The organism is Amycolatopsis sp. cmx-8-4 (genome assembly GCF_046548675.1).
In the GTDB taxonomy this organism is placed as follows: Bacteria; Actinomycetota; Actinomycetes; order Mycobacteriales; family Pseudonocardiaceae; genus Amycolatopsis.
Genome location: NZ_JAEBDZ010000048.1, coordinates 1 through 50870, shown reverse-complemented (window position 1 = coordinate 50870; position 50870 = coordinate 1). Strand labels below are relative to the sequence as shown.

The window sequence follows — 50870 nt, the reverse complement described above, 5'->3', positions numbered from 1 at the left end:
AATCCACGGTGATCAACACCGAAACCGTCACCCGAGGGCCGTTGACCAGCGCAAACGACGCGCCGACAGGACACCCGACTGGGGATTTTCAGAGAGCAGGACTGGCCCTAATCACAGAGCGCCATCATTCTCGCCGATGACCACCGTCAAGTGCTCACGTACCGGTATCCGGACCTCCCGGAAAGACCGGAAGTGTCGCGCTTCGATCCATGCCAAACGCACCGTGCCCCCTGAGCAACGAGCTCCGCTGACCCAGGACGCATTCAGGGTGTCCTAAGTCGATCAGTTGCCGGAAGGGTCGTGTGTGTCCCGTGCCCTGTTACAGGCGGTACGGAGGGTTCGCTCGATCGAGTGATCGGTGGAGCAACGATCCACACTCCGATGGTAGTGAGAGTGCTCTCGGTTGCCGTCCGGATCGGACTCTGAAGACTGAAGTCCCCTACCTGGCGGAGGACTTCAGTCGACTTCAAGCTGGCTTGTCTCCTGGCTGGCATTTTTCCGGAGTTAGAGGCGATCGATTCGAAGTGCTGAACTGTCATCGTGCAGGGGGTCGAAGGTTAATTGGATTTTGGTCGGTTTCGAGGCCGTTAAGGATGCCTCTTCTTGTCGGCCTCGAGGGATGTGTTGAAGGCATCGATAATTGAAGTTGAGATTCGCCCCCGGTCGCTCACCTCGTAGCCGTGATCGCGAGCCCATGAGCGGATGTCGTGTGTCGCCGTGTATTCGCCAGTTGCCTGCGGCTCTGATTTGGTGCTTTCGGTGGCCTGGCCGACTGCCACCTTGATGCGGCGTCCTCCGGTGCGTCGGGCGGCCGACACGAACGGGGCCAGTGCTGTGCGCAGGTTGTTGGCGTTCGCGGAGGAGAGGTCGATCTCGTACGTCACGCCGTCGAGTCCGAAGGGGATGGTCTGGTCGGCTCGGCTGCCGTCCGTGTCGTCGGATATCTCGATAGTGACCTTCTTGGCCATGTGCATCAACCTTCTTTCTGTTCCTGTTCGTTTGTGACGTCGACGAATAGTAGCGTCCTGAAATAATGGTAGTGCGCGGGGTGCACGTGTTGACGAGGTTCTTTGGATTTGTTTCGAGCATCTATTGACTGGTTGTTGGGTCGTCGGTTCGGATGACTGTGCGCTATGGCGAACACTTCCCTGTCGGCCTGTGGTGGATCAACGAGAAAGCAAAGGAGTGCGCGATGGAAACCGAACAGGGTAAGAGGCAGGACTGCGATGACGTGGTCGCTGCTGCGATCCGTGAGCTGGCGGCGGCGGTCCGGGCGATGGTGCCGGAGCCGCCGGCCGATCCGGACGCGCTGCTGACTGCCGAGGAGGCCGGGGAACTGCTTCAACTGTCGCCCAGGACGTTGAAGGCTCAAGCCGCTGCCGGGGTGCTGCCGCATCGCCGATTCGGGAAGCACTACCGGTTCACACGTGCCGATGTCACCGAGATCGTGCGGCTCAGCGCTGCCCAGGTGAAGCCGCCGCGCAGGCGGGTGTCCGTTGCGGACGTTGCCCAGGACTTCCGCGCCGCGTGATGCGGGCGGAGCAACAGAGAAGAGGAGTGAAGGATGGCCCACGGCCAGGAAGAGCCCAGTACGGGCGAGTGGCGTGCCCGGTACAAGCGTCCCGATGGGACGTGGGGGAGCAAGTCAGGGTTCCCGACCAAGGACGCGGCTGAGAACTGGGGGGTGGAACAGGAGGCGCTGATCCGGCGGAACCTGTGGCTGGACCCGCGTGACGGGGAGACTCGGTTTGACGACTTCGCCGAGGAGTGGTTGGACGCGGTGTCGCCGCGGTTGGAGCTGAACACGGTCGCGAAGTACCGCTCGTTCCTCGACAACCAGTTGCTGCCGCAGTGGCGGGCGTGGCCGCTGGTCGCGATCTTCAACGGGTACGTCGAGATCGAGCGGTGGCTTTCGGAGCTGCATGATGAGTTCGCTGAGTCGTCGGTGTCCTCGTACTTCGCGTTGTTCTCCACGATCCTGAACGGTGCCGTGCGTGCCCGGATGATCCCGGCGAACCCGTGCAACGGCGTTCGGGTGACTAATGGGGAGTTCGACACCGAGCGTCTGGTGGCCACGCCGGCTCAGGCGCTGCGGGCTGCGATGCGGCTTTACGAGCTGGGACTCGGTATGTCCGGGTTTGTGCTGTGCTTAATGGATGTCTACACGGGAGCCCGATGGGGTGAACTTGTCGGTCAGCAGCGGCATGAGTACGACTCCGAGCGTCGCGGGATCGAGATCCGGTCGCCGTTGAAGGAGGTTGGCGGGAAGGTCTACAAAGGAGGCCGGAAGGGTGATGATCATCACTCGGATGGCCGCCAGCGGCCGCCGACCCGCCGGGGGAACTCCCGGCCCAAGAAGGGCCGGACGAAAACCCCTGCGGGGACTCGGTTCGTGGCACTTCCGCCGGGCATCGCAGTGCTCTACGAGGAGCTGATGGACAGCCATCGGGATCCGTTCGTGCTGTCCACGCCGGAGGGGCATCCGTGGCGGCGGTCGAACTTCCGGATCCGGTTCTGGCGGCCGGCGTGGGACGGGATCGAGCTGGACGAGTCCGGGGCGGGGGAGCGGCGGCCGCCGATCCTGCCGACCTTCACGTTCCACGAAGGGCGGCACACGCACGCCACGTGGCTGACCGAAGACGGGATCCCGGAGGTCGCCCGCCGCGCGCGGCTGGGCCAGAAGATGAAGGGCATGGCCCGGGTCTATGACCACGTGACCCCGGCGATGGTGAACCAGATCCTGGACGTCCTGGAAGAACGGTGGCTGCGGTCGCTGGCGTCGCTGTATCCGGGGGAGCGGGCGAAGCTGGTGTCCTGGTTCCCGCACTTGCGGTCCGGGCGGGCCATATCGGCGCTGGGTGCCGTCGCCGGATTGTCGCCGACTGACGAGTAGAAGCCCTGCCCCTCCGGGGAGGGACAGGGCTTCTGACCTGCTGTTTCAGGTGGTGCGCGATACTGGGATTGAACCAGTGACCTCTTCCGTGTCAGGGAAGCGCTCTCCCGCTGAGCTAATCGCGCGAGGTGGAGACGGGATTCGAACCCGTGTACACGGCTTTGCAGGCCGTTGCCTCGCCTCTCGGCCACTCCACCGTGCCAGGCCTCGAGAGCCTACCGAGCGGATGACGGGATTCGAACCCGCGACCCTCACCTTGGCAAGGTGATGCGCTACCAGCTGCGCTACATCCGCACTCCGCAGCTCCCGGGGCCTTGAGGCTGTGTGCCTCACCCCGTCGCCGTGGTGTGGAAAAACCATATCGAACCCCGCGAACGGCTTTGACACCGGGGTGTCACTTGGCCGTTGCGGCGCCGTGATCAGGCCAGATCGTGCGGGATGAGGTGGGTCAGGGCGTCGTCGACGTCGACCCACAGGTGCTCGTTGCCCGGCAGCACCACGTCGTAGGTGCGGTCGAGGAAGTCGGCCAGTTCCTGGGCGGACGCCTCGAACATGGCGTGCCCGGACGGCGAGTTCAGCTCGATGAGCACCGATTCCGGGTCCTCGACCGACGGGCGGATGCGGACGTCGCCGTCGCCCGCGTCGGCCAGGAGGCCGTCCGCGAGGAGGTCGCGTGCGTAAACCCACTCGACCCAGCCGGCGCGGCCGGTGCGGAAGGCGGCGACGACCGCGTACGGGTCGCGTGTGTCGTAGCGCAGCTCCACCTTCACCGGAACCGCGGGCGTCCGCGGCGCCAGCAGGTCGAAGACCGCCGTCGAGCGGAGCGTCACGTGATCGTTGCGCATCGTCCTACCCCTCGTCTCCCTTCCCGGCCCGGCCTGGCCGAGGGCGTCACCATTGGGACGCACCGGGAGGCCGATTCCGTCGCGGGTAAGCCGCAGATCACCCGTCCGGGCGCATCGGCCCCTGTCTGTCGTCCGTGGTTCACCCGCGGCACGCAGTACGACGGACGCGCCCGCGAGGGTCCCACCTGTCCATACTGCGCGGTTTGATCGCCGCGTGGTAGCACCGTCGCACGGATGTCGAACGTCGTGTCGGGCGGCCTCCGGGCCTCACAACCCCGGTTAGCTCGGGGTTGTTCGTTCCGTACTCGCCGGTAAGCGGAGTGTGGTCGCTCAGGACCACCCGTTTGCAGGCGTTCTGAAGTCGTGCGCTACAGTTACCCCCCAACACCCCGAGCGGGCGATTAGCTCAGGGGGAGAGCGCTTCGTTCACACCGAAGAGGTCACTGGTTCGATCCCAGTATCGCCCACCCGAATCGCGGTAGAGCCCTGTTTGCGGACTGCGCAAACAGGGCTCTTCTCGTTGTGTCTTGTGGGGGCCGAGCCCCCACGCCCCCGCCGGGGGCAAGCCCCCGGACCCCCAGCGTGTGGTCACTTTTCGCGGGCGCTTTTAGCTGGCGCGATCACGGCGTTCATCCCCCGCGCGGGTAGGCGTGCGATCCGGAGTGAACTGTCGCCTCGAATCCGCCGTATGAGCTGTCAACAGAGCTTCGGACCCGGTTGCCACGGGTCCGGCGGAAGTTCTTTCGGAAACTGCCGTGTCGGTGGCTTTCTGTCGAACCTGGCCACGCTGGGAGGTGGTGGTGTGATCCTCGGCACGCGACGGCGGCGTGATCGCGCCGGGCCGTCCCGCCGTGACCGTGCGGTCACGGTGTGCAGCTGGTGGATCACCGGCTCGGCCGCGTTCGGACCGTGGTCCGCTCGCGCAGGGTGATCTGTGACGGAAACCGGCACGAGTGACGACTTGGCGGCGAACGTCACCACGTGATCACCCGGCGGACCGCCCGGGCCCGCCACGGCGCCGTTCGATCCATTGTGGACCGCCGGTCCCTCGCGATGTCCACAGTGGATTCCGCCGGCCGCTCGGCCGTTCGGGCGGGCAGCGTCCACCCGGGTGCGGGTATCGCATTTTTGGCTACATTGCGTAGTTTTCCTCGGGATACGCGCTATTACCCATCGTCATCATCTTGTTATCTTTCGGCCATTTTCTGGCGGGGAAGACGCACAGCATGTGGCTCGAAATCGTTGTAACGATGCTGAGAGAGTCGCCGATACCTTGCCTTGTGAAGCTTCCGCGGCCCCAGCGCGACCACCGAGTTTGCGATCACTCTCCGAAATCACTCTCGGTGACGCAGTGTGCCCGCGGTTACAACTCCGATTCCTGTTTCCGGGAGGTCTGATGGAAGAGTCGGTGCGGCCTTCGTACACGGTGGCCCAGCCACCGCCGCACATCGACCTTCAAGCCATCCCGCGACCCGCCAAGCGGGACGGGGCTCCGGCCGTAGATCCGGCCGGAACCCCGCCACCCAAGGCGCTACCGGCGGCCTGGGAGGCCAGATACAGAGCCTGGGTCATCGGCAGCGACGTCTTCGTGACGCTGCTGGTGATCGCGATCAGCGCGTTCGTCATCGACCGCGTGGCTCCGCACGACATGCACGCGTTCGGCACCATCCTCGCGATCTTCGTCTCCCTGCCGGTGAGCCGGGCGTGGAGCCCGCGCGTGCTCGGCGAGGGGGCGGAGGAGTACCGCACCCTGGGCCGGGGCTTCATCACGGCGGCCGTCCTCGTGGCGCTGGGCGGGCTGCTGTTCGGCGCGCTCGAGGTCCAGGTCTGGGTGTTCGTCGTCGTCCCGGCGATCGCGCTCGTCGCGTTCCCGCAGCGCTACCTGCTGCGCCAGGTGCTGCACCGCAAGCGCGCCAAGGGACTCTGCCTGCTGCCGGTGATGGCCGCGGGCAGCCCGGAGACCGTCGCGGACCTCATCGCCCGCACCCGCTCCGAGGTCCACGTCGGGTGGCGCGTCGAGGCGGCCTGCACGTTCACCGGGCACGGCGCCGACCGCGACAGCGGGGAGATCGACGGCGTCCCGGTGGTCGGGCGGCTGGAAGAGCTGTCCCGGCACGTGCGCCGCGGCGGCTACCGCGTCGTCGCGATCACCGCGGACCAGTACTGGAGCCCGAAGCGCCTGCAGCGCCTGGCCTGGGACATGGAGGGCACCGGCGCCGAGATGGTCGTGGCGCCCGTGCTGATGGAGGTGGCCGGGCCCCGGCTGAACGTCACCGGGGTGCTGGGGATGCCGCTGCTGCGGGTCACCGCGCCGATGTTCACCGGCGGGCGCCGCGTGGTGAAGGAGATCGTGGACCGCGCCGGCTCGGCGTTCCTGCTCACGATGATGTCCCCGCTGCTGCTCGCGATCGCGGTCGCGATCAAGCTGAACGACCGCGGCCCGGTGATCTACCGCCAGCACCGCGTCGGGCGTGACGGCGCTGTGTTCACCATGCTGAAGTTCCGGACGATGGTGACGAACGCCGACGAGATCCGCAAGAAGCTCCAGGCCGAGAACGAGGGTGCGGGCCCGTTGTTCAAGATGAAACGGGATCCGCGTATCACCCGTGTGGGTGGTTTGCTGCGCCGGTATTCACTCGACGAGCTGCCCCAGCTGTTCAACGTCGTCTCCGGGAAGATGTCGCTCGTCGGCCCGCGGCCGCCGTTGCCCGAGGAAACCGCGCAGTACGCGCCGGACGCGCGCCGCCGGCTGCTCGTGAAGCCGGGCCTGACCGGGCTCTGGCAGGTGAGCGGGCGCTCCGACCTCACCTGGGCCGAGAGCATCCGGCTCGACCTGCGTTACGTCGAGGACTGGTCCCTCGCGCTGGACCTGGTGATCCTCTGGAAGACGTTCCGCGCGGTGATGGGCGGTCAGGGCGCCTACTGACCCGTCCGGTTTCCACCGCGCTTTCCGCGCCACGGCCGTCGATCCCCGCCGCGGGGGATCGACGGCCGTGCTCGTTCCCGGGCCCGGGTGATCCACTTCACGCACCAAAGTGGTTGAGAGTGAAATAGTTCAACGCTCAATCAGGTTGCACGGGGTACCGAACCACGGAAGGAACGCGCCCCATGACCACCTTTGCCGAGCGGACCGAGGCCCTCCAGCTGCCCGAGGACGTCCAGAACCTGCTGTTCCGCGACGCGCGCACCGCCAACAGTTTCAGCTCCGAGCCGGTGACCGAGGAGCAGGTCCGCGCGATCTACGACCTCGTCAAGTGGGCCCCGACGTCGATGAACACCCAGCCGCTGCGCGCGCTGGTGCTCCGGACCGCCGAGGCGAAGGCCCGCCTGCTCCCGCACATGTCCCCGGGCAACCAGGCCAAGACCGAGGCCGCGCCGCTGACCGTCGTGCTTGCTGCCGACGTCGACTTCCACGAGAACCTCCCGCAGGTCTTCCCGCACGCCCCGCAGGCGAAGGACAACTTCTCGGACGAAGAGGGCCGCGTCGAGTTCGCCAAGCTGAACTCGCTGCTGCAGGTCGGCTACTTCATCATCGGCGTCCGCGCCGCCGGGCTCGCCGCCGGCCCGATGACCGGGTTCGACGCCGCCGGTGTCGACAAGGAGTTCCTCGACGGCAAGCAGTGGCGTTCGCTGGTCGTGGTCAACGTCGGCAAGCCGGGGGAGAACCCGTGGTTCGACCGTCTGCCGCGGCTGGACTTCGACCAGGTCGTCGAGACCCTCTGAACTGACTACCCCGATCGGGCGGGCCGTCTCCGGCGCGGAGGCGGCCCGTCCGGCATTCGTGGACGCCTGTGAGGCGCGAACCGGCCGCCGACTAGCATCGTCGGAGTCGTCTTTGTCACTCCAGTTCGAGGAGCCGATCGTGTCGCAGCCGTCCCCCGTTTCCCCCGTGGCCGCCTCCCGCGTGGTGGTACCGGCGGGCACTACGGCGGGCGCGGCGGTCCGCGAAGCCGGTCTGCCGACCAAGGGCGCGGACACGGTCGTCGTCGTGCGCGACGCCGAGGGCAAGCTGCGCGACCTCGCCTGGGCCCCGGAAGCCGACGCCGAGGTCGAGCCGGTCGCCGCGAACACCGAGGACGGCCGCAGCGTCATCCGCCATTCGGCGGCGCACGTGCTCGCCCAGGCCGTGCAGCAGCAGTTCCCGCAGGCCAAGCTCGGTATCGGCCCGCCGGTGAAGGACGGTTTCTACTACGACTTCGCCGTCGACACCCCGTTCACCCCGGAAGACCTGCAGGCGCTCGAAAAGCGCATGAAGCAGATCGTGAAGGGCGCCCAGCAGTTCTCGCGGCGCGTTTTCGACTCCGTGGACGAGGCGAAGAAGGAACTGGCGGACGAGCCGTTCAAGCTCGAGCTGGTCGACCTCAAGTCCGAAGTGGACGCAGTGGACACTTCCGAGGTGATGGAGGTGGACAGTAGTGCTTCCGGCGAGCTCACCATCTACGACAACCTCGACCCGCGTACCAAGGAACGTGTCTGGAGTGACCTCTGCCGTGGTCCGCACGTGCCGACCACCAAGTTCATCCCCGCGTTCAAGCTGACCCGCGTCGCCGCCGCGTACTGGCGGGGGAGCGAGAAGAACCCGCAGCTGCAGCGGATCTACGGCACGGCGTGGGAGTCGGCCGAGGCGCAGGACGCCTACCTGGAGCGCATCGCCGAGGCCGAGCGCCGCGACCACCGCAAGCTCGGCGCCGAGCTGGACCTGTTCTCCTTCCCCGAGGAGATCGGCTCCGGCCTGCCGGTGTTCCACCCCAAGGGCGGCATCATCCGCCGGGAGCTGGAGAACTACTCGCGCCGCCGCCACGAGGAGGCCGGCTACGAGTTCGTGAACACCCCGCACATCAGCAAGGGCGAGCTGTTCCACACCTCCGGCCACCTGCCCTACTACGCGGACACCATGTTCCCGCCGGTGCAGTTCGACGAGGAGAACTACTACCTCAAGGCCATGAACTGCCCGATGCACAACCTGATCTTCCGCTCGCGCGGGCGGTCCTACCGCGAGCTGCCGCTGCGGCTGTTCGAGTTCGGCACGGTGTACCGCTACGAGAAGTCGGGCGTGGTGCACGGCCTGACCCGCGTGCGCGGCCTGACGATGGACGACTCGCACATCTACTGCACCAAGGAGCAGATGCCGGGCGAGCTCCGGTCGCTGCTGAAGTTCGTGCTGGACCTGCTGGCCGACTACGGCCTCTCCGACTTCTACCTCGAGCTGTCGACCCGCGGCGACTCGGCGAAGTTCATCGGCGAGGACTGGGAGTGGGAGGAGGCCACCGAGACGCTGCGGCAGGCCGCCGTCGACTCCGGCCTCGAGCTGGTCCCGGACCCGGGCGGCGCGGCCTTCTACGGCCCGAAGATCTCGGTGCAGGCCAAGGACGCCATCGGGCGCACCTGGCAGATGTCGACCATCCAGCTGGACTTCAACCAGAACAAGCGCTTCGAGCTGGAGTACACGGCGCCGGACGGCACCCGGCAGACGCCGGTGATGATCCACCGCGCGCTGTTCGGCTCGATCGAGCGGTTCTTCGGCGTGCTGACCGAGCACTACGCGGGCGCGTTCCCGGCGTGGCTGGCGCCGGTGCAGGTGGTCGGCATCCCGATCACCGCCGACCAGGTCGGCTTCCTGCGGGACGTCGAGAAGGCGTTGCGCGCCAAGGGGATCCGCGCCGAGGTCGACGCGAGCGACGACCGGATGCAGAAGAAGATCCGCACGCACACCACGCAGAAGGTGCCCTTCATGCTGCTGGCCGGCGCGAAGGACGTCGAGGCGGGCGCGGTGTCGTTCCGCTTCCGCGACGGCGGGCAGATCAACGGGGTGCCGGTGGCCGACGCCGTCGCCGCCATCGCCGGCTGGATCGAGGGCCGCGAGAACGCGTCGCCCTCGGCCGACGCGCTGGCGACGGTCGTCCGGTGAGCGACGGTCCCGAAGCCGGTCCCGACCTCGTCGAGCAGCAGGGCGTCGGGGTCCAGGACACGTTCCACCGCCTCTGGACCCCGCACCGGATGGCCTACATCAAGGGCCACGACAAGCCGGACGGCGACGAGGAGCCCGGCTGCCCGTTCTGCCGGATCCCGTCGATGGACGACAAGACCGGCTTGATCGTCGCCCGCGGCGAGGTCGTGTACGCGGTGCTGAACCTCTACCCGTACAACCCGGGTCACCTGATGGTGGTGCCCTACCGGCACGTCGCGGACTACACCGACCTGACGCCGGAGGAGACGCGCGAGGTCGCGGAGTACACCCAGCACGCGATGAAGGTGATCCGCGAGGTGTCGGGCGCGCACGGGTTCAACATCGGGCTGAACCAGGGCGTCATCGCGGGCGCCGGGATCGCCGCGCACCTGCACCAGCACCTGGTGCCGCGCTGGGGCGGCGACGCGAACTTCATGCCGGTGATCGGCCAGACGAAGGTGCTCCCGCAGCTGCTGGGCGAGACGCGCGACCTGCTGGCCGACGCCTGGTGAATACGTAACCGGCAACCCCTGGTTGAGGGTTCAACCAGGGGTATGCTGGGGGTATGTCCGATACTCGATGGCTCAGTGACGACGAGCAGCGCGTCTGGCGTGAATTCAACCTGGCCACGCGCATGCTCAGCGCGCACCTCGAGGCTCAGCTCCAGCACGACTCGGGCATGCCCCACACCTACTACGAGGTGCTCGTCTCGCTGTCGGAGGCGCCCGACCGCCGGCTGCGGATGAGTGAGCTCGCCGACGCGCGCCAGGCGTCGCGCAGCCGGCTCTCGCACGCCGTCGCGCGCCTGGAGGCCAACGGCTGGGTCCGCCGCGAGGCCTGCCCGACCGACAAGCGCGGCGCATGGGCCGTCCTGACGAAGGAAGGCTTCGCCGCCCTCGAAGCGGCGGCCCCCGGGCACGTCGAGGCCGTCCGCGAGAGCCTGTTCGACCCGCTGACGCCGGAGCAGGTCGTCGCGCTCGGCGAGATCAGCGCCGCGATCCGCAACCAGCTGTCGCCGAAATGCGCCGCGGCGCAGGCGCTAGAGGACGCTGCCGCCTACCCGGGCGAGGTCGTCCGGCTGCCGAAATCGGGCTGACCCGGGGCGGCGCGTCGGGTTCACCGGGGCGGGTCGATAGGCTGCCATCGCCCACCCGACCCTCGTAGCCAGGTGCCTCAGACGAACCGATGCTCAATATCTTCGCGCGTGCCTCCGTTTCCCGCGTCACCGATCCGATCGGCCAGGCGCTGGTCCGCGCCGGGCTGACCCCGAACGCGATGACCGTGCTCGGCACCGCCGGCGCGATCGCCTGTGCCCTGGTCTTCTTCCCGAACGGCTTCCTGCTGTGGGGCACCTTCACGGTGTGGGGCTTCGCCATGCTCGACCTGCTCGACGGCGCCATGGCCCGGGCCCGCGGCTACGGCACCCCGTTCGGCGCGGTGCTCGACGCCACCTGCGACAGGCTGGTCGACGGCGCGCTGTTCGCCGCCATCGCCTGGTGGTGCTTCGTGGTCGACGACAACCACCCCGCCGCCGCGGCGGCCCTGCTGTGCCTGGTCCTCGCCCAGGTCATCTCCTACGTCAAGGCCCGCGCCGACGCGTCCGGCCTGCCGGTCGACGGCGGTCTCGTCGAACGCGCCGAGCGGCTCATCATCGCGCTGGTTGGCACCGGGCTGCACGGCCTCGGCGTGCCGTGGACCGTGGACATCTCGCTCTGGCTGCTGGCCGTGCTGTCGGTCATCACGCTGCTGCAGCGCTTCGCCGGCGTGGCGAAGGCGGCCCGTGAGGCCGCCGCCGGGGAGCAGCCGGTATGAGCAAGGTGTCCGGCAGGCTCAGCGAGTTCGGGTACGCCGCCGCGTGGCGGCTGGCCGGCTGGCTGCCCGCCGGGTTCGGCGGCACCGTGTTCTCGCTGGGGGCGGACCTCGCCGTCCGGCGCGACGCCGGGGGCGTGCGGCAGCTGCGCACGAACCTCGCCCGCGTGGTGCCGCAGGCCGACCCGGCCGAGCTGGACGAGCTGACCCGGCGCGCGATGCGCTCGTACGCCCGCTACTGGCACGAGACGTTCCGGCTGCCGTCGATGGACCAGAAACAGGTCAGCGGCAAGGTCGCGGCCTCGATCACCGGCGTCGAGAACCTCGACGCGGCCCTCGCCGAGGGCAACGGCGCCGTGATGGCGCTGCCGCACAGCGGCAACTGGGACATCGCCGGCGTCTGGCTGGCCGACTACCTCGGCGGGTTCACGACCGTCGCCGAGCGCCTGAAGCCCGAGTCGCTCTACCGCCGGTTCGCCTCCTACCGCGAGTCGCTCGGGTTCGAGATCGTCCCGCTGACCGGCGACAGCTCCGCGATGCGCGTGCTGCTCAAGCGGCTGCGCGAGAACAAGGCCGTCTGCCTGGTGGGCGACCGCGACCTGACCGACAACGGCATCCCCGTGAAGTTCTTCGGCGAGCCGGCCCGGATGCCCGGCGGCCCGGCGCGGCTGGCCGCGACGACCGGCGCCGCGTTGATCCCGGCGGGCTGCTGGTTCACCGAGGACGGCTGGCAGGTCCGGCTGCACCCGCGCATCCGCGTCACCGCGCGGGCCGAGGTCCCGGCCGCGACGCAGGCGCTGGCCGACATCTTCGCCGGCGACATCGCCGCGCACCCCGCCGACTGGCACATGGTGCAGAAGTTCTGGCCCGCGGACATGGAGGCCGCCGAGCCGGGCAGCCTCGAAGAAGCGAGCTGAGCCGTGACCGCGCGACCGATGCGGATCGGGATCGTGTGCCCGTACTCCTTCGACGTGCCCGGCGGCGTCCAGGGGCACGTGATCGACCTGACGAAGGCGCTGATCTCCCGTGGGCACCAGGTGTCCGTGCTGGCTCCCGCCGACGACGACGCGGACCTGCCCGGGTTCGTGCACCCGGCCGGCAAGGCCCTCGGGATCCGCTACAACGGCTCGGTCGCCCGGCTGCAGTTCGGCCCGGTGTCCTACGCCCGCGTGCGGCGCTGGATCCGCGAAGGCGACTTCGACGTTCTGCACCTGCACGAGCCCGCCGCGCCGAGCCTGTCCCTGCTGGCGCTGCTCATCGCCGACGGCCCGATCGTCGCCACCTTCCACACCGCGACGACCCGGTCGCGCACGCTCTCGGCATTCCAGCCCGTGCTGCGGCCGCTGCTGGAGAAGATCACCGCGCGGATCGCCGTGTCCGCACTGGCCCGCCGGGTCCAGGTGGAGCACGCGGGTGGTGACGCCGTCGAGGTCCCCAACGGCGTCGACGTCGAGTTCTTCTCCGCCGCGACGCCGTTGCCGGGCTACCCGCGGGCCGGCGGCACGGTCGGGTTCGTCGGCCGGTTCGGCGAGCCCCGCAAGGGCATGGGCGTGCTGCTGGAGGCGCTGCGGCGGATCCTGCCGGAGTTCGAGGACCTGCGGCTGGTGGTCGTCGGCCGCGGGGACTCCGACCAGCTGCGCCGCGACGCCGGTCCCGAGCTGGCGCCGCACCTGGAGCTGCTCGGCCAGGCCACCGACGCGGTCAAGGCCCAGGCCCTGCGCAGCGTCGACGTCTACTGCGCGCCCAACACCGGCGGCGAGAGCTTCGGGATGATCCTCACCGAGGCGATGGCCGCGGGCACGCCGGTGCTGGCGAGCGGCCTCGACTCGTTCCGCCGCGTGCTCGACGACGGCCGCGCCGGGATGCTCGTCGAGACCGGCGACCCGGGCGCGCTGGCCGACGGGCTGCGCGAGCTGCTCGGCGACCCCGCGCGCCGCGCGTCGCTGGCCGCGGCGGCGGGGGAGCGCGTCACCATGTTCGACTGGTCCGTGGTGGCCACGCAGGTGCTGCGGGTCTACGAGACGGCCGTCGCCGCCGACCCGCGGCGCGTCGCGGCACCGGAGCGGGAGTTCGCCCGGTGAGCGTGCTCGGCTGGCTGCTGCCGGTGCTCGCGGTGATCGTCGTGCTCGGCGGGCTGTTCCTGGTGGCGACGGCGAACCGGCTCGACCGCCTGCACGTCCGGATGGACGCGGGCTGGGCGGCCCTCGACGCGGCGCTGGCCCGCCGCGCGGTGGTCGCCCGGGCGGTCGCCGTGGTGCTGGGTGACGCGGAGCTGCGGACGTCGGCCGAACGCGCCGAAGCGGCGCCCCGGCCCGATCGCGAGACCGAGGAGAACGAGCTGACCCGGGAGCTGAGCCGCGTCGACCGGGCGGGCCTGCTGCCCGAGCTGGCCGAGGAGCTGACCGACGCCGAGCACCGGGTGATCATCGCGCGGCGCGTCCACAACGACGCCGTCCGCGACACCCTGCGGCTGCGGCGCCGCCGGAAGGTCCGCTACTTCCGGCTGGCCGGGACCGCGCCCGTGCCGGAGTACTTCGAGTTCGCCGAGCCGGAGGTCTGACGCCGTGAGCTGGTGGGTCGTCGTCGAGGAGCAGCGCGGCACCGGTGAGGGCCGGAGCTGGTCGCTGTCGGAGACCTTCCCGTGCGCCGACCGGGAGACCGCGGAGGCCGAAGCGCTGCGGCTCGCCCGCGAGTACCAGCCCGCCTACCCGTGGTCGCCGAAGTCGCGGCGGGTGCTGCGGGTCGCGGGCGGCTACCTGGTGATCGTCGACGGCCGCACCTCGACGTTCCACTTCCGGCTGACGGTGGGCGAAGAGATCTGAAACGGATCGGCGCCCGCCCGCGTCGAAGGGGCATGAGTTCGATCTGGTGGGTGGTCGTCGAGGAGCAGGGCGGCGCCGGGGACGCCCGGGGCTGGTCGGTCGCGGAAGCGGAGCGCTACCCCGACCGCGAGAGCGCGGAGGACGAGGCGTACCTGCTGGCCAAGCAGCACCGGCCGGCGCGTCCGTGGTCGCCGCAGGGCCGGACGGTGCTGCGCGTGGCCGGCGGGTACCTGGTGCTCGTCAAGGGCAAGACGGACACGTACCAGTTCCGGGTCTCGCTGGGCGAGGAAGTGCGCTGAGCGGGGGCACAATGGCGGCATGAGTGAACCCGAGGCCTGCGAAGTCGCCCACGGCGCCGCGGAACCGGACTCCGGCGTGCGGACCCTGGTGGCCGTCTTCGCCTCGCCGGTGTCGCGGTACCTGCTGAAGTTCGCGCGGGACCTCGGGTTCCACGTCGCGCTGGTCGACCCGGACGCGGCGCGCGCGACCGACGTCCCGGACGGGTTCGAGGCCGCGACGACGTTTCCGCCGCTCGACGGGTCCGCCGACGTCGTCGTCACCGACCACCACCGGCCGGAGCTCGGCGCGGTGCTCAAGGCGGCGCTCAAGGAGAAGCCGCGCTGGATCGGCGTGCTCGGCAACCCGCGCCACCCAGGCCCGCACCTGGCCGCGCTGCGAGCACTCGGCGTGCCGGACGCCGAGATCGCCCGGGTGCACCGCCCGGTCGGCCTGAACATCGGCTCGCGCACCCCGCCGGAGATCGCGATCGCCACGCTCGCCGGCCTGCTGGCCGACCGCAACGACCGCCCGGGCGGCTTCGACTTCTGAGGGCTCAGACCCGTCGTGAGTGGTTAGGGCGGTTAGAACCGCCCTAACCACTCACGACCGGCCGCGGCAGACCCGGCTAGTGGACCGCCATGCCTTCCGGCATCGGCTCGAAGCGGGCGTGGTGGCGGCTGAACGTCGCCGTGCCCGAGGTCATCGAGCGCAGGTCGATGAGGTAGCGCAGCAGCTCGGTCGCCGGGACCTCGGCCTTGATCATCGTCCGGCCGCCGTCGCCCGCTTCCGTGCCCAGCACCCGGCCCCGGCGGGAGGACAGGTCGCCGAGCACCGTGCCGAGGTGCTCGTCCGGCAGCCGGATCGCCACCTCCTCCAGGGGCTCGAGCATCGTGATGTGCCCGTTCGCCGCGGCCTCCCGCAGGGCCAGCGCGCCGGCCGTCTGGAACGCCGCGTCGGACGAGTCGACGCTGTGCGCCTTCCCGTCGACGAGCGTCACCTTGATGTCGACCACCGGGTGCCCGTCGCCGAGCCCGCGTTGCAGCTGGGCCCGCACGCCCTTCTCGACGCTCGGGATGAACTGGTGCGGCACCGAGCCGCCGACGACCTTGTCCACGAACTGGAACCCGCCGCCGCGCGGCAGGGGCTCGACCTCGATGTCGCAGACGGCGAACTGGCCGTGGCCGCCGGACTGCTTCACGTGCCGGCCGTGGCCCTTGGCGAGCTTGCCGAACGTCGAGCGCAGGCTGACCTTCACCGGCTCGGTGTCGACGTCCGCGCCGCCCGCGCGCAGCCGGGACAGCACGACGTCGGAGTGCGCCTCGCCCATGCACCACAGCACCAGCTGGGCGGTCTCGGCGTTGCGGTCCAGCCGCAGTGTCGGGTCGCCGGCGACGAGCCGGGACAGGTTGCGGGCGAGGGTGTCCTCGTCGCTGCGGGTCTTGGCGACGACGGCCACCGGCAGCAACGGCTCCGGCATCGTCCAGGGTTCCATCAGCAACGGCTCTTCGGGGGACGACACGGTGTCGCCGGTCTCCGCCGAACCGACCTTCGTCAGCGCGCAGAGGTCGCCCGCGACGCAGTAGGGCACCTCGCGCAGGTTCGCGCCGAGCGGGGAGTAGAGGTGCGCGACGCGCTCGTCGGCGTCGTGGTCCTCGTGCCCGCGCTCGGCGAGGCCGTGCCCGGACACGTGCACCGGCCGCTCGGGCCGCAGCGTCCCGGAGAACACCCGGACGAGGGAGACGCGGCCGACGTAGGAGTCGACGGCCGTCCGGACGACCTCCGCGGCGAGGGGGCCCGCGGGGTCGGCGGTCAGCCCGGCGTGCGGGTCGCCGTCGGGCGTGGTGACGTCGGGCGGGGCGTGTTCGAGCGGGGAGGGGAACGCCCGGACGATCCCGTCCAGCACCTCGGCCAGGCCGGTGCCGGTGGTCGAGCAGACCGGGATGACCGGGTGGAAGGTGCCGCGCGCGACGGCCGTCTCGAGGTCGGCGATCAGCGTCTCCTCGGCGATCTCCTCGCCGCCGAGGTAGCGCTCCATCAGGGTTTCGTCTTCGCTCTCGGCGATGATCCCCTCGATGAGCTCGTTGCGCGCCTCGGCCAGCCGTTCGAGGTCGGCCGGGTCGGGTTCGCCGAGTTTCGGCGGATGCCCGCCGGAGTAGTCGAAGTACCGCTGGGTGATGAGCCCGACGAGGCCGTCGGCCGCGGGCAGGTAGAGCGGCAGCACGCCGGCGCCGAAGGCGGCCTGGCAGGCGGCGATCTCGGCCATCGGGTCGGCCCGGTGGTGGTCGAGGCGGGAGACGACGACCGCGCGTGGCATGCCGACGGCGGCGCACTCTTCCCACACCGCGACGGTCGCCGCGTCGACCCCTTCGGCCGCGCAGACGACGAACAGCGCCGCGTCGGCCGCGCGCAGCCCGGCCCGCAGCTCGCCCACGAAGTCCGCGTACCCGGGGGTGTCGATCAGGTTGATCTTGTGGCCCTGGTGCAGCACCGGCGCCACCGAAAGGCCGACCGAACGCTGCTGGCGGACCGCCGCCGGGTCGTGGTCGCACACCGTCGTCCCGTCGACCACCGAGCCCGCGCGCGACACCGTGCCGGACGCGGCCAGCAGGGCCTCGGTGAGGGTCGTCTTCCCCGAGCCCGACGGGCCGACGAGCACCACGTTGCGGACCTTGGCGGGGTCGTTCACAGCGACGGCGGCCCCGGTGTCGGCGTTCTTGGCTTGTCTGTCGGCCATGACGACTCCTCGGCGAACGGCGGACGTACGAGATGTGTCCTCGATCACACACCCGCTACCCTCGTCTCGGCAAGGCACGGGTCCCGGGACCAGCCGAATGCCCGGGGGAGCGGGCAGGGGGAGTTTCGATGACGGTGAACAGGCGGGCTTTTCTGCGGATTTCGGGGGCGGTTCCGGTGGCCGGTCTGGCCGGTGGGCTGCCAGGAGACGAATGGGACCGACTCCGGCGGAAACTGGCCGGGCCGCTGTTCCGGCCGGGCGATCCGGGCTACCCGGAGGCGAAGCAGGGCTACTTCACGATGTACGACCACCGCGTCCCGGCGGCCGTCGTCGGCGCGGCACGGATCGAGGACGTCCAAGCCGTCGTAGGCTTCGCGGCCCGGTACGACCTGCCGATCGCGGCGCGCAGCGGCGGCCACAGCTATCCCGGCTATTCCACAGTGGACGGCGGGATCGTGGTCGACCTGAGCCGGTTGTCGGGCATCGAGGTCCGCCCCGGCGGCCGCGCGGTGATCGGCGCCGGGGCACGGCTGGGACCGATCGCCACGACGCTCGCCGCGGCCGGCCGGGTGCTGCCCGCGGGCAGCTGCGACACGGTCGGCATCGCCGGGCTCGCCCTCGGCGGCGGCGTCGGGGTGCTGGACCGCGAGTACGGGCTGACGTGCGATCACCTGGAGGCCGCGCGGATCGTCACGGCGGACGGCCGGGCGCGCACGGTCTCGGCGGCGGCGGAACCGGACCTGTTCTGGGCGCTGCGCGGCGGGGGCGGCGGCAACTTCGGGATCGTCACCGCGTTCACGTTCCGGACCGTGCCGATCGCCGACGTCGCCACTTTCCAGCTGTCCTTCCCGGTGGGCACGCAGGCCGCACTGTTCGCCGCCTGGCAGGAGTGGCAGCCGGCGATGCCGGACGAGCTGTGGTCCGGGATGGGCCTCGGCGACGACCACGCCAACCTCGGTGGCACGTTCCTCGGCCCCGAGACCCGGCTGAAGGAGCTGCTCGACGACCTGATCCGCCGGGTCGGCACGCCGCCGGCCGAGCAGTGGCGGCGGACCACGGACCACCTGTCCGCGATGCGCTCGTTCGACGACCGGGAGGCCCGCCCCGGCGCGGTCGCCGCCCGGGCGGCCTACGTCGGGACCTCGCGGATGCTCACGCGCCCGGCCGCCGATCCGGCCGCCGTCGTCGACGTGCTGATCCGGGACCCGGGCGTCGACACCATCATCGACGCCGGCGGCGGCGCCATCGCGCGTGTCGGCGTCCGGGACACGGCGTTCCCGCACCGGCACGCACTGGCCAGCCTGCAGTTCCTGCACAGCGCCGAACCCGGCGAGGGTGGCGAGGCCGGGGCCCGGCGGTCGCTGGCGGCCGTGCGGGACGGGCTGGGGCCGGAGTTCGGCACCACCGGGTACGTCAACTACCTCGATCCCGAGCTGCCGGACTGGCCGGTGGCGTACTACGGACCGAACCTGCCGCGGCTGCGCGCGGTCGCCCGGAAGTATGACCCGCGAGGAATTTTCGCTTTCCCGCAAGGACTTTCCGAGCCCCACTCGACTGTCCACAAGGGAGCGCTCTAACCTGGAGCCGTTCCGGCGGCAGGAGGCAGCGTGCTCGACCTGGCATTCTCCACAGAGGACCTGGCCCACACCCGGTTCGCGTTCTCGCCCGCCTGGGAGATCGTGGCGAGCGTCCGCGTCCTGAACCAGCCGGGGGAGCACGCCCTGCACCTGCCGTGGGTCAAGCGGGCCACCGCGGCACTCGGCGAGGCCGGGCTGGACATCTCGCTCCTGCGTGAGCTGGTGCCCGTCCGGCACCTCCCGGGCTTCCTGGCGGGCACGCCTTCGACGCCGGTGCCGGAGCTGGCCGACGAGCTCGCCGACCTCCGCGACGTGCCCGCCCGCTTCGTCCGGCGGGAGCTGGACGCGATGGCCGGGCCGCGGTCGCTCGCGCTGAACCGCTTCCACCGCGACCCGGAGGCGGGCCTCGACCGGCTCGCGACGCTGATGGAGCGGTACTGGGACCTCGTGCTGGCCCCGGAGTGGCCGCGGATCCGCGCCCTGCTCGAGGCGGACGTGCTGCACCGGTCGCGGCTGCTGGCCCGCGGCGGCGCGGCCGAGCTGTTCAACGACCTCACGCCGATGGTCCGCTGGCAGGGCGGCACGCTCACGGTGGCGCACCGGCACCTGCACGCCGCCGTCCCGCTCGACGGGCGCGGCCTGGTGCTGGTGCCCTCGGCGTTCGTCTGGCCGCGCGTGTTTTCGAAGACCGACCCACGCTGGCAGCCGGTGCTGCGGTACCCGCCGCGCGGGATCGCGACGCTGTGGGAGACCGGCACCGCCGTCGCGCCGGGCGCGCTGGCCGCCGTGGTGGGCCGCGGCCGGGCGATGCTGCTGGCCGAGCTGGCCGCACCGGCGTCCACTTCGGAGCTGGCCCGCCGCACCCGGCTGAGCGCCGGGGCGGTGTCGCAGCACCTCGGCGTCCTCAAGGCCGCGGGCCTGGTCAGCGGGCACCGTGCCGGACGTCACGTGCTCTACACCCGCACCCGGGCGGCCGAGGTCCTGGTCGCGGGCGCGGGCGAAGTGGACTGCTGAGATACCCGTGTACTGGCCTGCCTGAAGAGGCCACCGCCGACCTACGCTCGGACTGGCAACCACCCGATCTCGTGTCGAAAGGCCTCGTCGTGCCCGAGCAGCAGACCACCCCCCAGAACGGCTCCGTCCAGTCGGTCACCGGCACCGCCAAGGTGAAGCGCGGCATGGCCGAGATGCTCAAGGGCGGCGTGATCATGGACGTGGTCACCGCCGAGCAGGCGAAGATCGCCGAAGACGCCGGCGCGGTCGCGGTGATGGCGCTCGAGCGCGTGCCCGCCGACATCCGCGCCCAGGGCGGCGTCGCGCGGATGAGCGACCCGGACCTGATCGACGCCATCATCGAGACCGTCTCGATCCCGGTCATGGCGAAGGCCCGCATCGGCCACTTCGTCGAGGCGCAGGTGCTGCAGTCCCTCGGCGTCGACTACGTGGACGAGTCCGAGGTGCTGACCCCGGCCGACTACGCCAACCACATCGACAAGTGGGCGTTCACCGTCCCCTTCGTCTGCGGCGCGACCAACCTCGGCGAGGCCCTGCGCCGGATCACCGAGGGCGCGGCGATGATCCGCTCCAAGGGTGAGGCCGGCACCGGCGACGTCTCCAACGCCACCACGCACATGCGCAAGATCCGCGGCGAGATCCGCAAGCTGACGTCGCTGCCGGAGGATGAGCTGTTCGTCGCGGCGAAGGAGCTGCAGGCGCCGTACGAGCTGGTCAAGGAGGTCGCCGCGAACGGCAAGCTGCCGGTGGTGCTCTTCACCGCGGGCGGCATCGCCACCCCGGCCGACGCCGCGATGATGATGCAGCTCGGCGCCGAGGGCGTGTTCGTCGGCTCCGGCATCTTCAAGTCCGGCAACCCGGCCCAGCGCGCCGAGGCGATCGTCAAGGCCACGACGTTCCACGACGACCCGGACGTGCTGGCGAAGGTCTCGCGCGGGCTGGGCGAGGCCATGGTCGGCATCAACGTGGAAGAGATCCCGGAGCCCCACCGCCTCGCCGACCGCGGCTGGTGACCTTCTAGACGTATTCGGAGATCTCGACGCCGTAAGTGCCCGGCTCGAGGGCTTCGAAGAGGTGCGGGACGTCGCCGGGGTAGGAGATGTAGTCGCCGGGGAGCAGTTCCTCCGGCTCCTCCTGCGGGCCCACCCTGGCGCGTCCCGCGCACAGCACGATGTGCTCCATCACGCCGGTCATGTGCGGGTCGGACCGCCGCGGCGTGCCCGGCTCGGCGCGGATCAGGTAGACGTCCCGCCGGGCCGACGGAGGGCACGCCGACAGCAGCGTGCACGCGTAGTCGGCGTGTTCGGCGAACACCGTGGGCCCGTTGCCGGCCCGGATCACCCGGACCTTCGGCCGTTCCGGCTCCACCAGCCGCGAGAACGGCACGTCGAGCGCGACGCCGAGCGCCCACAGCGTCTCGACGCTCGGGTTGCCGGTGCCGGACTCCAGCTGCGAGAGCGTCGACTTGGCCAGGCCGGCGCGACGCGCCACCTCGGTCAGGGACAGGCCCGCTCGGGTCCGTTCGCGGCGCAGCGACGCCGCGATGATCTCCAGCGGCGCGCCGGTGGTTTCCTGCGACATGCCGTTCGCTCCATCGGTCTGTCTGTTCGCCTTGACGAACACGGGTGCGGTTGTTCACTATAGAACACATGCGTTCGATATGGCGAACACTCGATCGGGCCCTCGCCCGGGACATCGGCCTGGTCTGCCTGGCCGATTGCCTCGTGGGGGTGTCCTACGGCGCGATCGCGGTGGGTTCCGGCTTCCCGTTCTGGGCGCCGATGGTGATGTCCCTGCTGGTCTTCGCCGGGGCGTCCCAGTTCATGTTCGTCGGCATCGTGGCCGCAGGCGGCAACCCGTTCGCCGCGGTGCTGGCCGGGCTGCTCGTCAACGCGCGGCACCTGCCGTTCGGGTTCGCGATCGGCGACGTCCTCGGCAAGCGGTGGGGCGCGCGGCTGGCCGGCAGCCACCTGATGATCGACGAGTCGGTGGCGTTCGCGCTGGCCCAGGCGGAGACGCAGCGGCGTCGCGCGGCCTACTGGGCCTGCGGCATCGGCCTGTTCGCCTGCTGGAACCTCGGCGTGGTCGTCGGTGCCTTCGCCGGCACGGCGATCAGCGACACCGACGCGTTCGGGCTGGACGCCGCGTTCCCCGCCGTGCTGCTGGCGCTGGTCCTGCCGTCCCTGCGCGACCGCGCGGCCCGGCTGCCGGTACTGCTCGGCGTGCTCGCCGCCCTGGTCGCGACGCCGTTCCTGCCCGCCGGCCTGCCGGTGCTGCTCGCCCTGGTCGGCGTGCTCGCCGGAGTCGCGGCGCGCGAGCCCGAACCCGAGGCCGAACCGCAGGAGGTCCGCTGATGGACGGCACCGAACTGCTCATCGGCACGATCGTGCTGGCCGTGGGCACCTTCGCCTTCCGGCTCGCCGGCCCGCTGCTGCGCGAGCGGGTGAAACTGTCGCCGCGCGCCGAACGGCTGATGGTGCTCGGCGCGGTCGTGCTGCTCGCGGCGCTGGTCGCGGTGAGCGCCCTGACCGAGGGCCACTCGTTCGCGGGCTTCGCCCGCCCTGCGGGGGTGCTGGTCGGGGGAGTGCTGGCCTGGCGCAAGGCCCCGTTCGTACTGGTCGTCATCGCGGCCGCCGCGACGGCCGCGCTGCTGCGCCTCGCCGGCGTCCCCTGATCCGCGGGCCTCGCGGCGCTGTTGTCGGGTCGCCAGCGCCCCAATGTGGCGTTGGGTGCGTCAGACGCACCCAATGTGGCGTTCGGTGCGTTGAGCGCACCCAACGCCACATTGGGGCGTTCCGGGTCGGCGTGCGGGCTGACCTGCCGCTCCGCCGCCGCGGGTCTGCGTCTAGGCTGGTGGGAAGGGTCTTTCGGGAGGTTGGGTGTCGTCGAAGCCGGTCGTCGGTGTGCTCGCCCTGCAGGGCGCCGTGCGCGAGCACGTCGCGATGCTGGAAGAAGCGGGCGCGCGGGCGGTGCCGGTGCGCCGGGCCGCTGAATTGTCCGAAGTGGACGGTTTGGTGCTGCCCGGCGGCGAGTCGACCACGATGTCACGGCTGCTCGAGACGTTCGAGCTGCTGGAACCGCTGCGCGCGCGGATCGCCGGCGGGCTGCCCGCCTTCGGGTCGTGCGCCGGGATGATCCTGCTCGCGCGGCAGACCCTCGACGGGCGGCCGGACCAGCAGCAGCTCGGCGGGCTCGACGTGGTCGTCCGGCGCAACGCCTTCGGCAGGCAGGTCGACTCCTTCGAAGCCGACCTGGACTTCGCCGGGGTCGACGGCGGCGGCGTGCACGCGGTGTTCATCCGGGCCCCGTGGGTCGAGAAGGCCGGTGACGGCGTCGAGGTGCTGGCCACGGTCAGCGGCGTGCCCGGCCTGGGAGACGAGGCCGCTAGGATCGTCGCGGTCCGGCAAGGGGCGGTGCTGGCGACCGCGTTCCACCCGGAACTGACGCCCGACGTGCGGGTGCACCGGTTGTTCGTCGACCTCGTGCGACAGGCTGCTTGAGACGCGGTGCCCGGCCGGGGTACGGAACAGATGGAGGAGAGATGAGCGGCCACTCCAAGTGGGCCACCACGAAACACAAGAAGGCCAACCTGGACGCGAAGCGCGGCAAGCTCTTCGCTCGGTTGATCAAGAACATCGAGGTGGCCGCGCGGACCGGCACCGGTGGTGGCGACCCGGACGGCAACCCCACGCTCTACGACGCCATCCAGAAGGCGAAGAAGAACTCGGTTCCGCAGGACAACATCGAGCGCGCCCGCAAGCGCGGTGGTGGTGAAGAGGCCGGCGGCGCCGACTGGCAGAACATCACGTACGAGGGTTACGGCCCCAACGGCGTGGCGGTGCTGATCGAGTGCCTCACCGACAACAAGAACCGCGCCGCGATGGAGGTCCGCACCGCGCTCACGCGCAACGGCGGCTCCCTCGCCGACCCGGGCTCGGTCGCGTACATGTTCACCCGCAAGGGTGTCGTGATCATGCCGAAGGCCGACGCCACGGAGGACGACGTCCTCATGGCGGTCCTCGACGCGGGCGCCGAGGAGGTCAACGACCTCGACGAGACCTTCGAGATCGTCTCCGAGGGCGGCGACCTGGTCCCGGTGCGCAAGTCGCTGCAGGAGGCCGGGTTCGAGTACGAGTCGGCGGAGCTGACGTTCCTCCCGTCGGTCAGCGTCCCGTTGGACGTCGAAGGCGCGAAGAAGGTCTTCCGGCTGATCGACGCGCTCGAGGACTGCGACGACGTCCAGAACGTCTACGCGAACTTCGATGTTTCGGACGAGGTGCTGGCCGAGGTCGACTGACGACCGGGGCGAGCCGGGGGAACGTCTACGCACTGCGTGGCATTCCATGTTTCGGACGAGGTGCTGGCCGAGGTCGACTGACCGACGACAGCGAAAGGAAATGCGCTGCGGGTGATGCTCGCGGCGCATTTCTTTTCCCTTGCCCCGCAACGCATCCCGGCCCGATCCGGCGACATTCGGGGCCCGGGTACTGGGCTGCGGCGGGCTCGTCGGGCACAATGTGGGCCGTGACCTCGACGACGCCCGCCGCTTCCGCCGAAATCGCCGCCGACCTGACGGCGGACGAACAGCGCCTGGTCGAATGGATCGAGACGCAGGCCAAGGAACGCGGCAACGCCGTCGTCACGGTCGCCGGGGACGACGAGGGCGCCGGCTACTGCTTCACCGCCTGCGCGTGGGCGCTGCACAACGTGCCCGAGGCCGTCGTCGTCGGGCTGCCCGACCAGATGGGCCAGGTCCTGCTCGACGCGTACGTCGACCGGGCCGCCAACGGCGAGATCTTCGAGGTCGGCCAGCGCTACGACAACTTCTTCGACGGCGTCCCGGTGGTCCTCGAGCGGGTCGCGAAGGGTCACTACCCCGAGTACTTCGGCACCGCGTTCCTCATCTACCCGGACGGCGACTTCCCGGCCCTGCAGCTGATCGTCGCCACGCCGGAGGGGAAGTTCCCGTGGCACCCCGACGCGCCCGAGGGCTTCGCGAAGTGGCAGCTCGTGCTCACCGAGAGCGGTGACCCGGAGAGCTGGACCCCGGGCGTCGACGGCCCCTGAGTCAGAACTTCCGCAGGTCGGCGGCCGCGGCCGGGTACTCCACCGCGAGATCGGCCGCAGCGGCGAACTCCACGCAGTCGTCCGTGTAGGGCGGCACCACGACCGTGCCCAGCAGGCTCCACGCGCCGCGGGTGACCGTCGCCTGCCACGTCCCCGCGGGCACCACGACCTGCGGGCGTTCCCCGGCCGCGACGTCGGTGCCGAGCACCGGCCGCTCGACCGAACCGTCCGGGTGCAGCAGCAGCATCGCCGCCGGCGCGCCCGCGTGGTGCGCGTACACCTCCACCCGGTCCAGCCGGTGCGGCGCCGAGAACTCCGGCGCGACGAGCAGGTAGTAGATCGCCGAGCCGGTGGCGGAGCGCCAGCTCTGCGCCCACCGCCCGCCTTCGACGGGCAGCGGCCGCAGGCCCAGGTGGGTGACGAAATCCGACGGCTCCGGCATGTCAGCCATCCTGCCGCAGCCGTGCCCAGTAGCCTCAGTCTCGAACTGATGTTCGCGGCGGGAGGGAAACGGCGTGCGGGTGCTCGGGGTCGACCCCGGATTGACCAGGTGCGGGCTGGGCGTGGTCGACGGCGGCGAGGGCCGGGCCGTCCGGTGCGTGGCCGTGGACGTCGTCCGGACGCCGCCCGACGCGGATCTGGCGCACCGCCTGCTCGGCATCTCCGACGAGGTCGAGCGCTGGCTGGACAAGTACAAGCCGGCCGCGGTCGCCGTCGAGCGGGTCTTCGCGCAGCACAACGTCCGGACCGCGATGGGCACCGCCCAGGCCGGCGGCGTCGTCGCGCTGGCCGCCGCGCGCCGGGGCCTGCCGGTCGTGTTCCACACCCCCAGCGAGGTCAAGGCGGCCGTCAGCGGCTCGGGCCGGGCGGACAAGGCCCAGGTCACCGCCATGGTCATGCGGCTGCTGAACCTCGAGGTCGCGCCGCACCCCGCCGACGCCGCGGACGCGCTCGCGCTCGCCATCTGCCACCTCTGGCGGGAGCCGATGCGGGCCCGGCTCGCCGAGGCCGAAGCCCGCGCGGCCGAGATGGCCCGCACGCACAAAGCGCGGCTGGCCGCGGCCGCGAAACAAGCCACCGTCAAGAAGCCGGCGGTGAAGACCGCCGTGAAGAAGCCTGGAGCAGCACGATGATCTCGTCGGTACGCGGAGAAGTCCTGTCGGTCGCCCTGGACCACGTCGTGGTCGAGGTCGGCGGGGTCGGCTTCGCCGTGCAGGCCACCCCGGCGACCCTGGCCACCCTGCGCCGCGGCGAGGAAACCCGGCTGCACACCGCCCTGGTCGTGCGCGAGGACTCGCTGACGTTGTTCGGGTTCGCCGACGTCGACGCGCGGGAGCTGTTCGGGCTGCTGCAGACGGTGTCCGGGATCGGGCCGCGGCTCGCGCTGGCCACCCTCGCCGTCCTCGACCCCGGCAAGCTGCGGGGCGCGCTGGTCGAAGGCAATATCACCGTGCTCACCTCGGTGCCCGGCATCGGCCGCAAGGGCGCCGAGCGGCTCACCCTGGAGCTGCGCGACAAGGTCACCGCGCTCGGCTCCGGCGACGCCCCGGCCGTGACGGCACCCGGCGCGTTGCGCGCGGAGGTCGTCGAGGCGCTGGCCGGGCTCGGGTTCCCGGCGAAGCAGGCCGAGCTGGCCGTGGACAAGGTGCTCGCCGACGGCGAGCACCACACGACGGCCAGCGTGCTGCGCGCTTCGCTGACCACCCTCGGCCGGAAGCGGTAGGACGCCTTGATGGACCATGACGCCGTGACCGAGGAAGAGGACGACGCCCTCTCGGCGTGGGCCCAGACCGGCGAGGAGAACGTCGAGGGCACGCTGCGGCCCCAGCGGCTCGACGAGTTCGTCGGCCAGCCGCGCGTGCGCGAGCAGCTGGAGCTGGTGCTGGAGAGCGCGCGGCGCCGCGGGGTGCCGCCCGACCACGTCCTGCTGTCCGGCCCGCCCGGGCTGGGCAAGACGTCGATGGCGATGATCGTCGCGGCCGAGCTGGGCGCGGCGCTCAGGATCACTTCCGGGCCGGCCCTGGAACGGGCCGGCGACCTCGCCGCGATGCTGTCCAACCTCGCGCCCGGCGACGTCCTGTTCATCGACGAGATCCACCGGATCGCCCGCCCCGCCGAGGAGATGCTCTACCTGGCGATGGAGGACTTCCGGGTCGACGTCGTGGTCGGCAAGGGCCCGGGCGCCACGAGCATCCCGCTGGAGATCGCACCGTTCACGCTGGTCGGGGCGACCACCCGGTCCGGCTCGCTGACCGGCCCGCTGCGCGACCGGTTCGGCTTCACCGGCCAGATGGAGTTCTACAGCGACACCGAGCTGGAGCTGATCGTCCGGCGGGCCGCGACGATCCTCGACATCCCGATCGACCGCGACGGCTGCCAGGAGATCGCCGGCCGCTCGCGGGGCACACCCCGGATCGCCAACCGGCTGCTCCGGCGCGTCCGCGACTACGCCGAAGTCCGTGCCGACGGCAAGGTGACGGTCGGGATCGCGCGGGCCGCGCTGGCCGTCTACGACGTCGACGAGCTGGGTCTCGACCGGCTCGACCGGGCGGTGCTCACGGCGCTGACCAAGTCGTTCGGCGGCGGGCCGGTCGGCATCTCGACCCTGGCGGTCGCCGTGGGGGAGGAGGCGACCACCGTGGAAGAGGTGTGTGAGCCCTACCTCGTGCGCGCCGGTATGCTCGCCCGCACCCCGCGTGGCCGGGTCGCCACCGCGACCGCGTGGGAACACCTCGGTCTGGTGCCCCCCGCCGACCACCCGGGGCGCCCCGACCAGGGCGGATCGGCGCCGTTCCAGCAGGACTGAGCGGCCCGTACCGGCGGGTGGGTGCTGGCGTCCGCGCCGGTACCTGGCACACTCGACAGGAGCACACCACCCAAAAACCGGACATTTCGGCTGGGCCCGGAGTCCGTCGAACGGAGAATCATGCAAAACCTTTTGCTGCCACTGCTGCTCGTGCTCGTCCTCGCCGTGCCGCTGGTGATGAGCTCGCGCAAGCAGAAGAAGCAGCAGGCGGCGCAGCAGGACCTGCAGAGCAGCCTGGCGCCCGGTGACCGCGTGATGACCACTTCCGGTCTTTACGGCACCGTCGCCGACACCTCGGGCGACAACACGATCGACATCGAGATCGCCCCCGGCGTCGTCACCACCTGGCTGCGCCTCGCGGTCCGCGAGAAGGTCGAGCCGGTCGTCGAGACCGACGAGACCCCGGCCGACGAACTGTCGTCGGACGCGCCGGCCGAAGAGTCGATCATCGAGTCGGGCTCCGGCATCAAGGACGACGAGCCGGCCACGACCGCGCAGGTCGCGCCCCCGCTGGAGCACGGCAAGAAGTAAGGCCCCGCGGCATCCCCGGGCAGGGCGCGAAACCCCCGACGAAAGTCGGTGTGGCCGCAACGCCGGGCTCACGCAGCACCGAGTAGTGTCTCGGTGCTGCGTGCGTGTCCGCCGTCATACCCGTGCCCGGGAGTGAATCGCACACAGTCCCGGCCCGGAAACCCTCCGGGCGGGCACCGCAACGTCGGGGTTCCCACCCAGTCCGAGGAGACCGAAGCACCGTGGCAGCATCGGCCGGGCATCTCCGCCCGGGACGCTATCTCGCCCTGTTCGCCTTGATCGTGATCGTGCTGTACGCGCTGGTGTTCCTCACCGGCAACCACAAGCCGACCCCGAAGCTGGGCATCGACCTGCAGGGCGGCACCCGGGTCACGCTCACCGCCCGCACCCCGGACGGTGGCCAGCCGACCCGGGAGTCCCTGAACCAGGCGCGCCAGATCATCGAGCGCCGCGTCAACGGGATCGGCGTCGGTGGCACCGAGGTCCTCCTCGACGGCAACAACGTCGTGATCACGGTCCCCGGCGAGCAGGGTGACCAGGCGAAGAACCTGGGCAAGACGGCCAAGCTGGGCTTCCGGAAGGTCGTCGCCAACGCGACGCAGCCGGTCGTGCCCCCGCAGACCACGCCGCCGACCGGCGCCCCGACCGGGACGCAGGCCCCGACGTCGGGCGCCCCGAGCAAGCCCCCGGCGTCCTCCGGCGCGCCGACGGCCGCTTCGAGCGTCCCGCCGTCCAGCCCGGCCGCCGGTGGTGGCGGTGCCCCCGCCGCCGCGCCCGCGCAGGCGCCGAGCACCACGCCGGCCCCGCCGAGCAGCAGCACCCCGCCGCCCGCGACGAGCCAGGCCCCGGCCCCGGTGGACGGTTCGGTCGACGCCGACACCGCGAAGCAGATCCAGGCCGCGAAGGCCGTCCGGCAGAACCCGCAGATGATCGGCGCCGACGGCAACCCGAACCAGGAGCTCGTCGCCCAGGCGATGGCGGCGATCACCTGCGCGCCGAACGCCAAGGACCCCCTCGAGGGCAACGACGACCCCAAGCTGCCGCTGGTCGCCTGCGGTGACCACGACACGTACAAGTACCTGCTGGAGCCGGAGTTCCTGCCGGGCACCGAGATCGCCGACTCGAGCTCGGGCTACGACCAGCAGCGCGGCCAGTGGGTGGTGAACCTCAGCTTCAAGAGCGAGGGCACCAAGATCTGGGCGGACTTCACCTCGAAGAACACCAACCAGCAGGCCGCGTTCGTGCTCGACACGCAGGTCGTGTCCGCGCCGAACATCCAGGTCGCGATCCTGGACGGCAACACCCAGATCACCGGCAAGTTCACGCAGACCGAGGCGAAGGACCTCTCGGACATCCTGAAGTACGGCTCGCTGCCGCTGTCGTTCGCTTCCTCGGACGCGACCACGGTGTCGGCCACGCTGGGCCTCGCGTCGCTGCAGGCCGGCCTGATCGCCGGCGGCATCGGCCTGCTGGTGGTCTTCGTCTACTGCCTTTTCTATTACCGGCTGCTCGGTGTGCTCACCATCCTGTCGCTGGGGCTGTCGTTCTCGCTGGTGTTCGCGGTGCTGGTGCTGCTCGGGCGCTGGATCGGCTACACGCTGGACCTGGCGGGCATCGCCGGCCTGATCATCGCCATCGGCATCACGGCGGACTCGTTCGTCATCTACTTCGAACGAATAAAGGACGAGATCCGGGAGGGCCGGACGTTCCGGTCCGCGGTGCCGCGCGGCTGGACCCGCGCCCAGCGCACCATCCTGGCCTCGGACGCGGTGAGCTTCCTGGCCGCGGCGATCCTGTACATCATCGCGGTCGGCGACGTCCAGGGCTTCGCGTTCACCCTGGGCATGTCCACGGTGCTCGACCTGGTGATCGTCTACCTGGTGACGCACCCGCTGGTCGCGATCGCGTCCACGTCGAAGTCGAAGTTCCTGTCCAATCCCAAGTACCTGGGCCTGGGTGCCGTGCAGCAAGTGGGTTCGCAGCGCAAGTCGACCTCGGTCGGCCGCGCGAACGTGAAGGAGGCCTGACGTGGGCGTCGAAGAACTGGGCAGGGACGCCGACGGCGACATGAAGGTCGCGGCGAAACCCGGCAAGAAGGACAGCATCTTCCGCCGTCTCTACGTCGGCAGCGGTGCGTTCGACGTCATCGGCAAGCGCAAGCGCTGGTACATCTTCTTCACCGCGCTGGTGCTCGTGTGCCTCGCATCGATGATCTTCCGCGGCTTCAACCTCGGCATCGAGTTCGAGGGCGGCACGCAGGTCCAGATGCCGGCCAACGGCATCCACGGCGTGATCACCGAGGATCAGGCCAAGCAGTCGTTCCAGAAGGCCCTCGGCCACCCGGCCGCGGAGACGCAGAAGGTCGGCACGGGCGACGCGTCGACCATCCAGATCCGCACCGAGACGCTGGACGCGGCGGACGTCGCCAAGCTCAAGCAGACCCTGTTCCAGGACCTGGGGCCGATCGGCAGCAACAAGCAGCCGAGCGTGCAGGCGATCAGTGACAGCGCGGTCAGCGCGTCCTGGGGTGGGGAGATCTCGCAGAAGGCGCTGATCGCCCTCATCGTGTTCCTCGTCGCGGTGGTCATCTTCCTGGCGATCTACTTCGACCTGCGGATGGCGTCGGCGGCCCTCGTTTCGCTGCTGCACGACATCTTCGTCACCGCGGGTGTGTACTCGCTGATCGGTTTCGAGGTCACGCCGGCGACGGTGATCGGCCTGCTGACGATCCTCGGGTTCTCGCTCTACGACACGGTGGTGGTGTTCGACAAGGTCCGCGAGAACACGCGCGGCCTGCTCGGGCTGACCCGCCGGACCTTCGGCGAAGCCGCGAACCTGGCGCTGAACCAGACCCTGATGCGGTCGTTCAACACCGCGTTCATCGCGCTGCTGCCGATCCTCGGCCTGCTGATCGTCGGGTACGTGCTGCTCGGCTCCGGCACGCTGCAGGACCTGGCGCTCGTGCAGCTCACCGGCACGATCGTCGGCGTCCTGTCGTCGGTCGCACTGGCGACGCCGCTGCTGGTCGACTTCAAGATGCGCGACCCGAAGTACCGGCAGCAGGCCGAGCGAGTCCAGCAGCGCCGGGCCAACCAGGAGCGCAAGGCCGCGAGCGGCGACTTCGACGCCTCGGACGACGACGCCCTGGCGGCGGAGCTGCGCAAGGAGAAGGCGTACGCCGCCGCATCGAGCGTGCCCGCCCGGATCCAGAAGCAGCGTCCCGCGGGCAAGCCGGCCGGGAAGCGGAAGCGCTGACGTGGAGCTGGAGAAGGCCCTCGGCCTGATCGCCGAGGTGCCGGACTTTCCCGAGCCCGGCGTGCTGTTCCGCGATCTGAGCCCGATGTTCGCGGACGCCGGCGCTTTCAAGGCCGTGACCGACGCGCTGGCGAGCACCATCGACCCTGGGGTCGAGGCGCTCGCCGGCGTGGAGGCCCGCGGATTCCTGCTCGCCGCGGGCGTCGGGTACGCCCGCGGCCTCGGCGTGGTGCTGATCCGCAAGCCGGGCAAGCTCCCGCTGGTCGCGGGCCGGGTGGACTACGCGCTGGAGTACGGCACGGCCACGGTCGAGCTGCCGGCGGGCGTGGTGCACCCCGGCCAGCGCGTCGCCATCCTGGACGACGTCCTCGCCACGGGCGGCACGGTCGCGGCGACCGGCAAGCTCCTGGAAGACGCGGGCGCGGTCGTCGACAGCGTCTCGGTGGTCCTGGAACTGGCGGCCCTCGGCGGCCGTCAGGTGCTGGGGGACCGGAAGATCCACGCACTTCAGGTCTGCTGATCAGGTCTGCCGCGGCTTGTCGTGAGTGTTTAGTAGGGTTCTAACCCGACTAAACACTCACGAGGGCGGCGGCGAGAGCGGAACTCCCTGGTCAGGGCGTTGTGATCACCCTCAATGGGCGCACCCGGCGGGGTCGTGGGACCGAGCGGCTACCCTGGGGGTTCGAAGGCCGCACGAGCAGCAGGAGGTGCGGGTGAGCCAGGAGCTCGACGCCGCGGTGCCCGCTCAAGAGGGCGCCCCGCAGAACGGACAGGCGGCGGCACAGCCCGCGTCGCCGAAGCCGAACGGCGCGGCCCCGAACCCGTCCGCCACCCGGCGAGTGCGCGCCCGCCTCGCCCGGCGGATCACCGCCCAGCGCGCCGCCCCGGTCAAGCAGGTCCTGGAACCCCTCGCGGTCATCCACCGCGAGCTGCACCCCAACGGCGACCTCGGGCTGCTGCAGCGCGCCTACGACGTCGCCGAGGAACTGCACCGGAGCCAGCGGCGCAAGTCCGGCGACCCGTACATCACGCACCCCCTGGCCGTCGCCACGATCCTCGCCGAGCTGGGCATGGACACCACGACGCTGGTCGCGGCCCTGCTGCACGACACGGTCGAGGACACCGGCTACGCCGTCGAGAGCCTGAAGGCCGACTTCGGCGAGAAGGTCGCCGAGCTGGTCGACGGCGTCACGAAGCTGGACAAGGTCAAGCTCGGCACGTCCGCCGAGGCCGAGACCATCCGCAAGATGGTCATCGCGATGGCCAAGGACCCCCGGGTGCTGGTCATCAAGCTCGCCGACCGGCTGCACAACATGCGCACGATGCGCTTCCTGCCGCCGGAGAAGCAGGCCCGCAAGGCGCGCGAGACCCTTGAGGTCCTCGCCCCGCTGGCCCACCGCCTCGGCATGGCCACGGTGAAGTGGGAGCTGGAGGACCTCGCGTTCGCCATCCTGCAGCCGAAGAAGTACGACGAGATCGTGCGCCTGGTCGCCGACCGGGCGCCCTCGCGCGACATCTACCTGCGCTCGGTCATCACCGACCTGACCAGCAACCTCGTGTCGTCGCGGATCACCGCGAAGGTCGAGGGCCGGCCGAAGCACTACTACTCGATCCACCAGAAGATGATCGTCCGCGGCCGCGACCTGGACGACATCCACGACCTGGTCGGCGTGCGGATCCTGGTCGAGGACGTCCGCGACTGCTACGCGGCGATGGGCGTCGTCCACGCGCTGTGGCAGCCGGTGCCCGGGCGCTTCAAGGACTACATCGCTCAGCCGCGGTTCAGCGTCTACCAGTCGCTGCACACCACGGTGATCGGCCCGGACGGCAAGCCCCTCGAGGTGCAGATCCGCACCTACGAGATGCACCGCACCGCCGAGTACGGCATCGCCGCGCACTGGCGGTACAAGGAAACCAAGGGCACGCACAACGGCAACGCCGTGGACGTCGACGAGATGGCGTGGATGCGCCAGCTCCTCGACTGGCAGCGGGAAGCGGCGGACCCGGGCGACTTCCTCGAGTCGCTGCGCTACGAGCTGGCCGCGCGCGAGATCTTCGTGTTCACGCCGAAGGGCGACGTGATCACGCTGCCCGTCGAGTCGACGCCGGTCGACTTCGCCTACGCCGTGCACACCGAGGTCGGGCACCGCTGCATCGGCGCCCGCGTCAACGGCCGCCTGGTCGCGCTGGAACGCAAGCTGGAAAACGGCGAAGTCGTCGAGATCTTCACCTCGAAGGCGGAGAGTGCCGGCCCGAGCCGCGACTGGCTGCAGTTCGCGGGTTCGCCGAAGGCGCGCGCGAAGATCCGGCAGTGGTTCGCCAAGGAACGCCGCGACGAGGCGATCGAAGGCGGCAAGGAAGCGATCACCAAGGAGATCCGCAAGGTCGGCCTGCCGATCCAGCGGCTGGTCTCCGCGGAGTCGATGGGCTCGATCGCCACCGAGCTGCGCCACGCCGACATCTCGTCGCTGTACGCGGCGGTCGGGGAGGGCCACACCAGCGCCAAGCACGTCGTGCAGCGCCTGGTCGCGCTCATCGGCGGTGTCGACGCGGCGGAGGAGGAGCTCGCCGAGCGCGCGACGCCGTCCACCGTCACCCGGCGCCGCGGCTCCAACGACGTCGGCGTCGTGGTCAAGGGCGCGAGCGACGTCTGGGCGAAGCTGGCCCGCTGCTGCACCCCGGTCCCGGGCGACGAGATCCTCGGCTTCGTGACCCGCGGCGGCGGTGTTTCGGTGCACCGCACCGACTGCACCAACGCCGGCGACCTGCAGTCCCAGCCCGAGCGGCTGGTCGAGGTCGAATGGGCGCCGTCGGCGTCGTCGGTGTTCCTGGTGGCCATCCAGGTCGAGGCCCTCGACCGGCACCGCCTGCTCTCGGACGTGACGAAGGTACTGGCCGACGAGAAGGTCAACATCCTGTCGGCCTCGGTGACGACGTCCCGCGACCGGGTCGCGGTCAGCCGCTTCTCGTTCGAGATGGGCGACCCCAAGCACTTGGGCCACGTCCTCAAGGTGGTCCGCGGCGTGGAAGGCGTCTACGACGTCTACCGCGTGACGTCGGCTTCCTAGCGGCTCTTGGTGTCGCGCGGCTGAGGCGCGTTGACGGGTCCGGCGGGACTGCACGCCAGCCGGTTGATCTCGGACAGCGACGGGAAACGGCCGTGACGATCGACCGTGCCTCGGCCGCGGGACGTCTGCCACGAGGTGCCGGCCGGACTGTCCACAACGGACATCGTGGCGCGGCCGGGGCGAGCTGACCGCGAGGCTGTTGTCGTAATCAACTCGGCCGGGCGCGAAGAAATTGTCGAATGTCGGTCCCGGTCCATTCCCGGAATCAGAGACCGTGCCGCCGGATGAGGGGGCCGGACCGCATCGCGTCGAGTCGCCAGCGCTGTTTCCGGAACCGCAGGACCACCGCGGCGGCCAGGGCGCTGCTCACCGTCGCCGAAGCGACCGCGAGAAGCAGGCTGCCCGCGGCCATCGACCACCACACCAGCCCGCAGCCGGCGAGGGCCGCGGCGATCAGGAGCGCGACGGCGAGCCGTCCGGGCCGCCAGACCCAGCGGCCGCCCTCGTCGACCGCGGCCAGCAGGGAACGCGCTCGCTGCAGGAGTTCGACGTCGTCGACGCCCAGGCCGAGGACACGCCGGCCGGCGTCGGCGCAGAGCTCGCGCTGGCGTCCGGTCGTCATCACCGGTGTTCCGTCGCGGGTCACGCTGCACGCTTCCACGGCGCGCCGATAAAGCACCGTCGCCAATTCCCGGCGGGTTTCCGGATCCGCTTCACCGTTGGTCAATAACCGTTCCAGTTCGGCGATCCGCCGCGAATCCTCTTCGAACAAGATCACTCCCGTAAATGCGGTGTCGCGTTCTGTGAGTGCATGCTACGGTCTGCAAATTGCGGGTGGCGGGGAGGCTGCCCGAAAGGGGAGGGTGGAATGCCGGTCCGTGGTCAGCTCGGTTCGAAGGGGCTGGCGGCCGCCGTCTTCGCGGCGAACCTCGTGGGCTGCGCCTTGGTGGGCACCACCTGGGTGGTGCTGAACCAGCCGCCGGAACCGGGGCCGCCGGTCGAGCCCGGCCTCGCGCTGGGGAACACCACGACCGCCGTCACCGCACCGCGTTCCGAGATGACGCCCGCCGAAACACCGACGACCGCGGAAACGGCGCCGGACGCGCTGATCCGGGTGAGCGGGCCGGCCGGGCTCGAGACCGTCGTCCCGCGTGGCTGGCCGACGAAGACGCTGCCGGAACCGGGCAGCGTCCAGGCGACCGATCCGGCGGACGACCGCCGGATCCTCAAGTTCGGCGGCGCGCCGCCGTCGGACGACTCGGACATCCTGACCTACCACCAGCGGTACGAGCAGCAGATCGCCCGCCGCGCGGGGTACACCCTCGACGGCCTGCGGCCCACGACGCTGCGCGGGCACGACGCGGTCGACTGGGAGTTCGCGTGGGACGCGCCCGAAGGCCGGCGCCACGTCCGCGCGTTCTACTGGCGCGGCAACGGAATCGAATACTACGTCTACGCGCACGGACCCGAGGCGACCTGGCCGGAGACCGCCGAGCTGGTCCAGCGGATGCTCGACGACTCGACCCCCTGACCCGACTTCCGGAGACCCCGAGGGAGCAGCATGTCCCCAGGTACGGCCGACGACACCACGCGCTACCTGTGCGCGGCGTCCTACCTCGACCCCGGCTACAGCACGCGGGCGATCACCGAGTTCCTCGTCGAGCCCACCCGCCCGGTGCCGCCGTCGACGGGGCTCGACGCGGGCCGCGTGCTCACGGAGGCGGTGCGGGCGCGGGCCCGCCGGAAGAACTACGACGGCCTGCTGGTGCTGCTCACGGCCATCGTCATCGGGCTGTCGTGGGACAACCCGCTGCTCTACGGCTGGATCGTGCTGTCGGTCGTCCTGGTGGTCGCGCGGGCGGGGAAGGCCGGGTACGGGGCCCAGCGGTCGTTCAACCCGAAGGTCGTCATCGCCCTCGGCATCGCCGTCCTGGCCGCGGCCGTGCTGCTGCCCTACGCCGGTGACATCTTCGGTTCCGGGAGCCGGTACTCCTCCGACTACTACGACGACTACGAGCCGTCGTCGACGGGTGGCGACACCGCCCGGACCGTCATCGGCGTCGTGCTGGCGCTGGTCGTGCTCGTGGTCGTCACGCTCGAGCGCTGGTCCCTGTGGAACCTGCTGACGACGCGCTTCAAGCGCCACGCCGCCCCCGCGGCCGACAGCGGCAGCCTCACCGGGCTGTTCACCGAAGACTTCCGCGAGCAGCTCGCCCGGTACCAGCGCGGTGACGAGTTCGCCGGCGTGCCCGGCGCGCCGCTGGTGGTCTACCGCGGCTACAACCCGTTCGTGGGGGCCGGGTTCCGGCGCGACGCCTGGTCGATGGCGATCCCGCTGGAGCGGCTGGAGGACGACGAGAGTGATCCGGCGACGCGCCGGGAGCTCACCACCGAAACGCTGTACGAAGGGATCCGCGAGGCGATCGGGAACCTCCGCCGGTCGGGCTCGCTGTCGCCGGATCAGCGGCTGGGCGGGCTGACCGTGACCGAGGCGGTGTTCACCCCGGCCGCCGAGCTCGTCGACCACCTGGCCGAGCCGGAGGCCGCGGCGTACCTGCCCGACATCGAGTACCCGCCGCACACCCGGCTCACCGAGGCCGACGTCGACCGGCTCCGGATGGAGCCGAAGGAGTGGGCGCGCTACTACCTGTGCTTCCAGGTCGAGACCTGGGACCGGGATCTCGTGCTCACGACGTTCCTGCACGTCGCGGTGGACGAGACGACGTTGTACGTCGAGTGGACGCCGTTCATGCTGCCGCCGATCCGGGCCGAGTACCGCGTGGTGGACAAGATGCGGCCGGACTCGCTGCGTCCGCTCGGTCAGGGTTTCCTGGCGTGGCTGGAGATGCCCGCGAGCCTGCCCGGCCGGATCGCGAACCTCACGTCCTGGATCCGGCGGCCGAAGCGCGAGCCCGGCGTCCTCGACCCGGACCGCTACGGCGCCTCGAGCACCCTGCGCGAGCTCGCGTCGGTCAACCTGTTCACCGACTACTTCCAGCTCGTCGACATCGAGCGGTACGAGAAGATCATCGAAAGCCGGCTCCTGCCGGCGATCAGCGGCCTGCTCGGCGACGCCGGGTTCTCGACGGCGAAGTTCGAGGAGCAGGCGGCGGTCGTGATCAACAACGACATCACCATCGGCGGCGACAACCGCGCCCCGATCACCCAGACCGGGCAGCGCGGCCCGCGGCCGCGCCCGCCCCGCGCACCCGGCCGCCTGGCCCGGACGGAGGCCTGATGGAACCCCGCATCACGAACAAGGTCAGCATCGGCCGGGACAACTCCGGGCCGATCACCCAGACCGGGATCGACGGCGGTGGCGCGGACACCGCCCTGCCCGCGCTGCTCGGCCTGGTCGAGCGGCTGGCCGCCGACGTGCGCGGCCAGGAGCTGGCCAAGCAGGAGGTCCTGGAGGACACGCTGGACGACCTGGCGGCCGACCTGCGCGCGGGCGACGCCGCGGAACCGGCCGTGGTGCGCAGCCGCTGGGAGAAGGTCAAGGGCCTGCTGGGCGGAGTGGTGCAGTTCTCCGAGCTGGTGGCGAAGATCTCCGACCAGGTGCAGAAGATCTTCACCTGAGCCGGGTCTCAGAGCACCTTCCGCAGCAACGCGGTGACGTCGTCGGGGCGCTCGAGCATGGGGAGGTGCCCGGTGTCGGGGATCTCCACCAGCTCGGCGTTCGGCAAGGACTTCGCGATGTGCTGGGAAAGCTCGATCAGCCCGAGCGCGTCCGACAGGCCGATCACCACCTGGGCCGGGGTGCTGATCTCGGCCAGCCGGTGCCGGGTGTCCGGGACCCGCTCCGTCCACTGTGGAGCGGTCGACAGGCGCTGGTACACCTGCTCGCACATCTCCCGGACCCGCGCGAGCATCTCCGGCGGCAGCACGGACACCTCGCGCGCGGGCCCCGCGACCAGGTACCGGACGTTGGCCTCGGACATGGCCTTCGCGTCCGCCGGGTCGACGTCGCGGGTCAGCTCGGCGATGTCGGCCTGCATGTGGTCCGGCCAGGTGTGCCCGCTGAGGCCGGAGCCCAGCAGGACCAGCCGGGTGACCCGCTCCGGCGCGGCGAGCGCGGTGTCCAGCGAGACCGCGCCGCCCATCGACGCCCCGACCAGCGCGGCCTGCTCGATCCCCCGGGCATCGAGCAGGGCCAGCAGGTCCTCGTGGTGGGCGAACTCGCCGAGGCCGTCGGCGGACTCGCCGAAGCCGCGGCGGTCGTAGCGGATCACCCGGTGCGTGGCGGCGAACGCGGTGAACTGGGCGTCCCACATCCGGCGGTCGCCGATGGCCGCGTGCAGCAGCACGACCGCGGGCCCCTCGCCCGCTTCGTCGTACCCGAACGTCGTCCCGTTCAACTCGATCGTCGCCATGGGCCCAAGCTAGCGCCGCGACCACGTCACACACCCGGGGTTTCGCTCAGGGCGAGAAGCTAGGGTGCCGAGCATGACCGACGGATTCGACTTCACACGCGACGGCGAGGTGGCGCGGCTGACCTTCGCCCGGCCGGAGAAGATGAACGCGATCACCTACGGCATGTGGTCGGCGATCCCGGACGTCGTCGCCGACGTCGAGGCCGATGCCACGCTCAAGGTGCTCGTGCTCGCGGGTGGCGGCAAGCACTTCTCGGCGGGCGCGGACATCAGCGAGTTCGGCGAGCTGCGCACCACCGCCGAGGGCGCGGCGAGCTACGACAAGGCCGTCGAAGGCGCGGTGGCCGCGCTGACGTCGATGCGGAAGCCGTCGGTCGCGATGATCCAGGGCAACTGCATCGGTGGCGGCTGCCAGGTGTCGGTCGCCTGCGACTTCCGCTTCGCCGCCGAGGGGTCGCGCTTCGGCATCACGCCGGCGAAGCTCGGCATCGTCTACCACTTCGACTCGACCCGCCAGCTCGTGTCGCTGGTCGGGCCGGCGCACGCGAAGTACTTCCTGCTCTCCGGCGAGCTGATCACGGCGGCCCGGGCGCGCGAGATCGGCCTGCTCAACGACGTCTTCCCGGCCGACGAGCTCGAAGCCTCGACCCTGGAGTTCGTGCGGACGCTGTGCTCGCGCTCGCAGGCGTCGGTCCGCGGGATGAACCGGATCATCGAGAAGATCGTCGCCGGCCAGGAGAGCCCGGACGCGGAGGTCGAGGAGCTGCGGTCCGAGGCGCTGCACGGCGAGGACTACGCGGAGGGCGTCGCGGCCTTCCTGGACCGGCGCCCGCCGAACTTCACCTTCCGCTGAGCAGCGCCGCGAGCCGGTCCGCGACCTGGTGGACCGGCCCGCGGGTGTCGATCTCCACGCGGCGGTCTTCCCGAACGTGGCCCGCGAGCAGCGCGTCGATCCGGTCTTCGCGCCACCGCCGCCGGGTCGGCTCGGGTTGTCGACTTCCCGACACCGGACATGCCGGTCACGAAGGCCACCGTCACGGTGCCGCGCAGGTGAGCTTCGCGTCCGCCCAGTCGCCGTGGTCGGAGTCCTTGTCGTCGCCGCCGTCGGTGACCTGCAGGGTCAGGCGCCGGACGCCGGTGACGTCGGCGGTCAGCGGGTGGGCGCCGTCGGCCGGGCGCAGCACCGGGGTCTCGGCCAGCGGCTGGCCGTCGTCGCCGAGGACGCGGAACGCGACCGAGGCGGGCGCTTTCACCTCGTCGTCGACGCCGGTGACCGCCGAGAACGCCGTGCACGCGCCGCCGAGCCACACCGTCACGGAGCTGGGCGCGTTCGTGCCGAGGCCGTGCGCGTAGACCGTGCCGCCGATGGTCAGCGGGTGGCCGTCGCCTTCGGCGGTGTCTCCGTTGGACTGGTCCCGCTCCACCGGGCCCCAGCCGTTCGACGACGCCAGGAACGGCAGCGCGCTGACCTGCGCCGATCCGGTCGGTACCGGCGGCGGGACGAACACGCTGGTCGCGCCCTCGACGTGGACGGCCTGGCCGCGGAAGCGGTAGGTGGCCGCGACCGGCAGGTCGGTCGTGCCCGGGGCGGCCGCGGCAGTCGCCGTGAACCGCCAGGTGCCGGACACGGGTTGCCCGGCGAACAGCACCGGCCGGAAGACCGGACGTCCGGTCACCGTCCAGCCCGCCGGGGCGACGGGCCCGAGTTCGACGTCGAGCAGCGGAGCACCCGCGGGCAGCCGGAAGGTGGCCTTGACCTCGACGCTCGTGCCGGGGTGCGCCTCCGCCGTCGCCGGGGTGACGCTCAGGCTGGTCGCCGGCACCTGCCGGATCTCCTCGTCGCAGGTCGTGCGGCCCGGCCACGCGGGGCAGAGGACCGTGACGAACCCGCCGTTCTTCGCGACCGGCACGCTCAGCCGGCCGCCCGCGGTGACCGCCGACTTCTCGCGCAGCAGGCCGGCCGGGCCGTCGCGCAGGGTGTCGGCGAGCCAGCGCCCGTGGCCGAGGAAGTCCAGCGGCGCGTCGACGGTCTTGGCCGGGCCCGCCTCGATGCCGCCGACGAACCAGCGGTCGCCGGAGCGCTTGGCGAACACCGCCTCCTGGCCGGGGCGGCCGGACAGCAGCCGCGTCTCGTCCCACACCGTCGGCAGCTGGTCGAGGGTGTGCAGGGCTTCGGGGCGGGCCTCGTAGTTCTCCGGCTTGTCCGCGCCGTGCTGCCAGCCGGACTCGTAGACGAAGAACGTCGCCACCTCGTGCGCGTCCGTGGTGTCCCGATCGGCCACGACGAACGCCGTCGGCGTGTAGTCCATGCTGCCGACCACGTTGCGGGTGAAGGGGAACATCGTGTTGGACGCGGCCCGCGTCTTGAACTGCTCGGCGCCGCGCACGGCCTCGAAGCTCATCACGTGCGGCCAGGTGCGCTGCAGGCCGCGGGGGATGGTCGCGCCGTGGAAGTTGATCATCAGCCGTTGCTGCGCGGTGGCCGCCGCGATGTCGTCGTAGAACCGGAACCGCGCCTGGGTGTCGGAGTCCATGAAGTCGACCTTGATCCCGGCCGCGCCCCACGACTTGACCAGCGGGAGCCACTTCGCGCGCTCGGCCGCCGTGTCGAGGGTGGTCCAGCGGAACCACAGGATCACCTCGACGCCGCGAGCCCGCGCGTACCGCACGACGTCCGGGACCCAGGACGCGTCCCAGCCCTCGTCGATGAGCAGGTACGGCCAGCCGTTGCGGGCGGCGAAGTCCGCGTACTGCTTCTGCCGCACGGGATCGCTCGGACTGTCGTGTTCGGACAGCCACGACCAGGCGACCTTGCCCGGCCGGATCCACGACGTGTCGGCGAGCTTCGACGGCGGCGCCAGGTCGTCGACCAACGTGGACGCGGTGACCGTCGCGAGGTCGCCGGTGATCGCGACCCGCCACGGCGTCGCGAAGGGCCCGGTGGCGGTGACCGAGGCGTCGGCCAGCTTGATCGTGTAGTTCGCGCTGCCCGCCGCGTGCGTCAGCCGGGCGCCGGAATACCGACCGTCCACATCGGACTCCGTGAGCAGCGTGTAGCTCCCGTCGCCGGTGTCGAACAGCGACGGGAAGCCGTAGTCGCCCGCCTTCGCGGTGCTCGCGGTGGTTTCGACGCGGACGTTCTCGTAGTTGGGGGAGTAGGGCAGCAGCCAGGCGGGCGCGGCCGCGGGCAGGGTGAACGACGACGCCTCGCCGGTGATCGTCACCGGCCCGCTGCCGGGCAGCACGTACCGGTAGGCGACGCCGTCGGCGGCCGCGCGCACGACGACGTCGAGCCGGGTTTCGCCCGTGCCGGCGAAGGACAACGTCGTCTCCGCCGCCCGGGCGTGCCGGCGCAGCTGCTTGCCGGTCGTCATCGTGTAGCGCTCGTCGACGATCCGGTCGGTGCGGCGCACGAACCGCAGGTCGCGGGTCAGGTCGGCGGACTTCGTCCGGACGCCCAGCGGCGCGGGCGCCAGCACCGCGGTGGCGCCCCGGGTGGCCGCGAAGGTCAGCCCGCCGTCGCCGGCGCGGGCGACCGCGGCGGTCACCGCACCGGTCAGGCTGACCGTCCAGCGGTCGGCGGCGTCGGCGGGCATCGTGGTGACCAGGGTAGCCGTCACGGCCAGGACCAGGCCCGCGGCGGCGCGCCTCATCGCCCGGCCCCGGCCAGCTGCTCGTTGAGGTAGAGGAACGCGCCGAGGCCGTGGAAGTCGTTGGTGGCGCGCGGCCGGTCGAGGTAGTAGCGGCCGTTGCCGACGTTGGTCCCGACGCTGATGTCCGTGATGGCCGTGGTCCCGTCGGCGGCCTGGGAGACCTTCGCGAGCACACCGGCGTACCCGCGGGCGATCACCGGCCGGTACTCCGGGCCGACGTACCCGCGCTGCACCGCGCGGGACAGCGTGTAGGTGTACAGGCTGGAGCACGACGTCTCGGTCCAGTTGTCGGCGGCGGTGGGCTTGACGGTCAGCTGGAACCACCGGCCGGTCGCCGGGTCCTGCCACTTCCGGAACCCGCGGGCCAGGTACTGGACGATCCCGACGAGGGCGCCGCGCTGCGGGGCCGCCGCGGGCAGCGCGTCGAGGACGTCGACCGTGGCCGCGCCGAACCAGCCGACCGCGCGGCACCACACGTCCGGGGACAACCCGGTCACCGGATCGGCCCAGCTCTGCTTCCGGCGCTCGTCGTACGCGTGGTACAGCAATTCGCTCGGATGCCGCAGATGAGTGAAATAGGTGACGAGTTGTTCGGCCGATTCAGCGGTGCTCGCGGCGTCGCCGACGGCCTTTCCGTACCGGGCCAGGAATGGGTCGAGCATGAATGCGCCGTCGGCCCACAGCTGCCCGGTCAATCCCGTGTTGTGAATGAATCCGCCGTCGGTGGTCCGCGGGTACGTCGCCAGCCGGTCGTGGATCCGCCGCGCGGCCAGCGAGTAGCGCGCGTCGCCCGTTTCGGCGGCCAGCACGAGGAAGACGTTGCCCGCCAGCATGCTGTCCAGGTCGTTGTACGGGTTGCCGGTGCCGCCGTCCGGTTTCACCTTCGCCGCACCCCAGGTTTCGAGGTAGGTCAGGTACCGGACGTCGTGCGTGCGCTGGTAAACGCGGTACAGGCCGAGCAGGAACAGGGCGTCGGTGTAGCCGAGCCCCAGCGACGCGGCGGGGTGCGCGGCGATCGTGGAATCGGCGACGGCGCGCGACCAGTCGGGTGGCGCGGCTTCGGCGGGTTGCCCGAGCAGGGTCAGTCCGAGAACGGCGGCGAGGACGACGCGAAGTGTTTTCCGGAACGCCAAAGAACCCAGCCCCTTTGCTGCGCGGAAAGAGCGGCGGCGGTGTCGGTCATCGATCTTGCGCGACCGTTCCGGAGCCGGTCAACCGCCCGCGGGGGGAAACGGCCGGACAACGCGGGACTAATAATATCGTCAGGCGTCCAGGTAGCCGCGGAAATGCTCGGCGACGACGTCGGTGACGCCGGCGGGACCGATGCGGCCGTCGATCTCGATGACCCGGATGCCCAGCTCCCGCGCGGACCGCACGGCCTGCGCGGCGAGCATCCGGTCCCGCGTCAGCACGCTGCGCTGCTCCGGGATCGCGGGCTCCTCCGGCCGGTGCCGCAGCTGGTGCTGGCGGAACAGCTCGGTCGGCACGAGCACGACCATCCGGCCCGGCGAGTCCACCAGCGGCGCGACCAGCTCCGGGCGCAGCCCCCAGCCCTCGGCGACGATCGGCCGCGGCGACGTCAGCACCCGCAGATCGGCCAGCGCGCAGTCGAACCCGTGCCGCACCTCGGTCATCAGCCGCTCGCCGGCGGAGACGTCGCCGCCCGGGGCGGGCCGGGTCCGGTGGTCGTGGTGGTAGGTCGTCAGGCCGTGCCGCTCGGCGAGCAGCCGGGCGACGGTGGACTTCCCGGTCCACGGGGCGCCGCCGATCCACAGCGCCTTCCGCAGCGTGCCGAAGGGATCCCAGGTCATCAGACGACTATCGCGGGCCCGGCGGGCCGATGGCCAGTGTTCCGGCGCCGGTTGATCCGTTCAGCGCAGAGTGACCCGGCCCGTACGCACGCGCCGGCGTCACTCGCTTTCGTCGTCCACGACGAGCACGGTGGCGCCGTCCGGCTCGCGGGCGGGGCCCAGCCGGAACCGGAACTGCGAGCCGGGCCGGATCGCGGCGATCACCTGGGTATCGGCCGTGTCGAAGAAGATGATCGAGTGCTCGGCGGTGATCGGCTCCTGCCGCAGCACCACCGGCAGCCGGTCGGACGACTGGTCCGGCCGCGGCAGTGGGACGACCACGGGGATCGGGAGCGTGCCGCTGACGGAGCCGGACCCGTCGTCGTCATCGTCCGGCTCGGGCCAGCGCGGTTCGAACCGCTCGAACGGTTCGAACGACTCGGGAGCCTCGGCCGGCTCGAACGGCGCCGGCGGGACGACCCGCGGCCGCCGTCGCCACCAGAGCCCGGCGATCAGCCCGGTGAGCAGTCCGCCGGTACCGCTGACCGCGGACGCGAGCCCGGTCCCCAGCCCCGGTTCGGCCGGCTGGGGCGCCGCCGCCCGGGCGGGCGGGGCGGCCACCGGGGTGGCCGGGAGCGGCCCGAACTTCACCGCGGGGTCGCGGGCGTCGTCGGGCAGCAGGAGGACCTGGCCCGGCTCGATCGCCGTGGGGTCGTCGAACGGCGTGCCGTCGGGGCGTGGCCGGCCTCGGTTGAGCGTGAAGATCTCCTGGAACCGGTTCCCGTCGCCCAAAGCCTGTTCGGCGATCGTGAACAGCGTGATGTCGTCCGGATTTTCGGCGTGGGGGACGACGAAGTACTTCACCGACGGCGGGGGCGGCGGCGCGGACTGGGCCAGCGCGGGCCCACCGGCCAGCACCGCGAACAGGGCACCGGCGCAGGCGGCCTGGCCGGTACGCCCGAGGACGCGGCGCACCACGGGAACCCGGTTTTCGGCCATCGTCGCCCACCCTCTCCCCGGTGGCACAAACGGCCCCGGTGTTCCCCTCTACACGGGGCGGGTGGTGGCGTGGTTCAGATTTCGTCCCAGGGCACGGTTTCGTAGGCCTCGGCGAGGAGCCGCACGGCGCGGTCCGCGGGCGGCAGCACGAAGTCGTCGACGGAGGCGACCGGGCGGCCCGGGGTCTCGGAGTTGGTGACGAACATCGCGTCGAACCCGGGCAGGTCGGCGGGCCGGACCTCGCGCGTCTCCTGCGGGACGCCGAGCCGTGCCAGCGCTTCCCGCTGCACGAGCATCGTGATCCCCGGCAGCACGGCCGCGTCCGGCCAGACGACCGTGTCGCCGGCCAGGAAGCCCGCGTTCCAGATGGACGCCTCGCTGATCCGGCCCTGGTGGTCGACGAACAGCGCGTCGTCGTAGCCCGCCAGTTCGGCCTGGCGGGCGTGGTAGATGAGGCCGAACGTACCGAGGTGCTTGACCTGCGGCAGGTCCCGCTCGTACCGCACCGTCCCCAGGCGCAACGGCGCCGGGTCGACCGGGTGCGGCGGCAGCGTCCGGACCAGGATCTCCGGCCGCAGCAGCTCGTCGAAGGACCGCGTGAGCACCATGACCCGCACGGACAGCGCGGCTTCGTCCGCGATCGCCCGCCGGACGTAGGAGCGCACCAGATCCGTGTCGAGCTCCGCGCCGAACAGCAGGCGGGTGCTCGAGGTCAGCCGGGCCAGGTGGCGGGAAAGACCGCGGACCCGCCCGTCCCGGACCTGCATCGCGGTGAAATGACCGTAGGAGGTCATTCCCGCGACGAAGGCGCCCGGGCCGAGCGGGTCCCCGTTCAGCTCGATGCGGTGCGGCACTACTGGACGGTGACGCCCGTGAACTTCACCTGCTTGGTCGGCGCACCCGTGCCGTCCTGCGGGTTCGGGTTCGCGATGCCGGCCTTGGCCACCGCGTCCAGCACCTTCAGGCCGTCGTCGCTGATGCTGCCGAACACCGAGTAGTCGGCCGGCAGGCCCTCGGCGTCGCCGTAGACCATGAAGAACTGGCTGCCGCCGGAGTTCGGGGCCTGCGTCTTCGCCATCGCGAGGATGCCGCGGCCGTACTTGATCTCCGGGAACGCCTCGTCCGGCATCGTGTAGCCCGGGCCGCCCTGACCGTCGTTCGTCGGGTCGCCGGTGGCCGAGGGGTCACCGCACTGCAGCATCTGCAGACCCTCGGTGCCGAGCCGGTGGCACATGGTGTCGTTGTAGAAGTTCTGCTTCGCGAGGCTGATGAAGCTCTGCACCGCGCAGGGCGCGAGCGCCCGGTCGAGCGTCAGCGGGATGTCGCCCGCCGTGCTCTTCAGCGTCACGTTCACCGTGCCGGTCGACGGGACGTTCTTGCCGTCGGGCAGGTTCACCTTCTTCGGCGTCTTGCCCGTCGTGTCCGCTTTGAAGTCGCACGTCGTCGGGTTCGGCAGCGCCGTCGTCCGCTTCGGTGTCGCCGCGCGCTGCGTCGGGATCTTGACTTCGGTCGGAGGCGGGGCGGCCGAGGACGACGCGGCCGGATCGGCGGTGCTGTCACCGCCGTTGGCGCTCACGATCCACACCACCACGCCCGCGACGACGAGAACAGCTACGCCGACGACACCAGCGCCGATTCTCCTGCGTCGCTTCTGCTGCTCCAATCGGCGCTCGAGTTGCCTCTCGAGCTTGCGCTTCGCAGCTTCGCGGCGCTGCTGGTTGGTCGCCACCCCGTACCCTCCCAGGTTTCCGCTCGTGTCACACGTCTGAGGTAGCGGCAGTGTATGGGCACAGCCTGTGAGGACCATGTACAGGGCCCGCTAGTCTCAACCTGATCGTGATCGGCGCCATCCGGCGCGGATGTCCGGGAGGCGTTCGGTGCTCGTCGTCGGCTTCGGCAGCGGCCCGCTGCAGGCCAACTGCTACCTGCTGGCGGAGGCCGCCGGCGGGCCGTGTCTGGTCGTGGATCCGGGGCAGGAGGTGGCCGCGCCGCTGGCCGCCGCGCTCGCCGGGCACCGGCTGGTCCCCGCGGCGCTCGTCGCCACCCACGGCCACCCCGACCACGTGGCTTCGGCCGCGTCGCTGTCGGCCGCCCACGGTGTCCCGCTGCACCTGCACCCCGCCGACGCCTCGCTCTACGACGGCGAGAGCCTGCCGCTGGAGGCGGGCACGCACCGCCTCGCCGGGCTCGACGTCGACGTCCGGCCCGCGCCGGGGCACACGCCGGGTTCGGTCGTCCTCGCGCTGGAGACGGCCGAGGGCGGCCGGCTCGCCCTGACCGGCGACACGCTGTTCGCCGGGTCGGTCGGCCGCGGGGACGTCGAGGCGTCGCTGCGGGACCTGCTGGCGGGCTTCCCGGACGACACGGTGGTGCTGCCGGGCCACGGCCCGGCGACGACGATCGGGCGGGAACGCGCCGGCAACCCGTTCCTCGCCGGGACGGGGGCGTGAGCATGGCGGAAGAGACGCCGGAACGGCTGCCGCTGTTCGAGGAGGACGCGCGCGGACGCCGTCGCCGGGGGATTTCCGGGCTGATCGGCGTGGTGATCGTCGCCGCCGCGTTCGGCGGGGTCGCCGGGCTGATCGGCGGCACGGTGATCGGCCTGGTCGTCGCCCTTGTGATCGCCCTGCCGCTGGCCTACGTGATGGCGGTCAGCATCCGGCGCCGCGTCTGGCTCGAGGGCTCGACGCTGATCGTGCGCACGTGGGGGCTGCGGCGCGTCGACCTCGTCACCGCGACCCGCCTCGACCTCGTGATCGGCGACGTCCGCGGCACCCGCACGGTCAGCCTGCTGGTCAACGCGGGCAACCGGCGGCAGGTGGCGAAGGTCGACCTCGCCGTGTTCTCCGGCACGGGCGGGCGCGAGCTGGGCGTCCTGCAGCTGCGAAAGCTGGCCAACGCGCTGATGAACAACACCGAGGCGAACGGCCTCGTCTTCGGGGAGCTGCTGGTCTCCGAGCTGAAGGCCGAGGCCCGCGGCGGCGGCGTCGCGGACCGCCCGCTCTACCGGCTGGCGTCGGTGGCGCCGTCGGGCAAGTACGTGCAGCGGTTCACGATGGAGGCCGTCAGCCGGTTCGTGGCGACTCTCGACTGACGTCGCTGTCCGGCTCACGGAGCTGTTCCAGCTGGTAGACGAGCTCCGGGACCTCCTGCGCGATGTATGCGGTGAGGCGTTCGACCTGGTGCAGCGTCGCCCGGACGTCGTCGAGGGCGGTGGCGATGCGCGGGATCGACTCGACGGCCTGGACGGTGGCCGTGACCAGCCGCAACACCCCGCGCACGAGCTGGCGGGGGCAGGCGAGCACGGACATGGCGTCTCCCGGGTCGGGTACCGCCTTCCTACCGCGTGCGGACGCCGCTGTCGCGCCCGGGGCTCGCCGGTGTTACGGGTGGGACGGAACGGCTTTCGTGGTGCTGCTGAGGTACGTCGCGGGCTCGCGGGAGGCGATCAGCGCGGCCAGGACCGTCGTCACCGGGACGGCCGCCACGATGCCGACGCTGCCCGCCAGGGTCCGGATGATCTCCTGCGCGATCTCCTCGCTGCCGAGCAGCGCGCCCAGGCCGACCCCGGAGATCGACGAGTACAGCAGCACCGGCAGCGCGGCGCCGGCGTAGGCCATGACCAGGGTGTTGACCGCTGAGCCGACGTGGTCGCGGCCGATCCGCAGGCCCGAGCTGTACAGCTCCCGCCAGCTCAGGTCGGGGTTGGCGCGGCGCAGCTCCCAGACGGCGCTGGTCTGGGTGACAGTGACGTCGTCGAGCACGCCGAGGGCGCCGATCACGACGCCGGCGAGCAGCAGGCCGCGTGCGTCGATGCCGTGGCCGAGCGAGCCGATGAGCGTCGAGGTGCTGTCGTCGAGCCCGGTCAGCGACGCCGCGGCCGAGAAGATCGCGGAGAGCACGCCGATCAGCGCGAGGCTGACGAGCGTGCCGAGGACGGCGGCGGACGTTCTCGCCGTCAGCCCGTGGGTCAGGTACAGCGCGATGAACATGATCGCGCCCGCGCCGACGATCGCCACCAGCAGCGGGTTTTCGCCCGAGAGCACGGCCGGCAGGATGAACAGCGCGATCACCGCGAAGGACAGGCCGAGCGCGACCAGCGCGGCGAGGCCCTGCCAGCGGCCGAGCACCAGGACGGCGACGGCGAACAGAGCGGCCAGCACGAGCAGCGGGGTGCCGCGCTGGAAGTCGACCAGCTGGAAGCTCGAGGGGTCGGCCGCGTTCCCGCCGTTGTAGGCGAGCACGACCGCGTCACCGGCGGCGAACCGCGGGGTGCTGGGCTCGATCGGCACGGTGAGCTGCAACGGTTTCCCGGTGGCCGGCCCGTCGGTCATGGTGAGCGCGACGGTCAGGCACGGCTTCGCGTTCGGGTCCGTCTGGTCGCCGACCTGGACCTGGCCCTGAGCGAGGCACGGCCCGGTGGCGGTGGTCGTGATGGACGCTTTCACGGGCGTGCCCTGCGGAACGACGCTCGTCGGCGACGGCTTGCCCCACGGGTACAGCACGAGCATCCCGACCACGGTGGCGAGAGCCAGGGGAGCGAGCATCCAGATCAGCAGCAGCCGGACCCGGCGTGACGCCGGGGCGGCGGGCCCGTGCCCGTGCCCGTGACCATGGCCGTGCCCGGCGTCGGGTCCGGGTTTCGCTGCTGCGGCACGACTCGCGGGCCGCGCGCGGCCGTCGGCGACCCGATGGGGCCCCGTGTCGCCTCGTTTCGCAGCAGCCCGCGGGGAGTCTGCGTCGGCCGGAGCCGCCGGAACCCGCTGGGCTCCCGTGTCGGCCGACCTGCGGGGGATTCGTTGGGCACCGGTGTCGGTCAGGTTCCCGGAGGTTCGCTGGGACCCGGTGTCGGCAGGCTTTCCGGGCACCCGCTGGGTTCCCGCCTCGGTCGGCTTCCCGGGGACCCGCTGGGCTCCGGTGTCGGTGCGTCGGCGCGGGGCCGCGGGCGTTCCGTCCGGTGGCGTCCGGCGGGCCGGTTTCCGGGGCGTGCCCGGCGTTCCGGGCGTTCCGCGGGCCGGGGAAACGGGCACCTCGTCGGTGACCCGGCGAATCGGGCCGGTTTCGTCGTCGAGGTCGGGGCGGTCCACGCGCACATCCTGACAGCGGGAGCCCCCGGCCCACGCAACGGGCCGCCGACGGCCCGGTTCGTCCGGATCTGCCGTGTCGACCCCTCAATCACGCGTGTCGACCTGCTGATCACGCGTGCCGACCCTTCGATCACGAGCGCCGACCGCCCCGCCCGCGCGATCCGGGGGACTGTTCCAAGATCGGTGTTTCCGGCCCGACACGCCGGGCCAAGGTCCGGCGGGATGGGCACTGTGAGTGATGACATCGGACCTTGTGAGTCCACGTAAGCGTGAGTCCAAGCCGGCGCGGGAGCAGTCGCCGGAGCAGGCCGCTGCGGCGGC

At 71.2% G+C, this 50870-nt stretch carries 52 protein-coding genes and 4 tRNA genes; 37 read left to right on the top strand and 19 right to left on the bottom strand.

Annotated elements, in window-relative coordinates; translation table 11 throughout:
* Positions 1-587: 587 nt before the first annotated feature.
* A complete protein-coding gene (locus tag ACLJQZ_RS46220) occupies positions 588-968 on the bottom strand; it encodes a histone-like nucleoid-structuring protein Lsr2 (protein ID WP_410627848.1) in 381 nt (126 codons plus the stop codon).
* 152 nt (positions 969-1120) lie between these two features.
* Here ACLJQZ_RS46220 and ACLJQZ_RS46215 point away from each other — a divergent pair, with 152 nt between their 5' ends.
* Both ACLJQZ_RS46215 and ACLJQZ_RS46210 read left to right on the top strand, forming a co-directional pair.
* Positions 1121-1531 (top strand): helix-turn-helix domain-containing protein, encoded by a 411-nt coding sequence (locus ACLJQZ_RS46215; RefSeq protein ID WP_410627846.1) that lies wholly within the window; start codon positions 1121-1123, stop codon positions 1529-1531.
* A 153-nt stretch (positions 1532-1684) separates the two neighbouring features.
* Positions 1685-2893, top strand: a complete 1209-nt coding sequence (locus ACLJQZ_RS46210; RefSeq protein WP_410627856.1) for a tyrosine-type recombinase/integrase — start codon at positions 1685-1687, stop codon at positions 2891-2893.
* 50 nt (positions 2894-2943) lie between these two features.
* On the opposite strand, the gene ACLJQZ_RS46205 is transcribed toward ACLJQZ_RS46210, so the two are convergent.
* The 4 genes from ACLJQZ_RS46205 to ACLJQZ_RS46190 all read right to left on the bottom strand — a co-directional run bounded on the left by ACLJQZ_RS46205 (position 2944) and on the right by ACLJQZ_RS46190 (position 3738).
* Positions 2944-3018: transfer RNA gene (locus tag ACLJQZ_RS46205), tRNA-Val, on the bottom strand.
* Position 3019: 1 nt separating this feature from the next.
* Positions 3020-3090, bottom strand: a tRNA-Cys gene (locus ACLJQZ_RS46200).
* Between the two features lie 24 nt (positions 3091-3114).
* Positions 3115-3187: transfer RNA gene (locus ACLJQZ_RS46195), tRNA-Gly, on the bottom strand.
* A gap of 125 nt (positions 3188-3312) precedes the next feature.
* On the bottom strand, positions 3313-3738 hold the full coding sequence (locus tag ACLJQZ_RS46190; RefSeq protein ID WP_033293569.1) for an SsgA family sporulation/cell division regulator: 426 nt from the start codon (positions 3736-3738) through the stop codon (positions 3313-3315).
* Positions 3739-4133: 395 nt separating this feature from the next.
* Here ACLJQZ_RS46190 and ACLJQZ_RS46185 point away from each other — a divergent pair.
* From ACLJQZ_RS46185 to ACLJQZ_RS46125, 13 genes are all read left to right on the top strand, one after another.
* Positions 4134-4205, top strand: a tRNA-Val gene (locus ACLJQZ_RS46185).
* 929 nt (positions 4206-5134) lie between these two features.
* The gene (locus tag ACLJQZ_RS46180; protein WP_326950053.1) at positions 5135-6664 is read left to right on the top strand and encodes a sugar transferase; all 1530 of its coding nucleotides are present in this window, start codon (positions 5135-5137) and stop codon (positions 6662-6664) included.
* 182 nt (positions 6665-6846) lie between these two features.
* Positions 6847-7461, top strand: a complete 615-nt coding sequence (locus ACLJQZ_RS46175; protein WP_410627844.1) for a malonic semialdehyde reductase — start codon at positions 6847-6849, stop codon at positions 7459-7461.
* 139 nt (positions 7462-7600) lie between these two features.
* Positions 7601-9646 carry a threonine--tRNA ligase gene (thrS, locus tag ACLJQZ_RS46170; RefSeq protein ID WP_410627842.1) on the top strand — a complete coding sequence of 682 codons (2046 nt, stop codon included), beginning with the start codon at positions 7601-7603 and terminating at the stop codon, positions 9644-9646.
* A complete protein-coding gene (locus ACLJQZ_RS46165) occupies positions 9643-10197 on the top strand; it encodes an HIT family protein (protein WP_410627840.1) in 555 nt (184 codons plus the stop codon). Before thrS ends, ACLJQZ_RS46165 begins: the two co-directional genes overlap by 4 nt.
* Positions 10198-10250: 53 nt before the next feature.
* A complete protein-coding gene (locus tag ACLJQZ_RS46160) occupies positions 10251-10781 on the top strand; it encodes a MarR family winged helix-turn-helix transcriptional regulator (protein WP_410627839.1) in 531 nt (176 codons plus the stop codon).
* Positions 10782-10870: 89 nt separating this feature from the next.
* Positions 10871-11497: a phosphatidylinositol phosphate synthase gene (gene pgsA, locus ACLJQZ_RS46155; RefSeq protein ID WP_247052279.1), complete on the top strand. Its 627-nt coding sequence runs from the start codon at positions 10871-10873 to the stop codon at positions 11495-11497.
* A complete protein-coding gene (locus ACLJQZ_RS46150) occupies positions 11494-12411 on the top strand; it encodes a phosphatidylinositol mannoside acyltransferase (RefSeq protein ID WP_326950049.1) in 918 nt (305 codons plus the stop codon). Before pgsA ends, ACLJQZ_RS46150 begins: the two co-directional genes overlap by 4 nt.
* An 18-nt stretch (positions 12412-12429) precedes the next feature.
* Entirely contained in the window at positions 12430-13575 is a 1146-nt protein-coding gene (locus ACLJQZ_RS46145; RefSeq protein WP_410627854.1) for a glycosyltransferase family 4 protein, read from the top strand.
* Positions 13572-14054, top strand: a complete 483-nt coding sequence (locus tag ACLJQZ_RS46140) for an NUDIX hydrolase (protein WP_247052277.1) — start codon at positions 13572-13574, stop codon at positions 14052-14054. The genes ACLJQZ_RS46145 and ACLJQZ_RS46140 overlap by 4 nt, the downstream gene beginning before the upstream one ends.
* 4 nt (positions 14055-14058) lie before the next feature.
* Positions 14059-14316 carry a hypothetical protein gene (locus ACLJQZ_RS46135; protein WP_410627837.1) on the top strand — a complete coding sequence of 86 codons (258 nt, stop codon included), beginning with the start codon at positions 14059-14061 and terminating at the stop codon, positions 14314-14316.
* A gap of 32 nt (positions 14317-14348) precedes the next feature.
* A complete protein-coding gene (locus tag ACLJQZ_RS46130) occupies positions 14349-14615 on the top strand; it encodes a hypothetical protein (RefSeq protein WP_326950047.1) in 267 nt (88 codons plus the stop codon).
* Between the two features lie 19 nt (positions 14616-14634).
* The gene (locus ACLJQZ_RS46125) at positions 14635-15144 is read left to right on the top strand and encodes an XdhC family protein (RefSeq protein ID WP_410627835.1); all 510 of its coding nucleotides are present in this window, start codon (positions 14635-14637) and stop codon (positions 15142-15144) included.
* A gap of 76 nt (positions 15145-15220) precedes the next feature.
* On the opposite strand, the gene ACLJQZ_RS46120 is transcribed toward ACLJQZ_RS46125, so the two are convergent.
* A complete protein-coding gene (locus ACLJQZ_RS46120) occupies positions 15221-17329 on the bottom strand; it encodes an elongation factor G-like protein EF-G2 (RefSeq protein ID WP_326950045.1) in 2109 nt (702 codons plus the stop codon).
* Between the two features lie 128 nt (positions 17330-17457).
* Between ACLJQZ_RS46120 and ACLJQZ_RS46115 the strand changes: the two genes are divergently transcribed.
* The 3 genes from ACLJQZ_RS46115 (at position 17458) to pdxS (ending at position 20933) form a co-directional block, all read left to right on the top strand.
* A complete protein-coding gene (locus tag ACLJQZ_RS46115) occupies positions 17458-18906 on the top strand; it encodes an FAD-binding oxidoreductase (protein ID WP_410627833.1) in 1449 nt (482 codons plus the stop codon).
* 30 nt (positions 18907-18936) lie between these two features.
* Positions 18937-19920, top strand: coding sequence for a DUF5937 family protein (locus ACLJQZ_RS46110; protein ID WP_410627832.1), 984 nt, complete (start codon positions 18937-18939; stop codon positions 19918-19920).
* Between the two features lie 89 nt (positions 19921-20009).
* Positions 20010-20933: a pyridoxal 5'-phosphate synthase lyase subunit PdxS gene (gene pdxS, locus ACLJQZ_RS46105; protein WP_328648072.1), complete on the top strand. Its 924-nt coding sequence runs from the start codon at positions 20010-20012 to the stop codon at positions 20931-20933.
* Between the two features lie 4 nt (positions 20934-20937).
* Here the strand turns inward: pdxS and ACLJQZ_RS46100 are convergent, their stop codons facing one another.
* Positions 20938-21501, bottom strand: coding sequence for a helix-turn-helix domain-containing protein (locus ACLJQZ_RS46100; RefSeq protein WP_410627830.1), 564 nt, complete (start codon positions 21499-21501; stop codon positions 20938-20940).
* A gap of 68 nt (positions 21502-21569) precedes the next feature.
* Between ACLJQZ_RS46100 and ACLJQZ_RS46095 the strand changes: the two genes are divergently transcribed.
* The 5 genes from ACLJQZ_RS46095 to ACLJQZ_RS46075 all read left to right on the top strand — a co-directional run bounded on the left by ACLJQZ_RS46095 (position 21570) and on the right by ACLJQZ_RS46075 (position 24987).
* Positions 21570-22274: an AzlC family ABC transporter permease gene (locus ACLJQZ_RS46095; protein ID WP_410627828.1), complete on the top strand. Its 705-nt coding sequence runs from the start codon at positions 21570-21572 to the stop codon at positions 22272-22274.
* A complete protein-coding gene (locus ACLJQZ_RS46090) occupies positions 22274-22594 on the top strand; it encodes an AzlD domain-containing protein (protein WP_410627826.1) in 321 nt (106 codons plus the stop codon). Before ACLJQZ_RS46095 ends, ACLJQZ_RS46090 begins: the two co-directional genes overlap by 1 nt.
* Before the next feature lie 205 nt (positions 22595-22799).
* On the top strand, positions 22800-23420 hold the full coding sequence (gene pdxT, locus ACLJQZ_RS46085) for a pyridoxal 5'-phosphate synthase glutaminase subunit PdxT (protein ID WP_410627824.1): 621 nt from the start codon (positions 22800-22802) through the stop codon (positions 23418-23420).
* A gap of 41 nt (positions 23421-23461) precedes the next feature.
* On the top strand, positions 23462-24217 hold the full coding sequence (locus tag ACLJQZ_RS46080; protein WP_247052267.1) for a YebC/PmpR family DNA-binding transcriptional regulator: 756 nt from the start codon (positions 23462-23464) through the stop codon (positions 24215-24217).
* 218 nt (positions 24218-24435) lie between these two features.
* Positions 24436-24987, top strand: coding sequence for a DUF4262 domain-containing protein (locus ACLJQZ_RS46075; protein WP_247052266.1), 552 nt, complete (start codon positions 24436-24438; stop codon positions 24985-24987).
* Position 24988: 1 nt separating this feature from the next.
* On the opposite strand, the gene ACLJQZ_RS46070 is transcribed toward ACLJQZ_RS46075, so the two are convergent.
* The gene (locus tag ACLJQZ_RS46070) at positions 24989-25429 is read right to left on the bottom strand and encodes a cupin domain-containing protein (RefSeq protein ID WP_410627822.1); all 441 of its coding nucleotides are present in this window, start codon (positions 25427-25429) and stop codon (positions 24989-24991) included.
* Between the two features lie 73 nt (positions 25430-25502).
* Here ACLJQZ_RS46070 and ruvC point away from each other — a divergent pair, with 73 nt between their 5' ends.
* The 8 genes from ruvC to ACLJQZ_RS46030 all read left to right on the top strand — a co-directional run bounded on the left by ruvC (position 25503) and on the right by ACLJQZ_RS46030 (position 34647).
* A complete protein-coding gene (ruvC, locus tag ACLJQZ_RS46065; RefSeq protein ID WP_410627820.1) occupies positions 25503-26120 on the top strand; it encodes a crossover junction endodeoxyribonuclease RuvC in 618 nt (205 codons plus the stop codon).
* Positions 26117-26710, top strand: a complete 594-nt coding sequence (ruvA, locus tag ACLJQZ_RS46060) for a Holliday junction branch migration protein RuvA (protein ID WP_410627818.1) — start codon at positions 26117-26119, stop codon at positions 26708-26710. Before ruvC ends, ruvA begins: the two co-directional genes overlap by 4 nt.
* 9 nt (positions 26711-26719) lie before the next feature.
* Positions 26720-27793, top strand: a complete 1074-nt coding sequence (gene ruvB, locus ACLJQZ_RS46055; RefSeq protein WP_410627816.1) for a Holliday junction branch migration DNA helicase RuvB — start codon at positions 26720-26722, stop codon at positions 27791-27793.
* 120 nt (positions 27794-27913) lie between these two features.
* Positions 27914-28324, top strand: coding sequence for a preprotein translocase subunit YajC (yajC, locus tag ACLJQZ_RS46050; protein WP_247052261.1), 411 nt, complete (start codon positions 27914-27916; stop codon positions 28322-28324).
* A gap of 221 nt (positions 28325-28545) precedes the next feature.
* Entirely contained in the window at positions 28546-30351 is a 1806-nt protein-coding gene (gene secD / locus ACLJQZ_RS46045) for a protein translocase subunit SecD (RefSeq protein WP_410627814.1), read from the top strand.
* Between the two features lie 160 nt (positions 30352-30511).
* Complete coding sequence (secF, locus tag ACLJQZ_RS46040) at positions 30512-31579, top strand: protein translocase subunit SecF (protein WP_410627852.1); 1068 nt, start codon at positions 30512-30514, stop codon at positions 31577-31579.
* A 1-nt stretch (position 31580) separates the two neighbouring features.
* On the top strand, positions 31581-32099 hold the full coding sequence (locus ACLJQZ_RS46035) for an adenine phosphoribosyltransferase (protein ID WP_410627813.1): 519 nt from the start codon (positions 31581-31583) through the stop codon (positions 32097-32099).
* A gap of 193 nt (positions 32100-32292) precedes the next feature.
* Entirely contained in the window at positions 32293-34647 is a 2355-nt protein-coding gene (locus tag ACLJQZ_RS46030; RefSeq protein ID WP_410627811.1) for a RelA/SpoT family protein, read from the top strand.
* A gap of 265 nt (positions 34648-34912) precedes the next feature.
* Here the strand turns inward: ACLJQZ_RS46030 and ACLJQZ_RS46025 are convergent, their stop codons facing one another.
* The gene (locus ACLJQZ_RS46025; RefSeq protein WP_410627809.1) at positions 34913-35269 is read right to left on the bottom strand and encodes a hypothetical protein; all 357 of its coding nucleotides are present in this window, start codon (positions 35267-35269) and stop codon (positions 34913-34915) included.
* A gap of 246 nt (positions 35270-35515) precedes the next feature.
* On the opposite strand from ACLJQZ_RS46025, the gene ACLJQZ_RS46020 reads away from it, so the two are divergent.
* The 3 genes from ACLJQZ_RS46020 to ACLJQZ_RS46010 are packed head-to-tail and all read left to right on the top strand — an operon-like array spanning position 35516 to position 38226.
* Positions 35516-36178: a hypothetical protein gene (locus tag ACLJQZ_RS46020; protein ID WP_410627807.1), complete on the top strand. Its 663-nt coding sequence runs from the start codon at positions 35516-35518 to the stop codon at positions 36176-36178.
* A gap of 30 nt (positions 36179-36208) precedes the next feature.
* Entirely contained in the window at positions 36209-37885 is a 1677-nt protein-coding gene (locus ACLJQZ_RS46015; protein ID WP_410627805.1) for a hypothetical protein, read from the top strand.
* Positions 37885-38226: a hypothetical protein gene (locus ACLJQZ_RS46010; RefSeq protein ID WP_410627803.1), complete on the top strand. Its 342-nt coding sequence runs from the start codon at positions 37885-37887 to the stop codon at positions 38224-38226. The genes ACLJQZ_RS46015 and ACLJQZ_RS46010 overlap by 1 nt, the downstream gene beginning before the upstream one ends.
* An 8-nt stretch (positions 38227-38234) precedes the next feature.
* On the opposite strand, the gene ACLJQZ_RS46005 is transcribed toward ACLJQZ_RS46010, so the two are convergent.
* On the bottom strand, positions 38235-39020 hold the full coding sequence (locus ACLJQZ_RS46005; protein ID WP_410627802.1) for an alpha/beta fold hydrolase: 786 nt from the start codon (positions 39018-39020) through the stop codon (positions 38235-38237).
* 73 nt (positions 39021-39093) lie between these two features.
* Between ACLJQZ_RS46005 and ACLJQZ_RS46000 the strand changes: the two genes are divergently transcribed.
* Positions 39094-39873 (top strand): enoyl-CoA hydratase/isomerase family protein, encoded by a 780-nt coding sequence (locus ACLJQZ_RS46000; RefSeq protein WP_410627800.1) that lies wholly within the window; start codon positions 39094-39096, stop codon positions 39871-39873.
* Here the strand turns inward: ACLJQZ_RS46000 and ACLJQZ_RS45995 are convergent.
* From ACLJQZ_RS45995 to ACLJQZ_RS45965, 7 genes are all read right to left on the bottom strand, one after another.
* The gene (locus ACLJQZ_RS45995) at positions 39860-40027 is read right to left on the bottom strand and encodes a hypothetical protein (protein WP_410627798.1); all 168 of its coding nucleotides are present in this window, start codon (positions 40025-40027) and stop codon (positions 39860-39862) included. The two genes, ACLJQZ_RS46000 and ACLJQZ_RS45995, sit on opposite strands and share 14 nt — an antisense overlap.
* Positions 40028-40054: 27 nt before the next feature.
* On the bottom strand, positions 40055-42673 hold the full coding sequence (locus tag ACLJQZ_RS45990; protein ID WP_410627797.1) for a glycoside hydrolase family 97 catalytic domain-containing protein: 2619 nt from the start codon (positions 42671-42673) through the stop codon (positions 40055-40057).
* The gene (locus ACLJQZ_RS45985; RefSeq protein WP_410627795.1) at positions 42670-43806 is read right to left on the bottom strand and encodes a glycoside hydrolase family 105 protein; all 1137 of its coding nucleotides are present in this window, start codon (positions 43804-43806) and stop codon (positions 42670-42672) included. Before ACLJQZ_RS45985 ends, ACLJQZ_RS45990 begins: the two co-directional genes overlap by 4 nt.
* A 129-nt stretch (positions 43807-43935) precedes the next feature.
* Entirely contained in the window at positions 43936-44484 is a 549-nt protein-coding gene (locus ACLJQZ_RS45980; RefSeq protein WP_410627793.1) for a hypothetical protein, read from the bottom strand.
* Between the two features lie 99 nt (positions 44485-44583).
* The gene (locus ACLJQZ_RS45975; protein WP_410627791.1) at positions 44584-45462 is read right to left on the bottom strand and encodes a LysM peptidoglycan-binding domain-containing protein; all 879 of its coding nucleotides are present in this window, start codon (positions 45460-45462) and stop codon (positions 44584-44586) included.
* 74 nt (positions 45463-45536) lie between these two features.
* Positions 45537-46316 (bottom strand): aminotransferase class IV family protein, encoded by a 780-nt coding sequence (locus tag ACLJQZ_RS45970; protein ID WP_410627789.1) that lies wholly within the window; start codon positions 46314-46316, stop codon positions 45537-45539.
* Positions 46316-47191 carry a peptidylprolyl isomerase gene (locus tag ACLJQZ_RS45965; protein WP_410627787.1) on the bottom strand — a complete coding sequence of 292 codons (876 nt, stop codon included), beginning with the start codon at positions 47189-47191 and terminating at the stop codon, positions 46316-46318. The genes ACLJQZ_RS45970 and ACLJQZ_RS45965 overlap by 1 nt, the downstream gene beginning before the upstream one ends.
* Positions 47192-47339: 148 nt before the next feature.
* Between ACLJQZ_RS45965 and ACLJQZ_RS45960 the strand changes: the two genes are divergently transcribed.
* Both ACLJQZ_RS45960 and ACLJQZ_RS45955 read left to right on the top strand, forming a co-directional pair.
* Positions 47340-47912: an MBL fold metallo-hydrolase gene (locus tag ACLJQZ_RS45960; protein WP_410627850.1), complete on the top strand. Its 573-nt coding sequence runs from the start codon at positions 47340-47342 to the stop codon at positions 47910-47912.
* Between the two features lie 2 nt (positions 47913-47914).
* Positions 47915-48556, top strand: a complete 642-nt coding sequence (locus ACLJQZ_RS45955) for a hypothetical protein (protein WP_247064347.1) — start codon at positions 47915-47917, stop codon at positions 48554-48556.
* Here ACLJQZ_RS45955 and ACLJQZ_RS45950 read toward each other — a convergent pair.
* Both ACLJQZ_RS45950 and ACLJQZ_RS45945 read right to left on the bottom strand, forming a co-directional pair.
* Positions 48528-48773, bottom strand: a complete 246-nt coding sequence (locus ACLJQZ_RS45950) for a hypothetical protein (RefSeq protein WP_326950021.1) — start codon at positions 48771-48773, stop codon at positions 48528-48530. The genes ACLJQZ_RS45955 and ACLJQZ_RS45950 overlap by 29 nt on opposite strands.
* A 72-nt stretch (positions 48774-48845) precedes the next feature.
* Entirely contained in the window at positions 48846-50549 is a 1704-nt protein-coding gene (locus ACLJQZ_RS45945) for a YibE/F family protein (protein WP_410627785.1), read from the bottom strand.
* Positions 50550-50870: the final 321 nt, after the last annotated feature.

Excerpts from the sequence above, each read along its gene's own strand:
- ACLJQZ_RS46220 (WP_410627848.1), bottom strand. The coding sequence starts at position 968 with ATGGCCAAGAAGGTCACTATCGAGATATCCGACGACACGGACGGCAGC.
- ACLJQZ_RS46215 (WP_410627846.1), top strand. The coding sequence starts at position 1,121 with ATGACTGTGCGCTATGGCGAACACTTCCCTGTCGGCCTGTGGTGGATC.
- ACLJQZ_RS46190 (WP_033293569.1), bottom strand. The coding sequence starts at position 3,738 with ATGCGCAACGATCACGTGACGCTCCGCTCGACGGCGGTCTTCGACCTG.
- ACLJQZ_RS46180 (WP_326950053.1), top strand. The coding sequence starts at position 5,135 with ATGGAAGAGTCGGTGCGGCCTTCGTACACGGTGGCCCAGCCACCGCCG.
- ACLJQZ_RS46175 (WP_410627844.1), top strand. The coding sequence starts at position 6,847 with ATGACCACCTTTGCCGAGCGGACCGAGGCCCTCCAGCTGCCCGAGGAC.
- ACLJQZ_RS46160 (WP_410627839.1), top strand. The coding sequence starts at position 10,251 with ATGTCCGATACTCGATGGCTCAGTGACGACGAGCAGCGCGTCTGGCGT.
- pgsA (WP_247052279.1), top strand. The coding sequence starts at position 10,871 with ATGCTCAATATCTTCGCGCGTGCCTCCGTTTCCCGCGTCACCGATCCG.
- ACLJQZ_RS46150 (WP_326950049.1), top strand. The coding sequence starts at position 11,494 with ATGAGCAAGGTGTCCGGCAGGCTCAGCGAGTTCGGGTACGCCGCCGCG.
- ACLJQZ_RS46145 (WP_410627854.1), top strand. The coding sequence starts at position 12,430 with ATGCGGATCGGGATCGTGTGCCCGTACTCCTTCGACGTGCCCGGCGGC.
- ACLJQZ_RS46130 (WP_326950047.1), top strand. The coding sequence starts at position 14,349 with ATGAGTTCGATCTGGTGGGTGGTCGTCGAGGAGCAGGGCGGCGCCGGG.
- ACLJQZ_RS46125 (WP_410627835.1), top strand. The coding sequence starts at position 14,635 with ATGAGTGAACCCGAGGCCTGCGAAGTCGCCCACGGCGCCGCGGAACCG.
- ACLJQZ_RS46120 (WP_326950045.1), bottom strand. The coding sequence starts at position 17,329 with ATGGCCGACAGACAAGCCAAGAACGCCGACACCGGGGCCGCCGTCGCT.
- ACLJQZ_RS46115 (WP_410627833.1), top strand. The coding sequence starts at position 17,458 with ATGACGGTGAACAGGCGGGCTTTTCTGCGGATTTCGGGGGCGGTTCCG.
- ACLJQZ_RS46100 (WP_410627830.1), bottom strand. The coding sequence starts at position 21,501 with ATGTCGCAGGAAACCACCGGCGCGCCGCTGGAGATCATCGCGGCGTCG.
- ACLJQZ_RS46095 (WP_410627828.1), top strand. The coding sequence starts at position 21,570 with ATGCGTTCGATATGGCGAACACTCGATCGGGCCCTCGCCCGGGACATC.
- ACLJQZ_RS46090 (WP_410627826.1), top strand. The coding sequence starts at position 22,274 with ATGGACGGCACCGAACTGCTCATCGGCACGATCGTGCTGGCCGTGGGC.
- ACLJQZ_RS46080 (WP_247052267.1), top strand. The coding sequence starts at position 23,462 with ATGAGCGGCCACTCCAAGTGGGCCACCACGAAACACAAGAAGGCCAAC.
- ACLJQZ_RS46075 (WP_247052266.1), top strand. The coding sequence starts at position 24,436 with ATGTGGGCCGTGACCTCGACGACGCCCGCCGCTTCCGCCGAAATCGCC.
- ACLJQZ_RS46070 (WP_410627822.1), bottom strand. The coding sequence starts at position 25,429 with ATGCCGGAGCCGTCGGATTTCGTCACCCACCTGGGCCTGCGGCCGCTG.
- ruvA (WP_410627818.1), top strand. The coding sequence starts at position 26,117 with ATGATCTCGTCGGTACGCGGAGAAGTCCTGTCGGTCGCCCTGGACCAC.
- ruvB (WP_410627816.1), top strand. The coding sequence starts at position 26,720 with ATGGACCATGACGCCGTGACCGAGGAAGAGGACGACGCCCTCTCGGCG.
- yajC (WP_247052261.1), top strand. The coding sequence starts at position 27,914 with ATGCAAAACCTTTTGCTGCCACTGCTGCTCGTGCTCGTCCTCGCCGTG.
- ACLJQZ_RS46025 (WP_410627809.1), bottom strand. The coding sequence starts at position 35,269 with ATGACGACCGGACGCCAGCGCGAGCTCTGCGCCGACGCCGGCCGGCGT.
- ACLJQZ_RS46020 (WP_410627807.1), top strand. The coding sequence starts at position 35,516 with ATGCCGGTCCGTGGTCAGCTCGGTTCGAAGGGGCTGGCGGCCGCCGTC.
- ACLJQZ_RS46015 (WP_410627805.1), top strand. The coding sequence starts at position 36,209 with ATGTCCCCAGGTACGGCCGACGACACCACGCGCTACCTGTGCGCGGCG.
- ACLJQZ_RS46010 (WP_410627803.1), top strand. The coding sequence starts at position 37,885 with ATGGAACCCCGCATCACGAACAAGGTCAGCATCGGCCGGGACAACTCC.
- ACLJQZ_RS46005 (WP_410627802.1), bottom strand. The coding sequence starts at position 39,020 with ATGGCGACGATCGAGTTGAACGGGACGACGTTCGGGTACGACGAAGCG.
- ACLJQZ_RS46000 (WP_410627800.1), top strand. The coding sequence starts at position 39,094 with ATGACCGACGGATTCGACTTCACACGCGACGGCGAGGTGGCGCGGCTG.
- ACLJQZ_RS45990 (WP_410627797.1), bottom strand. The coding sequence starts at position 42,673 with ATGAGGCGCGCCGCCGCGGGCCTGGTCCTGGCCGTGACGGCTACCCTG.
- ACLJQZ_RS45980 (WP_410627793.1), bottom strand. The coding sequence starts at position 44,484 with ATGACCTGGGATCCCTTCGGCACGCTGCGGAAGGCGCTGTGGATCGGC.
- ACLJQZ_RS45975 (WP_410627791.1), bottom strand. The coding sequence starts at position 45,462 with ATGGCCGAAAACCGGGTTCCCGTGGTGCGCCGCGTCCTCGGGCGTACC.
- ACLJQZ_RS45955 (WP_247064347.1), top strand. The coding sequence starts at position 47,915 with ATGGCGGAAGAGACGCCGGAACGGCTGCCGCTGTTCGAGGAGGACGCG.
- ACLJQZ_RS45950 (WP_326950021.1), bottom strand. The coding sequence starts at position 48,773 with ATGTCCGTGCTCGCCTGCCCCCGCCAGCTCGTGCGCGGGGTGTTGCGG.